The sequence below is a fragment of the Vibrio sp. 10N.222.55.B11 genome, assembly GCF_041473705.1.
Classification (GTDB): Bacteria; Pseudomonadota; Gammaproteobacteria; order Enterobacterales; family Vibrionaceae; genus Vibrio; species Vibrio crassostreae_C.
This window is the reverse complement of record NZ_JBFRST010000026.1, coordinates 1-41,401: the sequence shown is the minus strand read 5'-3', so window position 1 is coordinate 41,401 and position 41,401 is coordinate 1. Positions and strand designations below refer to the sequence as shown.

At 44.1% G+C, this 41,401-nt stretch carries 38 protein-coding genes and 1 tRNA gene; 29 read left to right on the top strand and 10 right to left on the bottom strand.

From position 1 onward, the window contains the following. Positions 1 to 38: 38 nt before the first annotated feature. A tRNA-Gly gene (locus AB4503_RS10565) sits at positions 39 to 114 on the top strand. A gap of 613 nt (positions 115 to 727) precedes the next feature. Here AB4503_RS10565 and queG read toward each other — a convergent pair. Further along, the gene (gene queG, locus AB4503_RS10560; RefSeq protein ID WP_102333442.1) at positions 728 to 1,906 is read right to left on the bottom strand and encodes a tRNA epoxyqueuosine(34) reductase QueG; all 1,179 of its coding nucleotides are present in this window, start codon (positions 1,904 to 1,906) and stop codon (positions 728 to 730) included. Between the two features lie 240 nt (positions 1,907 to 2,146). Here queG and tsaE point away from each other — a divergent pair, with 240 nt between their 5' ends. The 8 genes from tsaE (at position 2,147) to hflC (ending at position 11,684) form a co-directional block, all read left to right on the top strand. Further along, complete coding sequence (tsaE, locus tag AB4503_RS10555; protein ID WP_017059923.1) at positions 2,147 to 2,611, top strand: tRNA (adenosine(37)-N6)-threonylcarbamoyltransferase complex ATPase subunit type 1 TsaE; 465 nt, start codon at positions 2,147 to 2,149, stop codon at positions 2,609 to 2,611. Then, a complete protein-coding gene (locus tag AB4503_RS10550; protein WP_372114554.1) occupies positions 2,605 to 4,320 on the top strand; it encodes an N-acetylmuramoyl-L-alanine amidase in 1,716 nt (571 codons plus the stop codon). The genes tsaE and AB4503_RS10550 overlap by 7 nt, the downstream gene beginning before the upstream one ends. A 102-nt stretch (positions 4,321 to 4,422) precedes the next feature. After that, the gene (mutL, locus tag AB4503_RS10545; RefSeq protein ID WP_372114552.1) at positions 4,423 to 6,636 is read left to right on the top strand and encodes a DNA mismatch repair endonuclease MutL; all 2,214 of its coding nucleotides are present in this window, start codon (positions 4,423 to 4,425) and stop codon (positions 6,634 to 6,636) included. Positions 6,637 to 6,733: 97 nt separating this feature from the next. Next, on the top strand, positions 6,734 to 7,666 hold the full coding sequence (gene miaA / locus AB4503_RS10540) for a tRNA (adenosine(37)-N6)-dimethylallyltransferase MiaA (protein ID WP_017059926.1): 933 nt from the start codon (positions 6,734 to 6,736) through the stop codon (positions 7,664 to 7,666). Positions 7,667 to 7,858: 192 nt separating this feature from the next. Beyond that, entirely contained in the window at positions 7,859 to 8,122 is a 264-nt protein-coding gene (hfq, locus tag AB4503_RS10535; RefSeq protein ID WP_017059927.1) for an RNA chaperone Hfq, read from the top strand. A gap of 44 nt (positions 8,123 to 8,166) precedes the next feature. Then, complete coding sequence (gene hflX / locus AB4503_RS10530) at positions 8,167 to 9,474, top strand: ribosome rescue GTPase HflX (protein WP_017059928.1); 1,308 nt, start codon at positions 8,167 to 8,169, stop codon at positions 9,472 to 9,474. Positions 9,475 to 9,501: 27 nt separating this feature from the next. Beyond that, positions 9,502 to 10,704, top strand: a complete 1,203-nt coding sequence (gene hflK / locus AB4503_RS10525; protein ID WP_017063176.1) for an FtsH protease activity modulator HflK — start codon at positions 9,502 to 9,504, stop codon at positions 10,702 to 10,704. Positions 10,705 to 10,706: 2 nt separating this feature from the next. Then, positions 10,707 to 11,684, top strand: coding sequence for a protease modulator HflC (hflC, locus tag AB4503_RS10520; protein WP_017059930.1), 978 nt, complete (start codon positions 10,707 to 10,709; stop codon positions 11,682 to 11,684). Between the two features lie 172 nt (positions 11,685 to 11,856). Here the strand turns inward: hflC and AB4503_RS10515 are convergent, their stop codons facing one another. Beyond that, on the bottom strand, positions 11,857 to 12,045 hold the full coding sequence (locus tag AB4503_RS10515; protein WP_010434105.1) for a DUF2065 domain-containing protein: 189 nt from the start codon (positions 12,043 to 12,045) through the stop codon (positions 11,857 to 11,859). A 172-nt stretch (positions 12,046 to 12,217) separates the two neighbouring features. Here AB4503_RS10515 and AB4503_RS10510 point away from each other — a divergent pair, with 172 nt between their 5' ends. After that, entirely contained in the window at positions 12,218 to 13,534 is a 1,317-nt protein-coding gene (locus tag AB4503_RS10510) for an adenylosuccinate synthase (protein ID WP_010434108.1), read from the top strand. 298 nt (positions 13,535 to 13,832) lie between these two features. Continuing rightward, positions 13,833 to 14,468 (top strand): flagellar protein MotX, encoded by a 636-nt coding sequence (gene motX / locus AB4503_RS10505; RefSeq protein WP_017063177.1) that lies wholly within the window; start codon positions 13,833 to 13,835, stop codon positions 14,466 to 14,468. A 143-nt stretch (positions 14,469 to 14,611) separates the two neighbouring features. On the opposite strand, the gene AB4503_RS10500 is transcribed toward motX, so the two are convergent. Then, complete coding sequence (locus tag AB4503_RS10500; protein WP_372114550.1) at positions 14,612 to 16,021, bottom strand: amidohydrolase; 1,410 nt, start codon at positions 16,019 to 16,021, stop codon at positions 14,612 to 14,614. Between the two features lie 247 nt (positions 16,022 to 16,268). On the opposite strand from AB4503_RS10500, the gene rnr reads away from it, so the two are divergent. From rnr to rplI, 5 genes are all read left to right on the top strand, one after another. Further along, positions 16,269 to 18,770, top strand: coding sequence for a ribonuclease R (gene rnr / locus AB4503_RS10495; protein ID WP_017063179.1), 2,502 nt, complete (start codon positions 16,269 to 16,271; stop codon positions 18,768 to 18,770). 187 nt (positions 18,771 to 18,957) lie between these two features. Then, positions 18,958 to 19,698 carry a 23S rRNA (guanosine(2251)-2'-O)-methyltransferase RlmB gene (gene rlmB, locus AB4503_RS10490; protein WP_017063180.1) on the top strand — a complete coding sequence of 247 codons (741 nt, stop codon included), beginning with the start codon at positions 18,958 to 18,960 and terminating at the stop codon, positions 19,696 to 19,698. A 277-nt stretch (positions 19,699 to 19,975) separates the two neighbouring features. Beyond that, entirely contained in the window at positions 19,976 to 20,365 is a 390-nt protein-coding gene (gene rpsF, locus AB4503_RS10485) for a 30S ribosomal protein S6 (RefSeq protein WP_004741278.1), read from the top strand. Between the two features lie 112 nt (positions 20,366 to 20,477). Then, on the top strand, positions 20,478 to 20,705 hold the full coding sequence (rpsR, locus tag AB4503_RS10480) for a 30S ribosomal protein S18 (protein ID WP_000090472.1): 228 nt from the start codon (positions 20,478 to 20,480) through the stop codon (positions 20,703 to 20,705). A gap of 38 nt (positions 20,706 to 20,743) precedes the next feature. Further along, on the top strand, positions 20,744 to 21,196 hold the full coding sequence (gene rplI, locus AB4503_RS10475; RefSeq protein WP_010434182.1) for a 50S ribosomal protein L9: 453 nt from the start codon (positions 20,744 to 20,746) through the stop codon (positions 21,194 to 21,196). A gap of 180 nt (positions 21,197 to 21,376) precedes the next feature. Here rplI and AB4503_RS10470 read toward each other — a convergent pair whose 3' ends face one another. After that, on the bottom strand, positions 21,377 to 22,261 hold the full coding sequence (locus tag AB4503_RS10470; RefSeq protein WP_017071573.1) for a DUF481 domain-containing protein: 885 nt from the start codon (positions 22,259 to 22,261) through the stop codon (positions 21,377 to 21,379). A 176-nt stretch (positions 22,262 to 22,437) separates the two neighbouring features. On the opposite strand from AB4503_RS10470, the gene AB4503_RS10465 reads away from it, so the two are divergent. The 3 genes from AB4503_RS10465 to AB4503_RS10455 are packed head-to-tail and all read left to right on the top strand — an operon-like array spanning position 22,438 to position 26,150. Then, positions 22,438 to 23,829 carry a replicative DNA helicase gene (locus tag AB4503_RS10465; RefSeq protein ID WP_016767560.1) on the top strand — a complete coding sequence of 464 codons (1,392 nt, stop codon included), beginning with the start codon at positions 22,438 to 22,440 and terminating at the stop codon, positions 23,827 to 23,829. 6 nt (positions 23,830 to 23,835) lie between these two features. Continuing rightward, positions 23,836 to 24,921: an alanine racemase gene (gene alr / locus AB4503_RS10460; protein ID WP_017063183.1), complete on the top strand. Its 1,086-nt coding sequence runs from the start codon at positions 23,836 to 23,838 to the stop codon at positions 24,919 to 24,921. Positions 24,922 to 24,944: 23 nt separating this feature from the next. Next, on the top strand, positions 24,945 to 26,150 hold the full coding sequence (locus AB4503_RS10455) for a BamA/TamA family outer membrane protein (protein ID WP_017059937.1): 1,206 nt from the start codon (positions 24,945 to 24,947) through the stop codon (positions 26,148 to 26,150). Positions 26,151 to 26,267: 117 nt separating this feature from the next. Here the strand turns inward: AB4503_RS10455 and AB4503_RS10450 are convergent, their stop codons facing one another. Next, a complete protein-coding gene (locus tag AB4503_RS10450) occupies positions 26,268 to 26,687 on the bottom strand; it encodes a secondary thiamine-phosphate synthase enzyme YjbQ (protein WP_017059938.1) in 420 nt (139 codons plus the stop codon). A 326-nt stretch (positions 26,688 to 27,013) separates the two neighbouring features. Between AB4503_RS10450 and pgi the strand changes: the two genes are divergently transcribed. Next, complete coding sequence (gene pgi / locus AB4503_RS10445; protein ID WP_372114548.1) at positions 27,014 to 28,666, top strand: glucose-6-phosphate isomerase; 1,653 nt, start codon at positions 27,014 to 27,016, stop codon at positions 28,664 to 28,666. Between the two features lie 153 nt (positions 28,667 to 28,819). Here the strand turns inward: pgi and AB4503_RS10440 are convergent, their stop codons facing one another. Then, positions 28,820 to 29,281, bottom strand: a complete 462-nt coding sequence (locus AB4503_RS10440) for a chemotaxis protein CheX (protein ID WP_004741271.1) — start codon at positions 29,279 to 29,281, stop codon at positions 28,820 to 28,822. Between the two features lie 17 nt (positions 29,282 to 29,298). Beyond that, the gene (gene zur, locus AB4503_RS10435; protein ID WP_017059941.1) at positions 29,299 to 29,757 is read right to left on the bottom strand and encodes a zinc uptake transcriptional repressor Zur; all 459 of its coding nucleotides are present in this window, start codon (positions 29,755 to 29,757) and stop codon (positions 29,299 to 29,301) included. A 247-nt stretch (positions 29,758 to 30,004) separates the two neighbouring features. Between zur and AB4503_RS10430 the strand changes: the two genes are divergently transcribed. Then, positions 30,005 to 30,184 carry a hypothetical protein gene (locus tag AB4503_RS10430; RefSeq protein ID WP_372114546.1) on the top strand — a complete coding sequence of 60 codons (180 nt, stop codon included), beginning with the start codon at positions 30,005 to 30,007 and terminating at the stop codon, positions 30,182 to 30,184. Next, positions 30,184 to 30,339, top strand: a complete 156-nt coding sequence (locus tag AB4503_RS10425) for a hypothetical protein (protein WP_372114545.1) — start codon at positions 30,184 to 30,186, stop codon at positions 30,337 to 30,339. Before AB4503_RS10430 ends, AB4503_RS10425 begins: the two co-directional genes overlap by 1 nt. Positions 30,340 to 30,466: 127 nt before the next feature. Here AB4503_RS10425 and AB4503_RS10420 read toward each other — a convergent pair whose 3' ends face one another. From AB4503_RS10420 to AB4503_RS10410, 3 genes are all read right to left on the bottom strand, one after another. Further along, positions 30,467 to 31,321 (bottom strand): DUF4435 domain-containing protein, encoded by an 855-nt coding sequence (locus AB4503_RS10420; RefSeq protein WP_372114543.1) that lies wholly within the window; start codon positions 31,319 to 31,321, stop codon positions 30,467 to 30,469. Next, positions 31,311 to 32,675, bottom strand: a complete 1,365-nt coding sequence (locus tag AB4503_RS10415) for an AAA family ATPase (protein WP_372114541.1) — start codon at positions 32,673 to 32,675, stop codon at positions 31,311 to 31,313. The genes AB4503_RS10420 and AB4503_RS10415 overlap by 11 nt, the downstream gene beginning before the upstream one ends. A gap of 179 nt (positions 32,676 to 32,854) precedes the next feature. Next, on the bottom strand, positions 32,855 to 33,919 hold the full coding sequence (locus AB4503_RS10410; RefSeq protein ID WP_372114539.1) for a tyrosine-type recombinase/integrase: 1,065 nt from the start codon (positions 33,917 to 33,919) through the stop codon (positions 32,855 to 32,857). Between the two features lie 104 nt (positions 33,920 to 34,023). On the opposite strand from AB4503_RS10410, the gene dusA reads away from it, so the two are divergent. The 7 genes from dusA (at position 34,024) to AB4503_RS10375 (ending at position 41,180) form a co-directional block, all read left to right on the top strand. Continuing rightward, positions 34,024 to 35,028 carry a tRNA dihydrouridine(20/20a) synthase DusA gene (dusA, locus tag AB4503_RS10405; RefSeq protein ID WP_016796670.1) on the top strand — a complete coding sequence of 335 codons (1,005 nt, stop codon included), beginning with the start codon at positions 34,024 to 34,026 and terminating at the stop codon, positions 35,026 to 35,028. Between the two features lie 206 nt (positions 35,029 to 35,234). Further along, entirely contained in the window at positions 35,235 to 35,456 is a 222-nt protein-coding gene (gene pspG / locus AB4503_RS10400; RefSeq protein ID WP_017059950.1) for an envelope stress response protein PspG, read from the top strand. Between the two features lie 135 nt (positions 35,457 to 35,591). Beyond that, positions 35,592 to 36,263, top strand: a complete 672-nt coding sequence (locus tag AB4503_RS10395; protein ID WP_017059951.1) for a TIGR04219 family outer membrane beta-barrel protein — start codon at positions 35,592 to 35,594, stop codon at positions 36,261 to 36,263. Between the two features lie 201 nt (positions 36,264 to 36,464). Further along, on the top strand, positions 36,465 to 36,695 hold the full coding sequence (locus AB4503_RS10390; protein WP_004735813.1) for a hypothetical protein: 231 nt from the start codon (positions 36,465 to 36,467) through the stop codon (positions 36,693 to 36,695). A gap of 123 nt (positions 36,696 to 36,818) precedes the next feature. Next, positions 36,819 to 38,684 (top strand): assimilatory sulfite reductase (NADPH) flavoprotein subunit, encoded by a 1,866-nt coding sequence (locus tag AB4503_RS10385; protein ID WP_372114536.1) that lies wholly within the window; start codon positions 36,819 to 36,821, stop codon positions 38,682 to 38,684. Beyond that, positions 38,684 to 40,411 carry an assimilatory sulfite reductase (NADPH) hemoprotein subunit gene (gene cysI / locus AB4503_RS10380; protein WP_372114534.1) on the top strand — a complete coding sequence of 576 codons (1,728 nt, stop codon included), beginning with the start codon at positions 38,684 to 38,686 and terminating at the stop codon, positions 40,409 to 40,411. Before AB4503_RS10385 ends, cysI begins: the two co-directional genes overlap by 1 nt. Further along, a complete protein-coding gene (locus AB4503_RS10375; RefSeq protein ID WP_017059954.1) occupies positions 40,404 to 41,180 on the top strand; it encodes a phosphoadenylyl-sulfate reductase in 777 nt (258 codons plus the stop codon). The genes cysI and AB4503_RS10375 overlap by 8 nt, the downstream gene beginning before the upstream one ends. Positions 41,181 to 41,401 lie beyond the last annotated feature (221 nt).

The following is a 41,401-nucleotide window of genomic DNA, read 5'->3' as shown; positions in this document are numbered from 1 at the left end:
AACCACATTACAGTTAAACGCGATAGCGGTTAACTTATGCGATACTAGCTCAGTTGGTAGAGCGCAACCTTGCCAAGGTTGAGGTCATCGGTTCGAACCCGATGTATCGCTCCAGCTTTCTTCTAAAAAAGCTAATAAGTACTTTAAACCTCTGTGTTTAAAGGCGACCACAAAGGTCACGCTCTTTCTTTAATGCTGCGAAGCATAATCCCCCCAAAAAAGCAAATAATCCTCCATCATGGTGGATATTTTTTTGTCTTAAATTTTTCTTAGCAACTGGAATGCTAGTAAATATCAGGTCTCTGAAGCAGACACTTGAGGTTTTTCACATCTATAAACAGACTTATCCACAAAATGTTAGGTGTGGATAACTTGGTTGATAAAGTTGTTTCAGGCTTAATTCTTTACCTATCCCTAAAAGATCTTTCTTGTTTTCAATATATTAGATGAATTGCAGCGATCGTAACTTGTTGTTTTTTATCAAGTTGGATGCCTATCTTGGATTTAATAAAAGATCGTTAACTTGTTGTTTTTTGATCTTAATCATTTATCGGTACTGTGTTTAACTTTGCTCGGGTGTCGGAAGTTTACGAGAGTTCTGAATTTTTTCCACATTGTTAGAATTGAGAACAAGGTCAAACATTGTTCTAAAATTATGTGCAACGAGTTGTCTTAAATGTTGGACTGTTAGTGGGGGCTCGCTTGCCATATATTGGTATATAAAGCGTTAAGCGTCTCTTGGTAGTCCTTTCTCTACTATACGTATCAGTCTGTGCTTTTTGGTGGAGATTTTGCTGTTACTTTTTTGCACACAGCTATTTTTCTGCGTAGAGCTATCTTCTTGCGCACTGCTAGCGTTGGGTAACTGCTGTAGTTGTTTATTCAAAGCCCACTCAATATGCACATCAAGCATTTCGTTTTTGCCTTGATGAGACTCCAGGGTTTCAATAATGCGTTGTTGAAATGGTGCATTGCCCATCGCAACAAAGATATTGCGTAACCACTGGGTGTGACCGATACGTCTGATTGCTGAGCCTTCCATTTTCTTTAGGAAGGTTGCTTCGTCCCAACTTGAAAGTGAAACCAGATCGGCTTCTTGGAAATCTTCTCTGCGGTGAAAGTCGGTTTGTTCTGTAAGTTCGGCATGACGATTCCACGGGCAAACTAACTGACAATCATCGCAACCGTAGATACGGTTACCAATGGCATCTCTATACTCTTCAGGGATCACACCATCATATTCAATGGTTAAGTACGAAATACATTTGCGCGCATCAACCACGCCATCAGCAATAATGGCACCCGTTGGGCAAGAAGTGATACATGCGGTGCATTTGCCGCACTCATCAACACTGGGTTCATCCGTGGGAAGAGGGATGTTAACCAACAGCTCCCCTAGAAAGAACCAAGAGCCAGCGTCTTTATCAAGAATTAATGAGTGTTTACCTGTCCAGCCCAACCCTGCTTTTTGAGCGAGTGGTCTTTCCAAAATGGGCGCTGAATCGACGAAAGGGCGTGAGTCTAAACCCTCGACCTCTTTTTCAATTCTTTGTCCTAGCTTTTTCAACTGGTTACGGAACAATTTGTGATAGTCGCGGCCTAAAGAATAGCGGCTGATGTAGCCTTGAGTGGTATCGCTTAGGTTAGAGGCGAACTGAGCTTCTGGTGGTAGGTAGTTCATTCGAGCGCTGATCACTCGAATTGTGCCTGGGTGAAGTTCATCAGGACGTGCACGCATCATCCCATGTCGAGCCATCCAATCCATTTCGCCGTGGTTGCCAGCATCTAGCCATGCTTGAAGAGGGGCTTCGTGTTCACTTAAATCAACATCGCAGATGCCAACTTTTTGAAAGCCCAGCTCTTTTCCCCAGATTTTAATTTTTTCAGCAAGATGGTCTAGATTCATGGCTTATTTCTTATTTTCTCTGTTTTACAATTAGAGATAAGGCTAATTAAAATTAGGTTCGGCAAAAATGGGGGCGGATCTTAACGGATCTTAGTGGTGTTGACCAGAACAGACGCGTTTTGAGCAGTATTTTTCATAGAACTTACACTTGAGTGCTTGTCTCCCAAAAGCATCACGGTTTACTATTCTTGTTCTTTTGATTTTTATATAGTCAACGATCGATTTTTAGAGAACGTATTCATGAGCACGAAACAATTTACTTTGAAAGATGAACAAGCAACGATTCAATTAGGAACGGAGCTTTCTAATCTTTGCTCACAGCAGACGACTATTTATCTGCATGGTGATCTTGGCGCAGGTAAAACGACTTTCAGTCGTGGCTTTGTAAAAGCACTTGGCCATCAAGGAAATGTAAAAAGCCCAACGTATACTCTAGTTGAACCTTATCAACTTGCAGATTGGCAGGTGTACCACTTTGACCTTTATCGCCTAGCAGATCCTGAAGAGTTAGAGTTTATGGGAATTCGTGACTATTTTACGCCGGATGCTATCTGTTTGGTTGAGTGGCCTGAGAAAGGTTATGGGATGCTACCAGAAGCCGATTTGGATATTGATATTCGTTACCAAGACGATCACCGTGTTGTTTCTTTAACCGCTAATAGTGAATACGGACAGCGCTTACTTAGTCAGTTGGAGTTATGTTGATTTCTAAACGCCTGATTTCAACAGTGGCCATGATGGCTGCTGTTTTTTCTATATTGTTTTCTTCACTTGTTTCTGCAAACTCACTGAAAAGTTTAAGGGTTTGGCCTTCTCCAGAAGAAACTCGTGTGGTTATCGACTTAAAATCAGAAGCGGACTTTAGTTATTTCACCCTGAGTAGCCCGAGTCGCTTAGTGGTTGATTTAAAAAATACCAGTCTTGCGACTAAGTTACCGGTCGAGGTGAAAGACAGCCCTGTTCTATCTAAGATTCGTAAGAGCTCACCGCCAGACAAAAACACCTATCGCTTGGTTTTTGAGTTAAAGAAGTCGTCTAAAGCAGAATTATTCAAACTGAGCCCGACCCCAGGTGGTCAGTATGGACACCGTTTGGTGATCGACTTACCTCATGGTGCGGCAAGTAAAGCGACATCGACACCGAGTAAGCCAACGGTAAGTAAGAACATTAATCAGGTTAAGCGCCAGAAAGATATTCTAATTGTGATTGATCCTGGCCACGGTGGTGAAGACCCAGGTTCGATTGGTCCTACGCGTAAATACGAAAAAGACGCGACTCTGAGTATTTCTAAGAAGTTAGCAGCTCAACTGAATGCGGTCCCGGGGATCAAAACTCGTATGACTCGTAATGCTGATTACTTTGTGAACCTGAATCGACGTGTTGCGATTGCTCGAGAGAATGAAGCTCACCTGTTGATCTCTATTCACGCCGACGCCTTTACGACGCCTCAACCAAGAGGTGGTTCAGTGTTTGTATTGAACACTCGACGCGCAAATACAGAGATCTCTCGTTGGATTGAGAATAAAGAGAAACAGTCTGAATTGCTTGGTGGTAGCGGTGCAGCGTTCACAAGCAATATTGATGATAAGAACGTAAACCAAACCCTGCTTGATTTGCAGTTTAGCCACTCTCAAAAAGAGGGCTACAAACTGGCAACGGCAATTCTGTCTGAAATGGGTAAGGTTGCGAAACTGCACAATAGCAAGCCGATTAACACCAGCTTAGCAGTATTACGTTCACCACAGATCCCATCAGTACTGGTAGAGACAGGTTTTATTTCGAATCCGACGGAAGAGAAGCTTCTTTTCCAACGTTCGCACCAAGATAAATTGGCACGAGCAGTGACTAAAGCGGTGGTTAAGTATTTGAAGGCTAACCCGCCTGAAGGGATTATCTTGTCTAACGCAACGTCATCAACGGGCAGCGTGAGCCAACATAAAGTCTCTCGTGGTGAGTCTTTGTCTGTGGTTGCGAGCAAGTATGGTACGTCGACACAGACGTTGATGAAGTTCAACAATCTGAAATCGAGCAGCCTAGCAATTGGCCAAGTACTTAAGATTCCAGGCAGTGCTTCAACTTCATCATCAAGCAGTGCGGTTAAAACGAAGACCATCACTCACACGGTTAAGTCTGGAGAGTACCTAGGTAAGATCGCCAGCCGCTATAAAGTGTCGGTGGCTGATATTAAACGTGAGAACCGTTTGAAATCAGAGACGGTGAGAGTAGGCCAAAAGTTACGTATTACGGTTGAAGTTAAAGATGTTCCTCTGCGCAAACACAAAGTTGCAAGAGGTGATTACCTTGGCAAGATAGCTTCGAAATACGGCGTGAGCGTCAACAGCATTCGCCAAGCGAATAAGCTAAGATCTGACAGTCTAGCTATCGGCCAAGTGTTGATTATTCCTCACAAGTAGTCTTGGGAATGCTAAACAGCTTCAGGTATATCAATGATAAAAAATAAGAACTAGTGCAAACGTAGCAGCGTTTCCATCAATGGCAGTAAGGTAGCTATAAATATGACGATCAAAATACTGCCAGCTCGGTTAGCTAACCAAATCGCAGCGGGTGAGGTGGTAGAAAGACCCGCTTCTGTTGTAAAAGAGTTGGTTGAGAACAGTTTGGATTCTGGTGCGACACGTATCGATATTGATATCGAGAAAGGTGGCGCCAAGATGATCCGCGTTCGTGACAATGGTAAAGGCATCGTAAAAGATGAGCTTGCCTTGGCACTGAGTCGTCATGCTACCTCCAAAATCCACACTCTTGATGACCTAGAGGCGATCGTCAGCCTCGGTTTCCGTGGTGAAGCGCTGGCGAGTATTAGCTCGGTTGCGCGCTTGACCATGACTTCACGCCCTGCCACTCAAGATCAAGCTTGGGCAGCACACAGTGAAGGTCGTGATATGCAGGTAAAACTGCAGCCAGCAGCACACCCAATTGGTACTTCGGTTGAGGTGTTGGATCTGTTCTTCAATACACCAGCGCGCCGCAAATTCTTACGCACCGAGAAGACTGAATTCACCCATATTGATGAGTTGCTTAAACGCATCGCATTGAGTCGTTTTGATGTGACGATCAACCTTCGTCATAACGGCAAGATGATTCGTCAGTACCGCGCTGCAAAAACACAAGTTCAAGCAGAAAAGCGAATCGCTGCGGTATGTGGCAATCCTTTTGTTCGTCATATGCTTAAGATCGAACTTGAGCATCAAGGCCTAAAACTTCATGGCTGGATCACCACGCCAGAAGGAGCAAGACAACAAAGCGACCTGCAATACTGCTATGTGAATGGTCGTATGATGCGTGACAAGCTGATCAATCATGCGATTCGTCAAAGCTACGAAACCAGCCTGCGTCCAGACCAATTCGCGACGTATGTGTTGTTCATTGAACTCGACCCACATCAGGTGGACGTGAATGTCCACCCTGCAAAACATGAAGTGCGTTTTCATCAAGCGCGCCTTGTGCATGACTTTATTTACCAAGCATTGAGTGATGGTTTAGCACAGAGCAAGCAGATCGATGCTGCACCAATCAATCAGTCGGCTTTTCATCAGTCAGAAGTGATTCATCATCAGCAAGATAGTACGAGCTCTGCAGTTGATGGTGTTGCAAGTTTCGCTGAGCCAGAAAGCGTAATGCCTAGCAGTTCGGATCAAACCCAAGTTTCGGATAGGGTGCGACACGCTATTGAGCAAACGCCTGCCTACCCGAGAAAAGCAGAATCAGAGCACGCTTTTGATAAGCCTCAACACAGCGTTAATGATGGTGGGCGACATTATGTTTCATCAATTAGCCCAAGCTCATCAACCAGTCCAAGTTCATCTGCTGGCCGAAGCTCGGCTACTAGTGACAGCAGTTTTACCGGTTCCTCTCGCCAAGAGTGGATAGAGTCTCGACCTGAACCTAAAAAAGAGAAAGAGCCACACCAACATCATGGTGAACCCGCGCCATCTAAGCGAGAAGTGAAAGCCTATAAAGAGCTTCTGAAAACGCCAGATTTTGATGAGCAAGTTGTACAGCCTTCACTTTCTCAAGAGCATGTGGCACCAGTAGAAACCAGAGACAACTTAGAAAATAAAGAAAATAAAGAAAATAAAGAAGCTAAGCCTGCTCAACAGAATCCTGTTCATTTAAAGCCAAGAGCACCTGTAACGGACTTGGGCAAAGCGGTCTCGATTGTGGAACGTCAGTATCTGGTAATGGGCAATAAGAACGGCAGTGTGCTGGTTTCCTTGGCTAAGGCTGAGTTATTGCGTGTTGTTGGTCAGCTTGATACTCGAGGTGGTGCGTTAAAAAGCCAACCGTTATTGGTGCCTTTATCGATTAAGCTGGGTAGTGTACTTGTCGAAGTTGCTAAGGCGCTGAGTCAAACTCTGGCATTACTGGGGATTGAGCTTAAGGCGCGAAACAGCGAGGCGGTAATGGTGATGGGCGTGCCTTCTCCTTTAAGGCAGCAAAACTTACAAATTTTGATCCCAGATCTGTTATCTTACGCGGCTTCAATAAATGCCCAGGGTGCAGTGAAGCAACCTAATGACATGTTGTCAGCTTTGGTTAACTGGATCGGGATTCAAACCGCACAAGTAAAAAGCGACTACACTTTATCTGAAGCGGTTCAACTAGTTGGGGAACTAGAACAACTTTGGCATGGTCTACTTCCATTAGATGATCCAGAGTTTGTTAATCCTATCGACTTTTCAGCGACTATAGCCGCGTTTACGGTTTAATTTTTTCGCGACGACCTTTGTCTTTTTAGCTGAATACGTCGCGACACAAAGCCCTTTGCTAAAAAGCGCTAAAACAGAGAAGCAAATACAAAATATCATGACTGAAAAATTACCTTTAGCGTTGTTTTTAATGGGCCCAACGGCGTCAGGAAAAACAGATTTAGCTATCCGCTTACGTCAGAAATACCCTGTAGAGATCATCAGCGTCGATTCGGCATTGATCTACAAAGACATGGATATTGGTACCGCTAAACCGGATGCGGAAGAGCTTGAGCTCGCGCCTCATCGCTTGATTGATATTTTGGATCCAAGCGAAGCGTATTCTGCGGCAGATTTTCGTCGTGATGCGATCAATGAAATGAATAAGATTGTAGCGGAAGGCAAAATCCCGTTACTTGTTGGTGGCACAATGCTGTACTACAAAGCATTGTTGGAAGGTTTATCGCCATTACCAGCCGCGGATCAAGAGATTCGTAAGCAGATTGAAGCGGAATCTATCGAACAAGGTTGGCAGGCATTGCACGATCAATTAAGAGAGATAGATCCCGTATCCGCTGAAAGAATACACCCAAATGATCCACAAAGGCTTTCAAGGGCATTGGAAGTTTACCGAATTTCGGGTAAAACATTAACAGAGCTAACTCAAACGAAAGGCGATAGCCTGCCATTTCGTGTAAAACAATTTGCAATAGCTCCCAAGGAAAGGACTGAACTCCATCGCCGCATTGAGCTGCGTTTCGAGAAGATGATAGAAGCTGGGTTTGAAGATGAAATGAAGGCGTTGTACGCCAGAGAAGATCTTCACCCTGAACTGCCATCGATCCGATGCGTTGGTTATAGGCAGATGTGGGATTATTTAGACGGTAATTGTGATTTAGACGAAGCGGTTTTCCGTGGTGTCTGTGCAACCCGTCAGTTGGCCAAGCGACAAATCACCTGGTTGCGCAGTTGGGATGATTTAACTTGGTTAGATAGCGAAAACATTGATCAAGCGTTAGAAACTCTTTCAGATGCAATAGCATCTGATTAGTATTGCTGTGTATAATGTGATCGCTTTTGCGTGAATATACTCTGGAAAGGATCCGTTATTGAGGCTTTTAAAAATCACAGCCTTTCAATAACAACGGAGTTTTTTTATTCATTTAGCTCAGATGCAAAGGCCGCACCTTTTTGTGCACCACTAGCTAAATAATTACAACAAAATACAAATAAGGAAAATAAAATGGCTAAGGGGCAATCGCTACAAGACCCATTCCTAAATGCACTCCGTCGTGAGCGCATTCCAGTCTCTATCTATCTTGTTAACGGCATTAAGCTGCAAGGTCAGATCGAGTCTTTCGATCAATTCGTGATCTTATTGAAGAACACAGTAAACCAAATGGTTTACAAGCATGCGATTTCTACTGTGGTACCTGCTCGCGCAGTTAGTCACCACAGCGGCGAGCAACGCACGCCATCTGATCGTCCAGAGAAGACTGAAGATTAATCGTTCAATTTGTACAGCTTGCGCTGTAATAAGGAGTTGGTTGCTTGTTTGACCGTTATGAATCCGGCGAGCGAGCCGTACTTGTTCATATCAACTTCACGCAAGAGGGAGAATGGGAAGATCTAAGCGAATGTGAAATGCTGGTCTCCTCAGCGGGGGTAGAAACGCTACAAGTGATTACTGGTAGCCGACAATCCCCACTCCCTAAATACTACGTTGGAGAAGGTAAAGCCCTAGAAATCGCACAAGCTGTTCAGCTAACCGGTGCTGAAATTGTGATTTTTAACCACTCCCTATCTCCTGCCCAAGAGCGAAACCTCGAGCAATTGTGTAAATGTCGTGTGATTGATCGCACGGGTTTGATCTTAGATATCTTTGCACAACGTGCGCGAACTCATGAAGGTAAGCTACAAGTTGAGCTCGCTCAGCTTCGTCATATCTCTACTCGACTGATTCGTGGTTGGACTCACCTTGAAAGGCAGAAAGGTGGTATTGGTCTTCGTGGTCCAGGTGAAACTCAACTGGAAACCGATCGACGTTTGTTGCGTGACCGTATAAAGGCAATACTACGTCGTTTAGCGAAAGTCGCTAAGCAGCGTGAACAAGGACGACGTGCTCGTAATCGAGCTGAAATCCCAACAATTTCTTTGGTTGGTTATACCAACGCAGGGAAATCAACACTTTTCAATCGCATCACAAGTGCTGGTGTTTATGCGGCAGACCAACTGTTTGCAACCCTAGACCCAACACTACGTAAGATTGATTTGGCAGATGTCGGGCCTGCAATTCTCGCAGATACCGTAGGTTTTATCCGTCATCTACCACACGACTTGGTCGCTGCGTTCAAGGCAACATTACAAGAGACGCAGGAAGCTGACATTTTGTTACATGTTGTTGATGCCAGTGATGACCGTTTTCGTGAGAACATTCAGGCTGTTCATGAAGTATTAGAAGAAATCGATGCTCATGAAGTGCCAACCCTTGTAGTCATGAACAAAATTGACTGCATGGAAGACCAAAAACCTCGAATTGAAAGAGACGAAGAGGGCGCACCTCGCGCTGTTTGGGTTTCTGCAATGGAAGGAGAAGGTATTGAGCTACTGTTTGAAGCTTTAACTGAGCGTTTAGCTAGCCAGATGGTTCAATTCCGGTTGTGTATTCCACATCAACATCAGGGCCGTATTCGCAGCTTATTCTTCGAGATGAAATGTATTCAACAGGAAGAGTATGATGAAAATGGTAACTTGTTGATAGATATCCGAATGCAACAAATAGATTGGTCTAAACTTGAAAAAAGAGAAGGGGCGCTCTTAGGTGACTTTATCGTTACCAAAGAGACTGCTACAGTATAACGTCATATCAAATGATGGAGCTTTCTAATGGCGTGGAATGAGCCTGGAAATAACAACAACGGCGATAATAACGGCCGCGATAATGACCCTTGGGGTAATAAAAATAATCGCGGCGGCCGAGATCAAGGACCGCCAGATCTAGACGAAGTGTTTAATAAACTAAGTCAAAAGTTAGGTGGCAAGTTTGGTAAAAAGGGTGGCAACGGTAACGGGCCATCTATTGGTGGTGGCGGTGCAATTGGCTTTGGTGTCATTGCCGTTATTGCTATTGCTATCTGGTTCTTCGCTGGTTTCTACACCGTTGGCGAAGCAGAAAGAGCAGTAGTACTTCGACTGGGTCAGTTCGACCGTATCGAAGAACCTGGTCTTAACTGGCACCCACGCTTCATCGATGAAATCAGTGATGAGCAACTAGTAAACGTTCAAGCGATTCGTTCTCTACGTGCTGCTGGCACGATGCTAACGAAAGATGAAAACGTTGTGACCGTTGAAATGGGTGTTCAATACCGTGTTTCTGACCCATACAAGTACTTGTATCGTGTAACGAATGCAGACGACAGTTTACGCCAAGCAACCGATTCCGCGCTTCGTGCGGTAATTGGTGACTCACTAATGGATAGTATCCTGACAAGTGGTCGTCAGCAGATTCGTCAAAGCACTCAAGAAACGTTGAACCGTATTATTGATAGCTACGATATGGGTATTCTGATTGTTGATGTGAACTTCCAGTCAGCACGTCCACCTGAGCAAGTGAAAGATGCATTTGATGATGCTATCGCGGCTCGTGAGGATGAAGAGCGTTTCGAGCGTGAAGCTGAAGCTTACCGAAATGACATTCTTCCAAAAGCAACAGGTCGTGCTGAGCGTTTGAAGAAAGAAGCGGTGGGTTACTCAGAGCGCACAGTTAATGGTGCTCTAGGTCAAGTTGCTCAATTCGAGAAACTGCTACCTGAATACCAAGCTGCTCCTGAAGTAACACGTAACCGTATGTACCTAGATACAATGGAAAAAGTGTACTCAAGCACATCGAAAGTCCTGATTGATTCTGAATCAAGCGGTAACTTGCTATACCTACCAATTGATAAGCTAGGCGCACAAGGTGGTTCTCAGTCGGGCTCTCGCCCTGCAAAAGCATCATCAACTTACGATCAAATTGAGTTAGAAACTCAAGCGGATCCAAAGCCTAGCACTCAAACTCGTTCAGACAGTTCACGCCAAGGGAGATACTAATAATGCGTAAATTAATGATCCCTGTATTAGTTGTGACGATTGCCCTTCTATTGATGTCAGTGTTTGTGATTCAAGAAGGTGAGCGTGGCATGGTAATTCGTTTTGGTCGAGTTCTCGATGACAACGGCGTATCACGAATCTATGAACCAGGTCTGCACTTTAAACTACCGATGTTTGATCGCGTAAAAGTACTTGATGCTCGTATTCAAACGATGGATGGCCGTTCTGACCGTTTCGTAACATCAGAGAAAAAAGACGTTCTAATTGATACTTACGCAAAATGGCGTATTGCTGATTTTGGACGTTTCTATCTGAGTACCGGTGGCGGTAATATCATGACGGCAGAAGCACTTCTTGAGCGTAAAGTGACAGATGTTCTTCGTTCTGAAATTGGTTCTCGTGAAATTAAGCAGATCGTGTCAGGCCCTCGCAACAAGGACATCCTGCCAGACTCTGCTGATAGCGAAGTCGTCACAACGGTAGCGGCTGCAGAAGCACTAGAAGTTGATGGCGAACGCGATAAGATCATGGAAAACGTTTTGTCTGGAACGGCAGAAAGTGCGATGGCTGATTTAGGTGTTGAAGTTGTTGATTTTCGTATGAAGAAGATTAACCTTCCTGACGAAATCAGTGAATCTATCTACCGCCGTATGCGTGCAGAACGTGAATCGGTTGCTCGTAGACACCGTTCTCAAGGTCGTGAGAAAGCGGAAGTTATCCGTGCTCAAGCTGAGCTAGAAGTGGCAACAGTTCTTGCTGAAGCTGACCGTACAGCTCGAATCACTCGTGGTGATGCGGATGCAGAAGCAGCGAAGATCTACTCTGATGCGTTCAGCAAAGATCCTGAGTTCTACGGCTTCATGCGTTCATTGCAAGCTTATGAGACATCATTTAGCGATAAGAGCGACATTCTAGTACTGGATCCGAAGACTGACTTCTTCCAATACATGAATCAAGCAAGCGGCGCTCCAGCAAAATAAGCTGATGCGTTAGCGAATGCTTAGCTTAATAAGCAAAATACGTTAAAACTTAAAAGGCTCCCATTGTGGGAGCCTTTTTGTTTTCTATGACTTCTTTCAGGAGGAGACATGTTTGTGGATTCACTATTGGGGCGCGAGGGAAGGCGCTTAACAGCGTTCTACTTATAGAAACCTAGCGGTAGGTCATGAAAGCGATAACCGCTCCAGCCACAACAAGACAGCCTCCAATGCGGCGCAGTTGCGTGTCTGGTTGCTCGCTCAGTTGCGCGACCATGTTTCTCCAGCCATTGGGTGCAATCAAGGGGCCGAGCCCTTCCACAATAAGTACGAGCCCAATAGCGAGCCAAATTGATTGAGACATGGTTCTGCCTTTTGTCTGTAAAAAAGCAATGATATCAGTATCTTTACACATCTGCCCCCAGTTATGGCTGGTTTATTTTTGTACAGCGTTAACGTTTATGAACAAAAAGTGACTGCAAGAAGTGTGATTCAGTGCTAGAATCCATTTTTAATTAGCAACAGAAATTGGAAAGATGGGAAATAACGTAGTCGTTCTAGGCACCCAATGGGGTGATGAAGGTAAAGGTAAAATCGTTGACCTTTTAACTGAAGATGCAAAATACGTGGTTCGCTACCAAGGCGGTCACAATGCAGGTCACACACTTGTAATTGACGGTGAAAAAACCGTTCTTCACTTAATTCCATCAGGCATCCTACGTAATAACGTTAAATGTGTTATTGGTAACGGTGTAGTATTATCGCCTGACGCACTTCTAAAAGAAATGAAGCCTCTTGAAGATCGCGGTATTCCAGTACGTGAACGTCTTTTCATCTCTGAAGCTTGTCCTCTAATTCTTCCGTACCACATTGCAATCGACAACGCGCGTGAAATCGCTCGTGGCGCTAAAGCTATCGGTACAACGGGTCGTGGTATCGGTCCTGCTTACGAAGATAAAGTTGCTCGTCGCGGTCTACGCGTTGGCGACCTTTTCGATAAAGAAGCATTTGCTGAGAAGCTAAAAGAAGTGATGGAATTCCACAACTTCCAACTAGAGCACTTCTACAAAGCTGAAACAGTAAGCTACGAAGAAGTTCTTGAGCAAGCGATGAGCTACGCAGATATGTTAACTGCGATGGTTATCGACGTAACTGACGAACTAGACGCAGCACGTAAGCGCGGCGACAAGATCATGTTCGAAGGTGCTCAAGGTACGCTACTAGATATCGACCACGGTACTTACCCATACGTAACGTCTTCTAACACGACTGCTGGTGGTGTTGCTGCAGGTTCTGGTTTCGGTCCTCGTCACATCGGTTACATCCTTGGTATTACTAAGGCTTACTGTACTCGTGTTGGTTCAGGTCCATTCCCTACTGAGCTATACGATGGCCTTGAGAAGCAAGACCCAGTTGGTAAACACCTAGGCGATGTTGGTCACGAGTTTGGCGCAACAACTGGTCGTCTACGTCGTACTGGTTGGTTTGATGCTGTTGCTATGCGTCGTGCAATCCAAATCAACTCTCTATCTGGTATGTGTCTAACTAAACTAGACGTTCTAGATGGCCTAGAAGAACTAAAAATCTGTACTGGTTACAAGATGAAAGATGGTTCTATCCTAGAAGTTTCTCCAATGGCTGCTGAGTCATTCGAAGAAGCGACGCCAATCTACGAAACAATGCCTGGTTGGTCTGAAAACACATTTGGTGCTAAATCTATCGACGCGCTTCCACAAGCTGCTCTAGATTACATCAAGCGTATCGAAGACCTAACTGGCGTTCCAATTGATATCGTATCAACTGGCCCAGATCGTAACGAAACTATCATCAAGGTTCACCCATACGGCGCATAATGCCTGCTGAGTGATTACCAGGCACGAACAGTGCTTTGATAATAAAATAGTTTTCTAAAAGCCGACTTTATTAAGTCGGCTTTTTAATACCTGCAATTTAGCCGTTCACTCTTTGATGGTGATCTTTTAAGCGTCATCAGGCAAAATATTGCCCATTAGCGGCAAGTTTTGTCTAAAGCCGTCGGGGTTATTGCCGATACAGATATCATGGAAAGTGAAGTTCACCCTGTTTTGTGCGTGTAGAAATCCTCTGCATTCCTCAATAGATAACTTTAGCGACAGATAATAGAGTGCAGGTATGAAGCTACGAATTGTGGCAGCTTCATTAATAATGGCGCTGAGCTCACCCTTGAGTCATGCTAATTTGGCTGATGTGGGAGAGCCCGTTCCAATATATACAGAAGCTGAACTGATTAATTTAATCGAAAATAATCAACATCTAGAGCGAGTGAAAGCTGATAAGTGCCAGTTAGTTGAAGATATCGTTGCTCGTGCAACGCGTATTAGCTTGCCTTCTTATGAGTTTTTATACGGTGATATGTTGGCTTGGGGTGTGTGTGTTCCACAAGATGTAGAGCTTGGCCTTTACTATATGGAAAACGCGGCACATCAAGGTTTACCCGCTGCATTAGAGCAGTTAGGTCGTTATTACTCTCGTGGTACTTTGGTACAACAAGATCAAGAGCGTGCGATTCCGTATCTACGTGAAGCGGCCTCTATGGGCAACTTAAGTGCGAGCATTCACTTAGCGGAACTCTTGTTACGTGACTACGGTAGCCCATTGGATTATGAAGATGCTTACCGTTGGTTGTATAACTCGGTAACCGCAGATCAAAGACAACACAGACGTATCACTGTGCTTCGTAGCGGTCTGGAACAGAGAATGCCAGACAATATTATTGCTCGAGCAAAGCGTCGAGACGTGTTCTGGTAAGACAGATTATTGAATGAGCAATGATGATTAATGACTGCACTCGTTAATCATCTAAAAAACTCGTATTAAAAAGGCCTCGCTGAGATTCATCAGCGAGGCCTTTTTTGATCTGAACGGAAAACCGTTTATCTAATTCGGTAGCGTTATTGAACCACCTCACCAGACTCAATCACCGTTTCACGAACAACCTTGGTGAAATCGAGTGCTTCTTGACGAATCTTATCTTCGTCTACCGTTAGCATGTCGCGATCTTGCATGATGATCTTGCCATCAACGATGGAGTGACGAACATTGCCTGAGTTAGCTGAGTACACCAGTGCTGAGTATGGGTTGTAGACTGGAACCATATTTGGCGCCTTAGTATCGATCACTATGATGTCAGCCAGTTTGCCTGCTTCAAGAGAGCCGATCTTATCTTCCATGTGCAGCGCTTTTGCTGCGCCCATGGTCGCCATGTCGATCACTTTGATCGGCGGCATCGCAGCACGATCTTTGTTAACTAACTTGTGAACCTTAGCGACTTGGTTGAATTCATCAATGGTGCTCAGTGTGTTACCAGACATTGGGCCATCAGTACCTAAACCGATACGCACGTTTTCGTCATACATCTTAAGCGCAGGTGATACGCCTTTTGCTGACTTGATGTTAGCACTCATGTTATGAGCCACGCCCATATCCGATTTCTTCACCAGTTCGATATCATGATCGTCAACAAGGATCATGTGTGCACCCACCAAGTTCTTGTTGAGTGCGCCAATGCTGTCCATGTATTGAACCGGGGACAATCCATCAGAACGCTCTGCGATTTTCTCTTCTTCACGGTGTGATTCTGCAAGGTGAATCATTACTGGAACATCTAATCCTAGGGATAGTTTAGATATTTTCTGAAGGATCTCTGTGGTGTTGGTGTAAGGCGCATGCGGGGCAAACGCTGGTGTGATGCGTGGGTGATCTTTGTATTCTTCAATGAAGTTCAACGCGTACTTAATGCCTTCTTCTGCGTTGGCAGCGTCGGCGACTGGGAACTTAATCACCGTTTCACCTAGGATGGCACGCATACCGATCTTATCGACGGTTTTTGCGACTTCATCTTCGAAGTAGTACATGTCGGCGTAAGTGGTCACACCGCCTTTCACCATTTCAACGTTACCTAGGTTGGCACCAATGCGTACCATGTCTCGCGATACTAGCTTCTTCTCTAGCGGGAAGATGTAGCGGTGTAGGCGATCTGGCACATCATCGGCCAACGAACGAAAAACTGTCATTGATACATGAGTATGGGTATTGATGAGACCTGGCATAACGATATCGCCATCAACGTCTAACACTTGCTTAGCTTGGTACTGCTTCTCTAGTGAAGCATCACCAACCGCAATGATTTTGTTGTCTTTGACGACAACAGTACCGCTTTCATAAACCGTTTTGTCTTGGTTCATGGTTAGAACCATCGCATCGGTAATCATCAGGTCAGCCTTTTCCATTGCCGAACTTGCGAATGGGAACAGCGCTAGGCTCGCCATAGCTGAAGCCAATAAAGTGCGTTTTAGTTTCATATCATACCCAGAACAGGAGTTAGTAAAGTGCGTGGATAATAGTGTATTTCATTCATGGCGCAAACGTTTGTTTTATCGTTTGCTTGAAATTTTGATGATAATCCACGTCTATGAAGCGATGTTTCACAAAGTGAAGATATGTATCAATCTGAGGTTATTTGAGTGTTTTCTAAAGCATATCTGTAGCTTACCCCTAGCATCAGATATACTAGGGGTATATACCTTCCTTGCTTAAGCAGGCCCGCCTATGTCAAAAAACACACCAACGTCAGAAAATACGACAGCGACAACCACTGTTGATCCTTTTGCCGACCGAGAGTCGAAAAATTACGATAACCCAGTACCAAGCCGAGAGTTCATTATTTCGTTTCTAACAGACGCGAATATTCCGATGAACCGCAACGATCTATTCGAAGCTTTGGGTCTTGCTGGAGAGGAACAATATGAAGGGCTGCGTCGTCGTTTGCGTGCAATGGAGCGTGATGGACAGCTTATCTTTACTCGTCGTCAGTGCTACGCATTGCCTGAGAAGATGGAACTGATCAAAGGCTATGTGATTGGTCATAAAGACGGTCATGGTTGGGTTCGCCCAGACGGCAGTGTGGGTAAAGACAATGATATCGTGCTGCCGCATCATCAGATGAAAACCATCATGCACGGTGATTACGTATTGGTTCAGCCTACTGACAACAGTAAGCGTGGCCGTCGTGAAGGTCGCTTGGTTCGTGTGCTTGAAGAGCGTAAAACGCCACTTGTTGGTCGCTTCTTCCTAGAGTACGGCCATTCTTACGTTGTTGCTGATGATTCGCGTATTAGTCACGACATCCAGATCCCTACTGAGCATAAAGGCGGTGCTCGAATGGGTAATGTGGTTGTGATTGAAATTACGGATCGCGGTGGTCGTTCTCGTAACATGATGGGGAAAGTAACCGAAGTTCTTGGTGAAAACATGGCGCCGGGTATGGAAACGCAGATTGCGATCCGTACTCACCAGATCCCACAAGAGTGGCCTGAAGCGGTAGATAAGCAAATCGAAAACCTAGGTGAGCATGTTCCTGAAGAAGCAAAAGAAGGACGTGTAGACCTGCGTAAACTGCCATTGGTTACCATTGATGGTGAAGATGCGCGTGACTTCGATGATGCGGTTTACTGTGAAGCGAAGAAAGGCGGCGGCTGGCGTCTATGGGTAGCGATTGCTGACGTAAGTTACTACGTTCGCCCAGATACAGCGCTAGACAAAGAAGCGATTAACCGTGGTAACTCGGTATACTTCCCGTCACAAGTCGTGCCAATGCTGCCAGAAGTGCTTTCAAATGGTTTGTGTTCATTGAACCCTCAGGTAGACCGTTTATGTATGGTGTGTGAGATGACTATCTCAGACAAAGGTAAACTGTCAGGCTACAAGCACTACGAAGCGGTAATGAATTCTCATGCTCGTCTTACTTATAACAAAGTAGGCGCGATCTTAGATGGCAATGAAGAATTACGTGAGCGTTACGAACCTGAAGTACCACATCTTGAAGAGCTTCATAAGATGTATAAGGTGCTTAAGAAAACGCGTGACGAACGTGGTGCGATTGAATTTGAAACGGTAGAAACTAAGTTTATCTTCAATGCGGATCGTAAGATCGACCGTATTGAACCGGTAATTCGTAACGATGCACACAAGATCATCGAAGAGTGTATGATTCTGGCGAACATCGCATCGGCATCTTACGTAGAGAAAGCGAAAGAGCCTGCTCTGTACCGTGTTCACGAAACTCCGGGCGAAGAGCGCTTAATGGGCTTCAAGAGCTTTTTAAGTGAATTAGGTTTAACACTGGAAGGTGGTCTGTCGCCATCACCAGTAGACTATGCACAACTGATGCAACAGATTAATGAACGTGAAGATCGTGAATTAATCCAAACTATGCTGCTACGCTCAATGAAGCAAGCGGTATACAACGCGGATAACGCGGGTCACTTTGGTTTAGCTCTTAAACGCTATGCTCACTTTACCTCGCCAATTCGTCGTTACCCAGATTTGCTATTGCACCGTGCGATTAAGTACCTTATTGCGAAAGAAGAAGGTCGTAACAGCGAACGTTGGACGCCAACTGGTGGTTACCACTACACTTTCGATGATATGGACTTCTACGGCGAGCAGTGTTCAATGACTGAACGTCGTGCTGATGACGCAACGCGTGAAGTAAACGACTGGTTGAAGTGTGAATACATGCAAGACCATGTCGGTGAGGTGATGGATGGTGTGATTGCCAACGTGACTGGTTTTGGCTTCTTTGTTCGTCTAACTGAACTGCACATTGATGGCTTGGTACACATCTCAGCGCTAGCGAATGATTACTACCAATTTGATGCTGTTGGTCAGCGTCTAGTGGGTGAAAGCTCAGGTAATATCTACCGCTTGGGTGATTCGGTTAAAGTGAAGGTTTCTGCGGTTAATTTAGAAACTCGCCAAATCGACTTTGACTTAGAAGACACTGATCGTCAGCCGCGTGGCAAAGGCAAAACAGCCAAGAAGCGTGCAGCAGAAGCGATGAAAAAGGCGAAAAGCAAGAAGCGCTCAGCAGTGAAGAGTAATAAGCCAGGTGTATCAGCGAAGCCTATGGTTGAGCCAACTAAGCGACCTGACGGAAGCAGCGAAGGCCCTGCTAAGAAGAAAAAGCCAGCGAATAAAACCGGTGCTGCTAAAGCTCGCGCTAAGAAAAAGCGTGCTGCAAGCCGTAAGCCAAAGGCTGATAACTCTTAAGACTGATAAATCTTAAGGCTAATAAGGCGCTCTGCTAATTAGGTTTAGCGCCTACTGATTTAGTGTGAAATGACTTTAATGCGAGAGTATCAGGCACAAGACGCATACTCTCGAAATGAACAACACAGAGGTGGACACATCGGCATTGATGTCATTCATCTCTGAGCAATAAGAGTAAGTTGAGACAATGAGTAACGAATTTATTTACGGTATTCACGCGGTGAAAGCCGTACTAGAAAAAGATCCTGCACGTTTTATCGAAGCGTATGTATTGAAAGGTCGCCAAGACGAGCGTCTTCTTCCATTACTGAACCAACTGCAACAGTTTGGTGTGTCGATTCAACAGATGGGTCGTAAGCCGTTGGATGAAAAAGCACAAGGTGCGAATCACCAAGGTCTTATTGCTAAGGTGAAGCCTGCTAAGCAGCTTAATGAAACTCACCTAGACGATATCCTAGCGCAGCACGAACAGCCTTTGCTGTTAGTTCTAGACGGCGTAACAGACCCTCATAACCTAGGCGCTTGTCTACGTAACGCGGATGCCGCAGGTGTCGCTGCTGTTATCGTACCTAAAGATCGCTCTTCGCCGTTAACAGCAACGGTAAGCAAGGTTGCATGTGGCGCAGCTGAAACGGTTCCTCTCGTGCGCGTAACCAACCTAGCTCGCACAATGCGTGCACTGCAAGAGCAGGGCGTATGGTTTGTGGGTACGGCAGGTGAAGCAACGCATGATATCTATCAAGCGAAGCTAACGGGTCCTCTTGCGGTAGTTATGGGTGCAGAAGGTGACGGTATGCGTCGTTTAACTCGTGAAACTTGCGATGATCTGATTAAGATTCCAATGGCAGGTAGCGTATCGAGCTTAAATGTTTCTGTGGCGTCGGGTATTTGCCTGTTCGAAGCGGTAAGACAGCGTTTAGCTCAGTAATGCGTTAACGCTGCTTTAAGTCTATGAATTTATTAGCGCTCACCACTTGCTGGTGGGCGTTTCTTTTTAGGCTGTTATAGCAAAATCCATCGGTTTGTCGGATGGCTAGATGGCGACAGAAAAACTGTTTCATTATTCACCAAATAGCGCTTGCCAATACCGGGTTCTTTCTATAACATTTGCCGTCCTTAAAACTCGGTCATTTATCTTTAGTTCCTTGCTTCCTCTGGACGACCGGGCCACTCGTGGAAGCTAATAATCCGTAAGGAGCAACCAAATGCGTCATTACGAAATCGTATTCATGGTTCACCCTGATCAAAGCGAGCAAGTTGCTGGCATGATCGAGCGTTACACTGGTTCTATCACTGAAGCTGGCGGTACTATCCACCGTCTAGAAGACTGGGGTCGTCGTCAAATGGCTTACCCAATCAACAAGCTTCACAAAGCTCACTACGTTCTTATGAACGTTGAAGCTGGTCAAGAAGTGATTGACGAGCTAGAAACTGCTTTCCGTTTCAACGATGCAGTTCTACGTAACATGATCATGCGCACTAAAGGCGCTGTGACTGAGCAATCTATTATGCTTAAGCAAAAAGAAGAGCGTGCAGAGCGTGCTCCTCGTCGCGAAGAGCGTACAGAAGCTAAACCAGAAGCAGCTGCTGAGTAATTCTTTTTTGGCTTAACGCCTTAAAAAATTCTCAACTTGTTTTAGGTCATTGATAGTTATTTCGATAATTGTGAAAGACCGCTTTACTAAATTTAAGATCAGGAGATAGCCCATGGCTCGTTTCTTCCGTCGTCGTAAATTCTGCCGTTTCACTGCAGAAGGCGTACAAGAGATTGACTACAAAGACGTAGCAACTCTTAAAAACTACATCACTGAAGCTGGTAAAATCGTACCTAGCCGTATCACTGGTACAAGCGCTAAGTACCAGCGTCAACTAGCTCGCGCTATCAAGCGTTCTCGTTACCTAGCTCTACTACCGTACACTGACAAGCATCAGTAATCGGTAATAGTTAATAATAGTTTAAGAGGACTAAGATAATGCAAGTTATTCTACTTGATAAGATCGGTAACCTAGGTGGCCTTGGCGACCAAGTAAACGTTAAATCTGGTTACGCTCGTAACTTCCTTATCCCACAGGGTAAAGCAGTTATGGCAACTAAAGACAACGTTGCTATGTTCGAAACTCGTCGTGCTGAACTAGAAGCTAAAGTTGCTGAGCAACTAGCTGCTGCTGAAGCTCGTGCAGAGAGCGTTAACACTCTAGAAGGCGTTACAATCGCTTCTAAAGCTGGTGACGAAGGTAAACTATTCGGTTCTATCGGTACTCGTGACATCGCTGACGCTATTACAGCGGCAGGTGTTGCAGTAGCTAAGAGCGAAGTACGCCTACCTGAAGGCGCTCTACGTAACATCGGCGAATTCGAAGTAAGCATCCAACTTCACTCTGAAGTTTTTGCTACTGCGAAAATCGCTATCGTTGCAGCTGAGTAATTTCAGTACCAAGACGAATTCTTTCTTTTGAAAGTTTTAAACACCAGCTTCGGCTGGTGTTTTTTTATGTCTGGAATATAGGAAAGTACAAGGAAGGGCTACAGTAGGTAAAAAGCTTACGGTGATCCATAAGCTGTTATTGCTGAACAAGTTGTTCTCAAGGTTAGAGGTGGCCTAAGATTAGAACTGGAAGAGCAAGTTGATCGATAGAACAGAGTCTTGTTTGCTTAAGCCTTCAGGCACTTTATCGTGGTACTGGCGAGAGTGAGCGATCTTCAGCGCGATATTGTCAGTAATATCGTTGATGGCTTCTAACTCAGTATCAAACTTTAGGTTACTGTGACCAGAGACAAGCGTCACGTCTGCCTTGAGCTGCAAATTCTTCAACACCTGCCATGACGTATTCACGTTGCCACGGAAAATTGCCTCTTCAACAATCTCTGGGAAGATGATGTCATCATCATCAATCTCATCAAGGTTCGGTTCTTGGTAACGAAAACCTGGTCCCACTTCGACTTCCAACACAAACTCTTCGGTATTCGAAAACTGGTAACCCAGACCACTCGAAATTGTGTAGTCCTTAAAGTAAGCACTGTATCTCGAGTCGACTCCTTTGAAACTGCCGTAAAGGTAGGTTTTAGGGCTTAACTTGTAGTCACTCTGAGCTGAGTAAGTCGATTGCCTTTTATCTTCTTCGCCATCTTTGTAGAGGTTGTAGTATTTCCATTCACCACTGGTTCTATGACGGCCAGCCGTGTACTCACCGTTAAGGCGTGCGTTAAGCGCTCGTGAATCAGAGTTACCAGTATGCGACTGATATCCAAATTCGACTTCCGTTTTTAGCGGGCTCGGTAGTTCTGTATCACTTGTATCACTCGGTGCGATATCCATATCTTTTTCTTCAGGTGTCGGTGCAACGACGATCGGCTCAGAAGTAGGTTCTGAAACTACTATAGAGTCGAGGATTGCATCAACAGAGTCTTTAGCATCATCAGCTAAGGCCATCGGAGCGCTCAGGAGACCAGTGCTTAGAAGACCAGTGCTCAGAGCCAATAATTTGGACACGCATACCTCTAGTTATACAGTGAGTGAATGGCAGGATCGTAATGCTACCCTTGGTTAATTCCGTCAGCAATAGGTAAATTCTTCCTGAAGAATAAAACAAACTCATAGGATCGGATTACAAACGGATGTTCTTGGGTATAATGAACGATCATTATTAGTTATTGAGTGTAGTCATAGTGGATACCAAAAGTCAGAAATCAGCCAACGATCAGGTGGACGCCATCAAGGTCCCGCCACATTCATTAGAAGCTGAGCAATCTGTTATTGGCGGTTTGTTATTAGATAACGAACGCTGGGATACAGTTGCCGAAAAGGTTGTGGCCAAAGACTTTTATAGCCGTCCTCACCGTCTGATCTTTGAAGCGGTAAAGGATATCCTTGAAGAAAGTTCTCCTCTGGATCTTATTACACTCTCTGAACATTTAGAGCTGCGTGAGCAACTTGAAGAAGTGGGTGGCTTTGCTTACCTTGCTGACTTAGCGAAAAACACACCAAGTGCCGCAAACATCAATGCGTATGCGGATATCGTAGCGCAACGTGCACTTGTTCGTAGCCTGATTGGTGTCGCGAATGAGATTGCTGATTCTGGTTATGACCCTCAAGGTCGTACATCGGAAGAGCTGGTTGATCTTGCTGAAAGTAAAGTCTTCGCGATTGCCGAAGGCCGTGCAAGTGAAAACGAAGGTCCACAAAACGTTGATAGCATTCTAGAGAAGACGCTAGAACGTATCGAGATCCTATACAAAACGCCGCAAGATGGTGTGACAGGTGTCGATACTGGCTTCAACGACCTCAACAAGAAAACAGCAGGTCTACAAGGCTCTGACTTAATTATTGTTGCTGCTCGTCCATCGATGGGTAAAACCACATTTGCGATGAACTTGTGTGAAAACGCGGCGATGAAGCAAGACAAACCGGTTTTAATCTTCTCGCTAGAGATGCCAGCCGAACAGCTGATGATGCGTATGCTTGCGTCACTTTCTCGCGTAGACCAAACCAAGATTCGTACTGGTCAGCTAGATGATGAAGATTGGGCTCGTATCTCGTCGAGTATGGGTATTCTGATGGATAAGAAGAATATGTATATCGATGACAGCTCGGGTCTAACGCCAACAGAAGTGCGTTCTCGTGCTCGACGTATCGCTCGTGAACACGATGGTATCTCTATGATCATGATAGATTACCTTCAATTAATGCGTGTACCTTCGTTATCTGATAACCGTACTCTTGAAATCGCCGAGATTTCTCGCTCATTGAAAGCGTTAGCAAAAGAGCTCAACGTTCCGGTTGTGGCACTTTCTCAGCTTAACCGTTCCCTAGAGCAACGTGCTGATAAGCGCCCAGTAAACTCGGATTTGCGTGAATCAGGTTCGATTGAGCAAGATGCCGATTTGATCATGTTCATCTATCGTGATGAGGTTTATAACCCAGATAGTTCCTTGAAAGGCATTGCTGAGATCATCCTTGGTAAGCAACGTAACGGTCCGATCGGTTCTGTTCGTCTTACGTTCCAAGGCCAACACTCCCGATTTGATAACTATGCAGGCCCTGCATTTGATGATGAGTAATCGCTAATGACTTACATGAAAGCGGCGACGGCGAGCATTGACTTAAACGCGCTCGAACATAACCTGAACCAGATAAAGTCGAAGGCTCCTCAGTGCAAGGTCATGTCTGTTGTGAAAGCCAATGGCTACGGACACGGCTTACTGCATATAGCCAAGCATTCAAAAAGCTCTGATGCTTTTGGTGTGGCGCGTATTGAAGAAGCGTTACAACTTCGTGCTGGTGGCATTGTTAAACCTATTTTGTTGCTGGAAGGATTTTACTCTTCGGGCGATTTGCCAATCTTGGTGACCAATAACATTCAAACGGTGGTGCATTGTGAAGAGCAATTAAGCGCGCTAGAGAATGCGGATTTGGAAACACCCGTTGTGGTATGGCTAAAAGTCGACAGTGGTATGCACCGATTAGGTGTTCGCCCTGAGCAATACCAAAACTTTGTTGAGCGTTTGCATCAATGTGCGAATGTTGCCAAACCTCTACGTTACATGAGCCACTTCGGTTGTGCTGATGAACTGGATAGAGCAACCACCGTTGAACAGACAGAGCTTTTCTTGTCGCTTACTGAAGGTTGTGAAGGGGAGCGTTCACTTGCTGCCTCTGCGGGTTTACTCGCTTGGCCAGACAGCCACCTTGATTGGGTTCGTCCGGGAATCATATCTTACGGTGTCTCTCCATTTGTTGATAAATCAGCGCAAGAGCTTGGATTTTTGCCTGTGATGACCCTGACCTCACACCTAATTGCCGTTCGCGATGTGAAAGCCGGTGAAAGTGTGGGTTATGGCGGAAACTGGACCAGTGAACGTGATACCAAGGTTGGTGTTATCGCGATTGGTTACGGTGATGGTTATCCTCGTACTGCACCTAACGGTACTCCAGTGTTCGTTAACGGTCGAAAAGTACCGATCGCAGGACGTGTATCAATGGACATGCTAACGGTTGATCTAGGCCCTGATGCGGCAGATAAAGTCGGCGATGAAGCGACTCTGTGGGGTAAAGGTTTACCTTCAGAAGAAGTGGCTGAACATATCGGCACTATCGCTTACGAGTTAGTCACTAAGCTGACTTCGCGTGTTGCGATGGAATATGTGAAGTAATCATGGATCTTGATAAGTAAATTATGTTCAAGCGAACGACTCGAAGCTGGCTAATGTCTGCAATGACATTACTCGGTGTCAGCTTTTCTTCTTCCGCTGTGAGTGAAGAAAAAGATTCAGCCTTTGTTCCTTTCTACTTCAGCACCGAAACCATGGGTAACACCTTTGGGGTTGCGGGTGTCGCAAAGGGTGTTTGGCAACCTCAAGCCGCTCTGTTTGGTATGGCACTCTATTCAGACAAAGACAGTTACGTCGGTTTTCTATCGGCTTTTAACTATGCCTTGTCTGAGAACGTATTGTTTAGCACTCAGATGTATCAAGCGCGCTTCAACGACAACCCGTATTACATTGGTTCTCAAGGCGATAATGATTCATCTATCGATGACAAAACCATTGCTGATGGCTTAGAGCAAAACTATCAGTTTGAGTTTAAGTATTTGCTACCTTGGGGCAACGTTGCAGAACACGGTTTACTCGGTGCTTTTCAGCCAATCAAAGATGTGAGCTTTGCTTCGCCAATCGAATCGGGTGTCAGTTCGATTCTATTTACGCCTTTTTATACTGCTCGTGAGTTGGAAGGTTTAAATAATACCGAGGAGGCAACAGGCTTTAGTTTGGCGTTTGATTGGGATAACCGTGATAGCACACGCAACCCGACCAGAGGTTCTCACACTAACCTTGAGTTCACCACTGGCGCAGAGAGTTGGTCTAACGATGACTTGTGGCTTAAGTGGACCTTCCAAAATAGCCAGTACTTTGCTTTAGGTCCTTTAGGGGACCTGTTCGATCAACAAGTTTTAGCATTTGATTTCTATACCGCTGACACGCCAACGTGGGATAACTGCTCTGGGCAAGATTGTGCTCGCCCACCAGAAACGGAGCAAGCTCGATTGGGGGGCTTGTATCGTTTACGAGGTTATACCGGAGGTCGTTATCACGGTCGCTCTGCAGTTCATTATTCTGCTGAGTACCGAGTACTTCCTGACTGGCAACCACTTGGCGATATCCCACTGATAAACTACTACGATTTGCCTTGGTGGCAATGGGTAGCGTTTGCTGAATTAGGGCGCGTTGCCGATGAGTACGACATCAAAACACTGCACTCGGACATGAAATGGAGCTTAGGTGGCGCGGTGCGTTTCCAAGTGGAAGGTATTGTTGTACGTGCTGAGTTGGCGCGAGGTGGTGACGAAGGGGCCTTTAGGGTTATGATAAACCAGCCCTTCTAAACCTTTCGGCCTACAGTAGGCCAAATACTATTTTTATAAGAGTGGTCGTGGAAACACACCACTCTTTTTTATTAACAAGATATTGTTTTTATTAAGGAGATCTTGTTTTCAAGCAGTCTACTCACCTTGCATCGTAGCAATCACAGTTCGGCTTCCACCACAATCTCGGTGCTCTCCTAAGTAAATACCCTGCCATGTTCCTAAAGCTAAACGACCATTGCTAATTGGTATTGTCACACTGGTGCCAAGTGTCGATGCTTTAATGTGGGCAGGCATGTCATCATCACCTTCATAGGTGTGTCTGTAGTAGGGCGCTCGCTCTGGGACAAACTTATTAAAGTGCGACTCCATATCGGTACGGACGGTAGGATCAGCGTTCTCGTTTAGCGTGAGGCTGGCAGAGGTATGTTGGATAAAAAGATGTAATAAACCAACAGATAGAGAATTGATATCGTGTATCTGTTGTTCAATTTCATCAGTAATGAGATGAAATCCACGCTTTCGTGCATTTAGGTGTATAGTCTTCTGAATCCACATACGCCATCCTTTATAATGTATTTGGAAAAAAAGTGGTTTAACGCTATCTTTTGAACTTGAATTTATCAGGTATCGCTCACATTTAATTATGTTAGAGCTAGAGTCTGTACCGATTCTTCTGTCAGGAAATCTAATCCTGATTTATCTCAAGGTACAGCTCTTCATATGCGGCATAATACGTCGTGAAAAAAAATTACAAAGAATCTTTCAGTGGTGACGCGGTTTGGTCATCACAGAAAAATATAAACTTTCGCCTAATCGGGGGTTCTATTCATCACCCAGGTGACGTTTAGAATAAAACCTACAGTAACATCGGGATAGATACCATGTTGAAAAATATCAACCCAACGCAAACACAAGCGTGGAAAGCTCTAACGGCACATTTTGAGTCTGCTCAAGATATGGATATGAAAGAGCTGTTTGCTCAAGATGCAAAGCGTTTCGAGAGCTTTTCTACTCGTTTCGGTTCTGACATCTTAGTGGATTACTCTAAGAACCTTATCGATGCTGAAACTATGCAGCACCTATTTGCTCTTGCGGACGAGACTGAAGTTAAGTCTGCAATCGAAGCAATGTTCGGTGGTGATGCAATCAACAAGACTGAAGGTCGTTCAGTACTTCACACTGCTCTACGTAACCGTAGCGACAAGCCAGTAATGGTTGACGGCAAAGACGTAATGCCAGCAGTTAACGCTGTACTAGCAAAAATGGAACTGTTCACACACCGCCTCGTTTCTGGTGAGTGGAAAGGTTACACAGGTAAAGAGATCACTGATGTAGTTAACATCGGTATCGGCGGTTCGGATCTTGGTCCATACATGGTGACTGAAGCACTAACGCCATACAAAACTCGCCTAAACATGCACTTCGTTTCTAACGTAGATGGCACTCACATCGTTGAGACACTTAAGCCTCTTAACCCAGAAACAACGCTATTCTTAGTGGCATCTAAAACATTCACGACTCAAGAAACAATGACTAACGCGCACTCTGCACGTGATTGGTTCTTGGCTGAAGCGGGTGACAACGCACACGTAGCTAAACACTTCGCAGCACTATCAACTAACGCAACTGCGGTCGCTGAGTTTGGTATTGATACTGACAACATGTTCGAATTCTGGGACTGGGTTGGTGGTCGTTACTCACTATGGTCTGCAATCGGTCTTTCTATCTCACTATCTGTTGGCTTCGATAACTTCGTTGAGCTACTAGAAGGTGCTCACGAGATGGATAACCACTTTGCTTCAACTGAGTTTGAAAGCAACATTCCAGTAATCCTTGCGCTTATCGGTATTTGGTATAACAACTTCCACGGCGCTGAGTCAGAAGCGATTCTACCTTACGACCAGTACATGCACCGTTTTGCGGCTTACTTCCAGCAAGGTAACATGGAATCAAACGGTAAGTTTGTAGACCGTGAAGGTAACCCAGTAGAGTACCAAACAGGTCCTATCATCTGGGGTGAACCAGGTACAAACGGCCAGCACGCGTTCTACCAACTGATTCACCAAGGCACTAAGCTGATCCCATCAGACTTCATCGCGCCTGCAATTAGTCACAACCCAGCATCTGATCACCACCAGAAGCTAATGTCTAACTTCTTTGCTCAAACTGAAGCACTAGCATTCGGTAAGACAAAAGAAACGGTAGAGGCTGAATTCCTAGCGGCTGGCAAAACTGCAGAAGAAGTGGCTGAGCTTGTACCTTTCAAAGTATTTGAAGGTAACCGTCCAACGAACTCTATTCTTGTTAAGCAAATCAACCCTCGCTCTTTAGGTAACCTAATCGCGATGTACGAGCACAAGATCTTCGTTCAAGGCGTTATCTGGAACATCTTCAGCTTCGACCAGTGGGGTGTAGAACTTGGTAAGCAACTAGCAAACCAAATTCTTCCTGAGCTTGCTGACGATGCTCAAGTAACGTCTCACGACAGCTCAACTAACGGTCTAATCAACGCATTTAAAGCGCTTAAAGCTTAATTGAGTTGATAGCACCAAAAAAACGCCAACCTTCGGGTTGGCGCTTTTGTATCTGTATAGCAAGCATTGGTTAAATCGCAGGTAATAAAAAAGGCTGGCATGATGCCAACCTTCTTTGATTTGATACTCAGTACTGCTAGAAATAAACAGCTGTTATTCGAAACAGATCTCGATGAAGGCATTACCCCACTGAGATGAGAAAGGCATAATGATGATTGCGCCTTCGCATTTGTGACGAATAGTGTGGCCTTTACCCGAAACCACAATCGGTGTTGCCATGTCGAAGTCGAAGCCGCTTTCCGCAAGAATACGTTTTGCACCGCCCGTTACCATGTTGGTGATCTCACCAACCATGTCGGTTACTTCTTCGTTCAAACCGTTTGGTCGCTCACCCAGCATGTTTTCCATGATTTCTAGAGCCAGACCTTCATCAAAGGTAATCGACATTGAACCACGAGATTGTGGACCAACCATACCGATTAAACCAGAGACATCACCACGAGCAATTTCATCTTTCTTAACTCTTGGTTTTTGTGGCTTCAATTCTAGAGAAGCCATCGTTTTTAGAACGTTCATCAAAGAAGCTAAAAACGGGTTTACAAATTCAGCGCGCATAATGTTCTTCTATAATCTTATTCTTTCATCTCGGAGGAGCAAGATTGGCAAATGCCATGCGATTCAATGACATGATTCGTCAATTGAAAGCCATGCTTCTCAGCGTTACTGGCGAGTAGGGTGACAAGCGCATCGTCCTGCAGTTCTATCACAGTGCCACATTTATCGCAGATCAGTAGTTGGGAGAAATGTTTGTTGGCATTGCAAGAGCAGCAGCATATGAAGCTATTGGTTGACTCAACTCTGTGAATGAAACCTTGCTCCAACAAGAAATCCAAAGCGCGATATACTGTAGGTGGCTTGGCTTGCGGTTCACTGACTTTCAACTGCTCTAATAATTCATAAGCACTGGAGGCTTTTTTATTAGAGAGGATGAGCTCAAACACTCGCTTTCTTTGAGGTGTTAATCTAACGCCTCGCGATGCGCATATCCCTTCAACTTGCTCTATTAATGTGTGGTCCAAATTTTTCACCATTCAATCGGACATCCCTAATCAAACCTTATTTCTAGGTTACTACGTTTTGGGAGCCAATGATTTCTATTAAAGTCAGGTACAGAGCGTATTGTGACCCACGACTTTGAATAAGACAAGGTAACTCAAAATGACAGTGTGACTCAAGGCATAACTGATTAATGAGGTTGAATTAGAGATCTGGTGAATAGGTTTATAAAAAAATGTGCAATAAGGTGCTTTTAATAAAAAGCTTTCAATCGACATTGGCTTGTCATCGACTAAGAAAGGTTTAGCGTTACTGGGTGCGGGAGCTGCTTTGGTATCTGGTCACCCTGAACTTATCACCGCTAGCGTATCGGCAGACGGTGTTCAATTCGGTGGCATTATTGGCGCAAGTGCTCCAATAGTATTTGGCCTATGGGAAACCCTACGCAACGAGTTCAAGTAATGGCAGAGTATCAAACAATAATTGTTGCTGTCGTTACTGCCTTGTCTAGCGGAGTAGGTGTGGGTATCACACTCAAAACGGACATCGATTGGATCAAGAAAGTCCAACATGACCAAGAACAGCGGATTCGTAAACTGGAGGATAGCCATGACTAGACGATGGCGAAAGCCAATAGACAACTGAAAAAAAGATATACGATTATAAATCGCAGAGTGGTGCGATAGGATGTTTTTCGTGTCCCCCTTGAGTAAAGGTTACCAATTCCATCTGGTAACCTTTTTGCTATTTACTATAGATATAATCTGGCAATCGAGCCATGGATTCAAGGTTGCAAATATTAGCAATTCTTAACTTCAAAGAGAGGTTGGGAGCTTTGATGTTGACCAATTTTTTGCATCTCATCATCAATAGAGGCATTAAGATATCTTTACCGGAGACTATCGAAAGCAGAGATTCTTCATCATGGTTAACTAAAGCAGATATTTCTGCTCTGGTGGAATCGTAAAGCGCTTGACCTGCAATCGCGATAGTTTCTTGTTTTACATCTTGAATTCGTTTAGTCACCTTCGCGTAATCTAACTCTCCTGTGTTAGAGGATACTAAACCTGAATATCCAAATGCCACAGTCTGTACTGTAGGGGCAATTCTTTTCGCGACACCATATTCAACAAATAAGTCTACTAGGTTAGTTGTGACTGCGTTGACCCAAGCATCGTAATCAAATAAATTCTCTAGTCTTTCTAATGATTTATCAGGGTCTTCTTCTTCCATAATTGAGAGTAGTGAAATCTTACATATTAGATGATTTTCTATACAATACCTTGGGAGTACAAATAGGCCGTTTAGGTTTGTATTATCAACCTCTCCCGCCAAAAGGTATAGGTCTCCATCTACGATGTATATACGGGCTCTACTTCTAGTGCCTTGATCTGCTCGACAAGCATTTAAAACTTCTGTCCTCCCACCTAATGGGAATACGTTCTCTATTTTGAAGCGACCACCTAATATACGCTGAAGGATTTTTTCAAATAACTTCTTATATCCTTTAGCTGTATCTTCAATGAAGACATCTATCTCATTGTAATCATCAAAAAACGTTGCTTTCGCAACTTTTGCTTTTAAATTTCTATTCAACATTGCTCTTGATGACCTTTCTTACTTTCTTACATTTGTTTGTCAGTTCTCCAACGATATCGGGGGAGTGAGTAGCCAAAATGAACTGTGTTTCAGGACTAGTTTCTAGAATGATTTCTGAAAACATTTCTTGCCATCTCATATGTAAAGAAAGCTCAGGTTCATCAATGATGATTACACTCTTTTTCGGAGATAGGGAGTTCCTAAATTTATTAAACAAGACGTTTGCAATAATGATTAATAATTGACGTTCGCCAGACGAGAGACAGTCGACGTTATAGGCTAGCTTACGATTATTTATATGAACCATGATCCTGCCTACAGGGTCAATACTGATTCTTTTCTCTGAGTCGATGAAAAACTTGTTTATGGTTGAAGCAAATTCATTAACTGGTTTGTAGATATCTTGGATTTTCTGATCATAAGAGTCTATTACATCAACTAGCTCTGATATACGCTTGATTTGAGCTTGGTTCATAAGCCAGTTGAGGCTGAAGCCTGCATCGTCACCGGATGTTTTTAGCTCGTATAATAGCTTTTCTAAACTATCAAAGAATGAATCTACTTCAGTTGAGAGAGAGTCATCGACACTTACTATTTTTCTGAGTGCTCGATTAATTTCAGCTTTTTTATTGATCAGCTGGTTTGCTTGCATCCACTTTTTATCTTGAGTAGTAAGATCTTCAGGATTAAACGAGGAAAACTTGAAGGATGAACGAAGAATACTATCTCTTAATACCCCCCCTTGTTTCTCTTCTAAATTCCTTATTCCCTTGTAAGAATCTTGAATCATTAGCTGGGTTTCTAGTAAGGCATTGCCGAGCAAACCTTTAACAATACTACGATGACGATTTGGAGAGATAAATGCTTCTCTGAAAGCTCTTGGGGATGGTGTGTTCCCGTTGCCATTTTTTCTATCTACACCTAAAAATATTGGTGTTGGCAACTTTCTAATTTTATTAAATACAGGGTTGTCAGAGAGTGCATCTAACTCTAAAGATAGATTTTCATTCCGCTCTACATCGTAGTGTATTAAGTCTCTTTGTAGATGATCCGGAAAGATAAATGTGTGTTTTTCACCATCATAACTTGCAGCGTATTCGTTAGATTTTTTGCTAGTCCTAACAAACTCTATCGTTCTTGGTTTTCCATTTCTTTCAACTCTTAGACTACATGACTCGAAAGATATGGATATTAAGTCAATGAGGCTAGGAGAGAGCAAAGCTTTAATCATCTTTATTGCGGTAGTTTTACCTGAGCCATTTGAACCTATCAGGAAGTTTACATCTCTATTAAAATCAATATCAAAGTCCATGTAATCATGTACTTTCTTAGCACTGAAACTAAGTAATCTCATTTGATTCTCCGAAGTGGAATTTATGTGCGTATGTAAATAGCAATTTAACTCATATCAATTATCTGAGGAGGATATCAAACTCTTTAGAGTGGAATCATAAAAATGTTTAATTAAAACAATTGAATTTATTTGTTTTGAGACTTATATGAGGCTCATTGACCAACTATTGGTTACAGAGGTTACCTTCTATGAAGGTTTTGAGGAAAAAGCTGAGTATAAACTTGCCACAAGATATTCAAGTTTCTATGCCCAGTGACCTGAGCCACTTCTTCAATTGAATAGCCCTTTTCAAAGAGACGACTAGCCCCTTCTCTTCTTAAGTCGTGGTACCTCAAATCTTCGATACCTAACTCGTTCCTAACTCTCTGAAATCCTGCGCTAACACTTCGTGAGTTGTACGGGAAAATAAGCTCACCTTTGTTCGGTTGTTTAAGTGCGATCTCAAATGACTCGCCAAGTAACGGAACAATCATGTGATTCCCTTCTTTCTTCCTTGGGTCTTTTCTGTCTCTGACGAGTATCGTTTTATGTTCTTGGTTGAGGTCTTCCCAACGCAGCTTGCAGACTTCACCAATTCGCATACAAGTCAGAATGCTGAATTCAAGAATGTCAGTGAATGGGATTCGAGTTGTGCCGTTTGGCCTAAAAGACTCGCGTTGCTCTAATCCAAGCTTTAAGAGTTTCAGTTCTTCAGAAGTAGGTCGGCGTGTTCGTTTCTGACTTTTACCAACTAACCCCATATCAATCAAAACAGGCACCGCTTCATCAAATATTTGGTGATTGGTATCGATGTTGAAGACAGGCTTAGACTTTTTCATTACAGAACGCAGGTAAGCAATATCATGATAAATCGTTGCGGGTTTGGCTCCTGCGCCTCTTCTATTTTTACAGTGCTTGATTAAGTCGCTAGTTCGTAGTTGATTACTCTCAACTTGGGCGATGTCGCAATCCCTAAGCATTTTAATAACGTAGCGTTTTGTGCGGCCTGTATTGTCCCAGAGATCACGCTCAGCCATGAACAAATCGAGGAGTACCGAAAGGGGGACTGTTTTTGGCTGATTGAGTACCCCTTGAGCTTCTAGTTCAGCTACCCTTTTTTTACCGAAAGCTTTAGCGAGTGCTTTCTTTTTTAGAGTTTTGCTTTCCCTGTGTATAATGCGCGAATTCTTTTTAACGATGATTGTTACCTTGAACCTTGGTTCACCGCTTTTTAGCTTTCTGGTCTCGATGGTATAACTTGCCATTGTCCAACTCCTAAAGGGGTACTTGAGGGGTACTACAGGAAGTAATTCCGTTTAATTCTAGGTAATTAACTGTATGTTTGTACAGTATTAATTGAGGCTGAATCATGACAAACACTAATAAAACCAGTAAATACGCTAGTAACCGACTTTCTGTTGCACCCATGCTCGATTGGACTGACCGCCACTGTCGTTACTTTCACCGTTTGCTTTCTCAGCAGACTCTTCTGTACACGGAAATGGTAACAACGGGCGCGATCTTACATGGTAAGGGCGACTTCCTAGAATATAACGAGCAAGAACATCCTCTTGCACTTCAACTCGGTGGTTCAAACCCGGTTGATCTTGCTGCTTGTGCCAAGCTTGCTGGTGAACGCGGTTATGATGAAGTGAATCTTAACGTAGGTTGCCCTTCAGACCGAGTTCAGAATGGTCGATTTGGTGCATGCTTGATGGCTGAGCCCGAGTTGGTGGCAGATTGTGTTTCAGCGATGAAAGAAGTCACTGATATTCCAATTACCGTGAAAACGCGTATCGGTATCGATGACCAAGACTCTTATGAGTTTCTAACTAAGTTTGTTTCGACGGTTTCTGAAAAAGGTGGCTGTGAGCAATTTACTATTCACGCGCGTAAAGCGTGGTTGAGTGGCCTTAGCCCGAAAGAGAACCGTGAGATCCCACCGCTAGATTACGATCGTGCATACCAAATCAAGAAAGATTTCTCTGATCTGGTGATTGCCGTGAATGGTGGCGTTACTACTCTTGAGCAAACTAAAGAGCACTTGCAACACCTTGATGGTGTGATGATTGGTCGTGAGGCTTACCATAGCCCATTTATTTTGGCTGAAGTTGATCAACAGATCTTTGGTTTAGACACACCAATTAAGAAGCGCTCACAGGTTGTCGAAGAGATGTACCCGTACATCGAGCGTGAACTTTCAAATGGCGCAAGTTTAGGTCACATCTCTCGTCACATGCTTGGTTTGTTTCAAAGCATGCCTGGTGCAAGACAATGGCGTCGCTACATCAGTGAAAACGCACATAAGAAAGGTGCAGGTATTGAAGTGATGCAAACAGCATTGGCTAAGATCCCTAAAGAGCTAAATGTTTAAGCTCCCTCTAAGTTAAAAACTTAAGGTTAAATTCGCCACTAGAGGCTAAATTTACCACTGTAAGTTTCTGAAAAGCCACGCATGAAGATGTGTGGCTTTTTATTTATCTGATAAATAAGGGTTTTATTGGTTTGGCACACTTGGTATGGAAGCTGCAATGTTAGAAAGTAGGAAAGATAGGTCATTAACTCATTAGGGAGACCATTATGTTTGAATTAATCTTTGTTCTTATTTTCGTCGCAACTCTACTTGTCACTGGTATCACGTTTATGACGGTATTGGCTGCAACCGGAGTAGCGTTATTAGTCATGTTGGTCTTAGGTATGATGGGCGTCGTGTTTAAGTTACTGCCTTGGTTGATCGTGATTGCAATCGGTGTGTGGTTTTTCAAAAATTTTGTACACAGTTCTAACCAGAGACGTTACTAAGGTCATCGTGCCGTCAAATCTTTACTCGTCAGCGGTTTATCGTTTTAGAATTTAAGATGTGTGGTAGAATTTTCCCCAATAATCTATGAATGTGCATACAATTAGCACTACGATATGGAATTGGAGCTATCTCAAATGAATAAAATGCCATTAATTGCTTTAGTGGGAATGCTATCTTTAAGCTCGGCAGTGTCTGCTGAAGAAGAGTTTTCTTACACGGCTAAAGTCGGTGCCGATATGTGGTGGGGAAGTACAAAGCTAAACGAAGTTAGACAAGATGACGATTCTAACTCACCTTCGTTGTATTTCGCATTTGAGCATAATGCCCCGATGCTACCAAACGCTAGCTTTCGCTATACTTCTGTTGATGCAGATTCATTGGCTTTCGATAAGTACGATTACACCTTCTATTACACGTTGTTAGATCACAAGCTGATGAACTTCGATGCGGGTGTGACGTTTACTCAATACTCAAACTCGAATTACATTGAACCAAAAGCAACAGGTGCGAAAACATCGACGTTTGATGAGTTCACGTGGAGCTTCTACGGTAACGCAGAGATCAATGTGCCGGACACCAACTTCGATATCATTGGTACGATGGAGTTCGGTGATAGCAGTGGTATTAAGAGCACTGACTTGATGGCGGGTGTTCAGTACCGAATCCCTGTATCAGAATCTGAAATTGCCCTGCGTGGTGGTTACCGTGTTATCGATTTAGATTCGGATGAGTTCTTTAGCTCAGAACTAGGTAAGAGCTTTGTTATGGTCGATGGCTGGTTTGCTGGTGCTGAAGTGCGCTTCTAGGCCATATAAAGCAAATTTAGAGCGAATTTTAAGAACGCCACTTTATTAAGTGGCGTTTTTTATATCTATTGGTTACTTGAGTATATATCTTTCTGGAATTAGTTAGCACATTCATCACTTTCGACCATCCTTAATACAGAGAGCCAATTTGCGTCTATTCTTATAAGGTCTATGTAGTGAGGTCAAAGCAAGGGATGGAATATGACACTCAATGAATTACGAAATTTATATAGAGAAAACCTGTTAGTTGAAGCTATCATAGAGCCCTCAATTCAAGAAGGGTCTTGGGTTGTGGAGTTTCGCCATATGGGAGGTGGCTTTGTTCTGCTTACTGATGTTCATGGTGAAGAATGTCATTACGCGGATTTAGACTTGGCATCTAAGTCGGCAATGGCGGTTGGCTTTCAGCAAGTACGCATTGAAAACCAGTAAGACAATTTACGTTTCAATCGGTTTTTACTTCCAAAAAGTTATAAAACATACTTTTCTATTCTTTCTTGTTATTAAAAGGAGTGGTTAATCTATCGTCACGCAATGATTAGGGATGTCGTGACCATGTCTTTAAATAAGAAAGAGTCTTCACAAAATAATAATGCACAGTCTGGGGCTAATGAGTTACCTGGGCTAGCAGCACCACTTAATGACCAACAATTGGGTCATCTTCAGCAAACTGTTTCTGAACTGTCTTCACAGCAACTGGCATGGGTCAGTGGTTACCTTTGGGGAGTGAGCCAAGCTCAGTCTGTCGGTGCTGCTGCGCCAATCGCTCAAGCGGCCGCTGCAGTAGCGGCTAAGCCAGCGGGTAAGCTCAGCATTATCTTCGCTTCTCAAACCGGTAATGCTAAAGGCGTCGCTGAATCGCTAGAGGCAGAAGCAAAAGCCTTAGGTATCGCCGTCGAGCTTTTCGATGCGAGTGATTATAAAGGTAAGAACCTAGCCAAAGAGACACACGTCATTTTCGTCGCTTCAACCAATGGTGAGGGCGAAGCCCCTGATAACGCGATTGAGTTGCATGAATTCCTTCAATCGAAGAAAGCGCCAAAATTATCAAACCTACAATACGGTGTGATTGGTTTAGGTGACTCAAGCTATGAGTTCTTCTGCCAAACGGCTAAAGACTTCGATAACTTCCTCGCTAAGCTTGGTGCGAAATCGTTTGTCGATCGCCTTGATTGTGATGTTGATTACGAAGAGTCAGCAACGGAATGGCGCGCTAAAGCGTTATCACAAGTTCAAGAAACGCTATCGACAGGCACTGAAGCCGATGTGGTTCAATTACCAGTCGGTCAAGCGGCCGCCGGTCATTCGCAATACACCAAACAAAATCCATATACAGCGACACTATTAACCAGTCAAAAGATCACGGGTCGTGACTCGGGTAAAGATGTTCGTCATATCGAGATTGATCTTGATGAGTCGGGCATTACCTACCAACCCGGCGATGCGCTAGGCGTATGGTATGAAAACAGTTCAGAACTCGCAAATCAGATTCTTTCTAAGGTTGGGTTATCGGGTATCGAAAGTGTCGATGTCGATGGTGAGAATCTATCTATCCATAGTGCGCTAGTGAGTAAATTTGAGATTACCACTTCAAACCCTCAACTTGTGACTAAGTTTGCTGAGTTATCGGGCAGCAAGAAGTTAATCAAGCTGGTGGAAGATAAAGACAAGCTTCGTGAATACGCGGGTAATACTCAAGTTGTCGATGTTTTAGCTGAGAAGAAAACTAAGCTATCGGCTGATGAGTTAATTGGCCTGTTACGTAAGCTGACACCGCGTCTCTATTCTATTGCATCAAGCCAAGCAGAAGTTGATGAAGAAGTTCACTTGACGGTTGGTTTGGTTGAATACCAAAAAGGCGAAGAGTCTCGTTTAGGCGGAGCTTCTAGCTTCTTAGCTCAACGTCTTGAAGAGGGTGGTGAAGTGAAGGTGTTTGTTGAGAACAACAATAACTTCAAATTACCACAAGACGACAATACACCAATCATCATGGTCGGCCCGGGTACCGGTATCGCACCGTTCCGCAGTTTTGTTCAAGAGCGTGAAAATAATGATGCTGAAGGAAAAAGCTGGTTGTTCTTTGGTGACCGTACCTTTACTCAAGATTTCTTATACCAAGTTGAATGGCAAAAGTACCTCAAGTCTGGCGCGCTAACTAAGCTCGATGTTGCCTTTAGCCGTGACCAAAAAGAAAAGGTTTATGTTCAGGATCGTTTAATCGAACAAGCAGAGCAGGTGTGGCAATGGCTGCAAGAGGGCGCGTACCTCTATGTCTGTGGCGATGCGACTCGAATGGCTAAAGATGTTCATGAAGCGTTAGTTTCGATAGCGGAAAAGCATGGCAACCAGAGCCGCGAGCAAGCTGAACAATATATTAATGATTTACGTAAAGCGAAACGTTACCAAAGGGATGTGTACTAATGAGCAAGCAAGTAATAGAGCAAGAAGTGCTAGGTCAAGTACTTGGACCTTTGGCTGACAATGAGCGTCTTAAGCGTGAAAGTAATAACCTACGCGGTACGATTGAACAAGATCTCCAAGACCGCATAACAGGTGGCTTTACTGCTGATAACTTTCAGTTGATTCGTTTCCACGGTATGTATCAACAAGACGACCGTGATATTCGTAACGAACGTACCAAACAAAAGCTCGAACCGTTACATAACGTCATGCTTCGTGCTCGTATGCCTGGTGGCATCATTACCCCTAAGCAGTGGTTGGCGATTGATAAGTTCGCAGACGAAAGTACCTCTTACGGTTCAATTCGTCTAACAACTCGTCAAACGTTTCAGTTCCACGGTGTCTTGAAGCCGAACATTAAGTTGATGCACCAAACGCTAAATAGCATTGGCATTGATTCAATTGCGACAGCGGGTGATGTAAACCGAAATGTTCTATGTACGACAAACCCGGTTGAATCTGAACTTCATCAAGAAGCTTACGAGTGGGCGAAAAAGATCAGTGAACATCTATTACCGAAGACTCGTGCTTATGCAGAAATCTGGTTAGATGGTGAAAAACTAGAAACAACGGATGAAGAACCTATCCTTGGTAGCAACTACCTACCGCGTAAGTTCAAGACGACGGTTGTCATTCCTCCGCAAAATGATGTGGACGTCCATGCTAACGATCTTAACTTTGTTGCTATTGCTGAAGACGGAAAGCTGGTGGGCTTTAATGTGTTAGTCGGTGGCGGTCTTGCTATGACACATGGTGATACCTCTACTTATGCACGTAAAGCTGACGACTTTGGTTTTGTGCCATTAGATAAAACGTTAGATGTAGCAGCGGCGGTGGTAACGACTCAGCGTGACTGGGGTAACCGTTCAAACCGTAAGAATGCAAAAACCAAATACACACTAGACCGTGTTGGTATTGATGTATTCAAAGCAGAAGTAGAAAAGCGTGCAGGCGTAGAATTTTCTGAAAGCCGTCCTTATGAGTTTACTGGCCGTGGTGATCGCATTGGTTGGGCGGAAGGCATTGATGGTAAGCACCACTTGGCGTTATTCATCGAGAATGGTCGTTTACTTGATTTTCCGGGTAAAGCTCTGAAAACAGGTGTTGCTGAAATAGCGAAGATCCACAAAGGTGACTTCCGCATGACTGCAAACCAAAACCTAATTGTTGCGGGTGTGTCGACGAGTCAAAAGGCCAAGATTGAAAAACTGGCGCGTCAATATGGCTTGATGGATGATGCTGTTTCAGAGCAACGTAAAAACTCAATGGCGTGTGTGGCTTTCCCAACATGTCCTTTAGCAATGGCAGAAGCTGAGCGCTTTCTTCCTGAGTTTGTAACGGATGTTGAAGACATTCTGAAAAAACATGGATTACCAGAAGAAGATAACATCATCCTTCGAATCACAGGTTGTCCAAACGGTTGTGGTCGTGCAATGTTGGCTGAGCTTGGTTTAGTCGGCAAGGCTCCGGGGCGTTACAACATGCACTTAGGTGGCAACAAAGCCGGAACTCGTATCCCTAAGATGTATAAAGAGAACATCACTTCAGCTCAGATCTTAGAAGAGATTGATTCGCTGGTGGGACGTTGGGCTACGGAACGTAACGACAATGAAGGGTTCGGTGATTTTACAATCCGAGCTGCCATCATCGAAGAGGTGATAATTTCAAAGAGGGATCTGCATGCATAATTCTGTCGCTTCAAAACTGAAGTTAGCAGAGCTACTCGCATTGACTAAGACGGAGCAAATACTTCGTCTTGGACAAATCAACGCAGAGTTAGAGCAGCTAACCGCATTAGAAAGAGTTAAGTGGGCTTTAGATAATTTAGAAGGGACACATGTTGTGTCTTCTAGTTTCGGAATCCAAGCAGCATTGATGTTGCACCTAGTGACCCAAGCAAAACCAGATATTCCGGTTATTTTGACTGACACAGGGTATCTATTTCCGGAGACCTATCGCTTTATTGATGAGTTAAGTCAGAAGTTGACTCTAAACCTTCAAGTCTTTCGCGCCCAACAGAGCCCTAATTGGCAAGAAGCGCAATATGGAAAACTTTGGGATCAAGGTATAGAAGGGATAGAGAAGTACAACAAGCTTAATAAAGTTGAACCGATGAGAAGAGCGTTGGATGAGCTCGAGGCTGGGACATGGTTTTCCGGTTTAAGAAGAGAGCAATCTCAATCGCGTGCAAATTTGCCAATCTTATCTATCCAAAATGGTGTGTTTAAATTTTTGCCGGTAATCGATTGGACGAATAAAGATGTTCACTATTACCTAGAAGAGCATGGTCTCGGTTATCACCCGCTTCGAGAGCAGGGTTACCTTTCTGTTGGAGATACACATACAACTAAGAAGTGGGAACCGGGTATGACTGAAGAGGAAACTCGTTTTAATGGGTTGAAACGCGAATGTGGTCTCCATGAAGATGATGGAGAGCAATATGGTTCTGGGATTTAGACTCGTTGCCATTTAAAAAGCTGCCATGAGGCAGCTTTTTTTGTTTTCTAGGATGAAAATCAGAGCAATTGTGGATAAGTCTGTGGTTATTTTGTAAGTACTCTGTAGTTAAACTTGCACAAATAAGGCTTTGAGTGTTTATTCGCCATGTAATCGTTATTTTTGCATCTTTCTTTAATAAACACTTGCCAATGTGATGAACATCTCTATAATGCCGCCTC

Excerpts from the sequence above, each read along its gene's own strand:
- queG (WP_102333442.1), bottom strand. The coding sequence starts at position 1,906 with ATGAATCTAGACCATCTTGCTGAAAAAATTAAAATCTGGGGAAAAGAG.
- tsaE (WP_017059923.1), top strand. The coding sequence starts at position 2,147 with ATGAGCACGAAACAATTTACTTTGAAAGATGAACAAGCAACGATTCAA.
- AB4503_RS10550 (WP_372114554.1), top strand. The coding sequence starts at position 2,605 with ATGTTGATTTCTAAACGCCTGATTTCAACAGTGGCCATGATGGCTGCT.
- mutL (WP_372114552.1), top strand. The coding sequence starts at position 4,423 with ATGACGATCAAAATACTGCCAGCTCGGTTAGCTAACCAAATCGCAGCG.
- miaA (WP_017059926.1), top strand. The coding sequence starts at position 6,734 with ATGACTGAAAAATTACCTTTAGCGTTGTTTTTAATGGGCCCAACGGCG.
- hfq (WP_017059927.1), top strand. The coding sequence starts at position 7,859 with ATGGCTAAGGGGCAATCGCTACAAGACCCATTCCTAAATGCACTCCGT.
- hflK (WP_017063176.1), top strand. The coding sequence starts at position 9,502 with ATGGCGTGGAATGAGCCTGGAAATAACAACAACGGCGATAATAACGGC.
- hflC (WP_017059930.1), top strand. The coding sequence starts at position 10,707 with ATGCGTAAATTAATGATCCCTGTATTAGTTGTGACGATTGCCCTTCTA.
- AB4503_RS10515 (WP_010434105.1), bottom strand. The coding sequence starts at position 12,045 with ATGTCTCAATCAATTTGGCTCGCTATTGGGCTCGTACTTATTGTGGAA.
- AB4503_RS10510 (WP_010434108.1), top strand. The coding sequence starts at position 12,218 with ATGGGAAATAACGTAGTCGTTCTAGGCACCCAATGGGGTGATGAAGGT.
- motX (WP_017063177.1), top strand. The coding sequence starts at position 13,833 with ATGAAGCTACGAATTGTGGCAGCTTCATTAATAATGGCGCTGAGCTCA.
- AB4503_RS10500 (WP_372114550.1), bottom strand. The coding sequence starts at position 16,021 with ATGAAACTAAAACGCACTTTATTGGCTTCAGCTATGGCGAGCCTAGCG.
- rnr (WP_017063179.1), top strand. The coding sequence starts at position 16,269 with ATGTCAAAAAACACACCAACGTCAGAAAATACGACAGCGACAACCACT.
- rlmB (WP_017063180.1), top strand. The coding sequence starts at position 18,958 with ATGAGTAACGAATTTATTTACGGTATTCACGCGGTGAAAGCCGTACTA.
- rpsF (WP_004741278.1), top strand. The coding sequence starts at position 19,976 with ATGCGTCATTACGAAATCGTATTCATGGTTCACCCTGATCAAAGCGAG.
- rpsR (WP_000090472.1), top strand. The coding sequence starts at position 20,478 with ATGGCTCGTTTCTTCCGTCGTCGTAAATTCTGCCGTTTCACTGCAGAA.
- rplI (WP_010434182.1), top strand. The coding sequence starts at position 20,744 with ATGCAAGTTATTCTACTTGATAAGATCGGTAACCTAGGTGGCCTTGGC.
- alr (WP_017063183.1), top strand. The coding sequence starts at position 23,836 with ATGACTTACATGAAAGCGGCGACGGCGAGCATTGACTTAAACGCGCTC.
- AB4503_RS10455 (WP_017059937.1), top strand. The coding sequence starts at position 24,945 with ATGTTCAAGCGAACGACTCGAAGCTGGCTAATGTCTGCAATGACATTA.
- AB4503_RS10450 (WP_017059938.1), bottom strand. The coding sequence starts at position 26,687 with ATGTGGATTCAGAAGACTATACACCTAAATGCACGAAAGCGTGGATTT.
- pgi (WP_372114548.1), top strand. The coding sequence starts at position 27,014 with ATGTTGAAAAATATCAACCCAACGCAAACACAAGCGTGGAAAGCTCTA.
- AB4503_RS10440 (WP_004741271.1), bottom strand. The coding sequence starts at position 29,281 with ATGCGCGCTGAATTTGTAAACCCGTTTTTAGCTTCTTTGATGAACGTT.
- zur (WP_017059941.1), bottom strand. The coding sequence starts at position 29,757 with ATGGTGAAAAATTTGGACCACACATTAATAGAGCAAGTTGAAGGGATA.
- AB4503_RS10425 (WP_372114545.1), top strand. The coding sequence starts at position 30,184 with ATGGCAGAGTATCAAACAATAATTGTTGCTGTCGTTACTGCCTTGTCT.
- AB4503_RS10420 (WP_372114543.1), bottom strand. The coding sequence starts at position 31,321 with ATGTTGAATAGAAATTTAAAAGCAAAAGTTGCGAAAGCAACGTTTTTT.
- AB4503_RS10415 (WP_372114541.1), bottom strand. The coding sequence starts at position 32,675 with ATGAGATTACTTAGTTTCAGTGCTAAGAAAGTACATGATTACATGGAC.
- AB4503_RS10410 (WP_372114539.1), bottom strand. The coding sequence starts at position 33,919 with ATGGCAAGTTATACCATCGAGACCAGAAAGCTAAAAAGCGGTGAACCA.
- dusA (WP_016796670.1), top strand. The coding sequence starts at position 34,024 with ATGACAAACACTAATAAAACCAGTAAATACGCTAGTAACCGACTTTCT.
- pspG (WP_017059950.1), top strand. The coding sequence starts at position 35,235 with ATGTTTGAATTAATCTTTGTTCTTATTTTCGTCGCAACTCTACTTGTC.
- AB4503_RS10395 (WP_017059951.1), top strand. The coding sequence starts at position 35,592 with ATGAATAAAATGCCATTAATTGCTTTAGTGGGAATGCTATCTTTAAGC.
- AB4503_RS10390 (WP_004735813.1), top strand. The coding sequence starts at position 36,465 with ATGACACTCAATGAATTACGAAATTTATATAGAGAAAACCTGTTAGTT.
- AB4503_RS10385 (WP_372114536.1), top strand. The coding sequence starts at position 36,819 with ATGTCTTTAAATAAGAAAGAGTCTTCACAAAATAATAATGCACAGTCT.
- cysI (WP_372114534.1), top strand. The coding sequence starts at position 38,684 with ATGAGCAAGCAAGTAATAGAGCAAGAAGTGCTAGGTCAAGTACTTGGA.
- AB4503_RS10375 (WP_017059954.1), top strand. The coding sequence starts at position 40,404 with ATGCATAATTCTGTCGCTTCAAAACTGAAGTTAGCAGAGCTACTCGCA.